The sequence below is a fragment of the Rothia terrae genome, assembly GCF_012396615.1.
In the GTDB taxonomy this organism is placed as follows: domain Bacteria; phylum Actinomycetota; class Actinomycetes; order Actinomycetales; family Micrococcaceae; genus Rothia; species Rothia terrae.
On the sequence record NZ_JAAXPV010000004.1, the window covers coordinates 1 to 57,671 of the forward strand.

At 53.1% G+C, this 57,671-nt stretch carries 44 protein-coding genes and 1 riboswitch (1 of these 45 running past the window's edge); of the genes, 18 read left to right on the plus strand and 26 right to left on the minus strand.

Annotation, left to right across the window (positions count from 1 at the left end; genetic code table 11):
- Positions 1-385: 385 nt before the first annotated feature.
- The 5 genes from HF984_RS03150 (at position 386) to HF984_RS03170 (ending at position 4,540) form a co-directional block, all read left to right on the plus strand.
- On the plus strand, positions 386-1,108 hold the full coding sequence (locus HF984_RS03150) for a 50S ribosomal protein L25/general stress protein Ctc (protein WP_168614239.1): 723 nt from the start codon (positions 386-388) through the stop codon (positions 1,106-1,108).
- Positions 1,109-1,251: 143 nt separating this feature from the next.
- Positions 1,252-1,833, plus strand: coding sequence for an aminoacyl-tRNA hydrolase (gene pth, locus HF984_RS03155; protein ID WP_168614342.1), 582 nt, complete (start codon positions 1,252-1,254; stop codon positions 1,831-1,833).
- A gap of 170 nt (positions 1,834-2,003) precedes the next feature.
- Entirely contained in the window at positions 2,004-3,305 is a 1,302-nt protein-coding gene (locus HF984_RS03160) for a SufS family cysteine desulfurase (RefSeq protein WP_168614343.1), read from the plus strand.
- Between the two features lie 23 nt (positions 3,306-3,328).
- Entirely contained in the window at positions 3,329-3,784 is a 456-nt protein-coding gene (gene sufU / locus HF984_RS03165; RefSeq protein ID WP_168614240.1) for a Fe-S cluster assembly sulfur transfer protein SufU, read from the plus strand.
- Positions 3,785-4,114: 330 nt separating this feature from the next.
- On the plus strand, positions 4,115-4,540 hold the full coding sequence (locus HF984_RS03170; RefSeq protein ID WP_168614241.1) for an FAD synthase family protein: 426 nt from the start codon (positions 4,115-4,117) through the stop codon (positions 4,538-4,540).
- Between the two features lie 67 nt (positions 4,541-4,607).
- Here the strand turns inward: HF984_RS03170 and HF984_RS03175 are convergent, their stop codons facing one another.
- The 11 genes from HF984_RS03175 to HF984_RS03225 form a co-directional block, all read right to left on the minus strand.
- Complete coding sequence (locus HF984_RS03175; RefSeq protein WP_168614242.1) at positions 4,608-5,108, minus strand: DUF2505 domain-containing protein; 501 nt, start codon at positions 5,106-5,108, stop codon at positions 4,608-4,610.
- A gap of 237 nt (positions 5,109-5,345) precedes the next feature.
- Positions 5,346-5,960: a glycosyltransferase gene (locus tag HF984_RS03180; RefSeq protein WP_168614243.1), complete on the minus strand. Its 615-nt coding sequence runs from the start codon at positions 5,958-5,960 to the stop codon at positions 5,346-5,348.
- A gap of 43 nt (positions 5,961-6,003) precedes the next feature.
- Entirely contained in the window at positions 6,004-6,453 is a 450-nt protein-coding gene (pssD, locus tag HF984_RS03185) for a PssD/Cps14F family polysaccharide biosynthesis glycosyltransferase (RefSeq protein WP_168614244.1), read from the minus strand.
- A gap of 34 nt (positions 6,454-6,487) precedes the next feature.
- Positions 6,488-7,747, minus strand: coding sequence for a GumC domain-containing protein (locus tag HF984_RS03190; RefSeq protein WP_168614245.1), 1,260 nt, complete (start codon positions 7,745-7,747; stop codon positions 6,488-6,490).
- 55 nt (positions 7,748-7,802) lie between these two features.
- A complete protein-coding gene (locus tag HF984_RS11830) occupies positions 7,803-9,281 on the minus strand; it encodes an oligosaccharide flippase family protein (RefSeq protein WP_343947438.1) in 1,479 nt (492 codons plus the stop codon).
- Positions 9,282-10,580, minus strand: a complete 1,299-nt coding sequence (locus HF984_RS03200) for an O-antigen ligase family protein (protein WP_247596437.1) — start codon at positions 10,578-10,580, stop codon at positions 9,282-9,284. It abuts the gene before it with no gap.
- An 8-nt stretch (positions 10,581-10,588) separates the two neighbouring features.
- Positions 10,589-11,515: a glycosyltransferase family 2 protein gene (locus tag HF984_RS03205; protein ID WP_168614246.1), complete on the minus strand. Its 927-nt coding sequence runs from the start codon at positions 11,513-11,515 to the stop codon at positions 10,589-10,591.
- A 3-nt stretch (positions 11,516-11,518) separates the two neighbouring features.
- Complete coding sequence (locus HF984_RS03210) at positions 11,519-12,259, minus strand: CDP-alcohol phosphatidyltransferase family protein (RefSeq protein ID WP_210729551.1); 741 nt, start codon at positions 12,257-12,259, stop codon at positions 11,519-11,521.
- Between the two features lie 883 nt (positions 12,260-13,142).
- On the minus strand, positions 13,143-16,049 hold the full coding sequence (locus HF984_RS03215; RefSeq protein WP_210729552.1) for a fibrinogen-like YCDxxxxGGGW domain-containing protein: 2,907 nt from the start codon (positions 16,047-16,049) through the stop codon (positions 13,143-13,145).
- Between the two features lie 134 nt (positions 16,050-16,183).
- A complete protein-coding gene (locus tag HF984_RS03220; protein ID WP_168614248.1) occupies positions 16,184-17,062 on the minus strand; it encodes a hypothetical protein in 879 nt (292 codons plus the stop codon).
- Positions 17,063-17,508: 446 nt separating this feature from the next.
- Entirely contained in the window at positions 17,509-19,050 is a 1,542-nt protein-coding gene (locus HF984_RS03225) for a glycoside hydrolase family 68 protein (protein ID WP_168614249.1), read from the minus strand.
- A gap of 342 nt (positions 19,051-19,392) precedes the next feature.
- Between HF984_RS03225 and mfd the strand changes: the two genes are divergently transcribed.
- Positions 19,393-23,028: a transcription-repair coupling factor gene (gene mfd, locus HF984_RS03230; RefSeq protein WP_168614250.1), complete on the plus strand. Its 3,636-nt coding sequence runs from the start codon at positions 19,393-19,395 to the stop codon at positions 23,026-23,028.
- Between the two features lie 197 nt (positions 23,029-23,225).
- Here mfd and HF984_RS03235 read toward each other — a convergent pair whose 3' ends face one another.
- From HF984_RS03235 to HF984_RS03250, 3 genes are all read right to left on the minus strand, one after another.
- The gene (locus HF984_RS03235; RefSeq protein ID WP_168614251.1) at positions 23,226-23,702 is read right to left on the minus strand and encodes a hypothetical protein; all 477 of its coding nucleotides are present in this window, start codon (positions 23,700-23,702) and stop codon (positions 23,226-23,228) included.
- A gap of 292 nt (positions 23,703-23,994) precedes the next feature.
- Positions 23,995-26,403: a deoxyribose-phosphate aldolase gene (deoC, locus tag HF984_RS03245; protein WP_345719100.1), complete on the minus strand. Its 2,409-nt coding sequence runs from the start codon at positions 26,401-26,403 to the stop codon at positions 23,995-23,997.
- A gap of 96 nt (positions 26,404-26,499) precedes the next feature.
- Entirely contained in the window at positions 26,500-27,342 is an 843-nt protein-coding gene (locus HF984_RS03250; RefSeq protein ID WP_168614252.1) for a purine-nucleoside phosphorylase, read from the minus strand.
- A 130-nt stretch (positions 27,343-27,472) separates the two neighbouring features.
- Here HF984_RS03250 and HF984_RS03255 point away from each other — a divergent pair, with 130 nt between their 5' ends.
- Positions 27,473-28,891 carry an NAD(P)H-quinone dehydrogenase gene (locus tag HF984_RS03255; RefSeq protein WP_375546067.1) on the plus strand — a complete coding sequence of 473 codons (1,419 nt, stop codon included), beginning with the start codon at positions 27,473-27,475 and terminating at the stop codon, positions 28,889-28,891.
- Positions 28,892-29,009: 118 nt separating this feature from the next.
- Here HF984_RS03255 and HF984_RS03260 read toward each other — a convergent pair whose 3' ends face one another.
- The 9 genes from HF984_RS03260 to HF984_RS03300 all read right to left on the minus strand — a co-directional run bounded on the left by HF984_RS03260 (position 29,010) and on the right by HF984_RS03300 (position 39,431).
- A complete protein-coding gene (locus tag HF984_RS03260; protein ID WP_168614254.1) occupies positions 29,010-30,386 on the minus strand; it encodes an MFS transporter in 1,377 nt (458 codons plus the stop codon).
- 201 nt (positions 30,387-30,587) lie between these two features.
- Positions 30,588-32,399 (minus strand): acetyl/propionyl/methylcrotonyl-CoA carboxylase subunit alpha, encoded by a 1,812-nt coding sequence (locus HF984_RS03265; protein ID WP_168614255.1) that lies wholly within the window; start codon positions 32,397-32,399, stop codon positions 30,588-30,590.
- A gap of 113 nt (positions 32,400-32,512) precedes the next feature.
- Positions 32,513-33,181 carry a Maf family protein gene (locus tag HF984_RS03270; protein ID WP_168614256.1) on the minus strand — a complete coding sequence of 223 codons (669 nt, stop codon included), beginning with the start codon at positions 33,179-33,181 and terminating at the stop codon, positions 32,513-32,515.
- 63 nt (positions 33,182-33,244) lie between these two features.
- Positions 33,245-33,781, minus strand: a complete 537-nt coding sequence (locus HF984_RS03275) for a TetR/AcrR family transcriptional regulator (RefSeq protein WP_168614257.1) — start codon at positions 33,779-33,781, stop codon at positions 33,245-33,247.
- Between the two features lie 239 nt (positions 33,782-34,020).
- Entirely contained in the window at positions 34,021-35,055 is a 1,035-nt protein-coding gene (locus HF984_RS03280) for a Gfo/Idh/MocA family oxidoreductase (RefSeq protein WP_168614258.1), read from the minus strand.
- 135 nt (positions 35,056-35,190) lie between these two features.
- A complete protein-coding gene (locus HF984_RS03285; protein ID WP_168614259.1) occupies positions 35,191-36,894 on the minus strand; it encodes a DUF885 domain-containing protein in 1,704 nt (567 codons plus the stop codon).
- Positions 36,895-36,982: 88 nt separating this feature from the next.
- Positions 36,983-37,294: an acyl-CoA carboxylase epsilon subunit gene (locus tag HF984_RS03290; RefSeq protein WP_168614260.1), complete on the minus strand. Its 312-nt coding sequence runs from the start codon at positions 37,292-37,294 to the stop codon at positions 36,983-36,985.
- Between the two features lie 10 nt (positions 37,295-37,304).
- Positions 37,305-38,912, minus strand: coding sequence for an acyl-CoA carboxylase subunit beta (locus HF984_RS03295; RefSeq protein WP_168614261.1), 1,608 nt, complete (start codon positions 38,910-38,912; stop codon positions 37,305-37,307).
- Between the two features lie 195 nt (positions 38,913-39,107).
- On the minus strand, positions 39,108-39,431 hold the full coding sequence (locus HF984_RS03300; RefSeq protein WP_311242378.1) for a YciI family protein: 324 nt from the start codon (positions 39,429-39,431) through the stop codon (positions 39,108-39,110).
- 127 nt (positions 39,432-39,558) lie between these two features.
- Here HF984_RS03300 and HF984_RS03305 point away from each other — a divergent pair, with 127 nt between their 5' ends.
- From HF984_RS03305 to gatB, 9 genes are all read left to right on the plus strand, one after another.
- Positions 39,559-40,407, plus strand: coding sequence for a biotin--[acetyl-CoA-carboxylase] ligase (locus HF984_RS03305; RefSeq protein ID WP_168614262.1), 849 nt, complete (start codon positions 39,559-39,561; stop codon positions 40,405-40,407).
- A 62-nt stretch (positions 40,408-40,469) separates the two neighbouring features.
- Positions 40,470-40,931 carry a YdbT family protein gene (locus HF984_RS03310; protein ID WP_168614263.1) on the plus strand — a complete coding sequence of 154 codons (462 nt, stop codon included), beginning with the start codon at positions 40,470-40,472 and terminating at the stop codon, positions 40,929-40,931.
- A gap of 166 nt (positions 40,932-41,097) precedes the next feature.
- Complete coding sequence (locus HF984_RS03315) at positions 41,098-42,234, plus strand: adenylate/guanylate cyclase domain-containing protein (protein ID WP_168614264.1); 1,137 nt, start codon at positions 41,098-41,100, stop codon at positions 42,232-42,234.
- Complete coding sequence (locus tag HF984_RS03320) at positions 42,231-43,307, plus strand: PP2C family protein-serine/threonine phosphatase (RefSeq protein WP_168614265.1); 1,077 nt, start codon at positions 42,231-42,233, stop codon at positions 43,305-43,307. Before HF984_RS03315 ends, HF984_RS03320 begins: the two co-directional genes overlap by 4 nt.
- Before the next feature lie 33 nt (positions 43,308-43,340).
- The gene (gene ligA / locus HF984_RS03325; protein WP_168614348.1) at positions 43,341-45,614 is read left to right on the plus strand and encodes an NAD-dependent DNA ligase LigA; all 2,274 of its coding nucleotides are present in this window, start codon (positions 43,341-43,343) and stop codon (positions 45,612-45,614) included.
- 612 nt (positions 45,615-46,226) lie between these two features.
- Positions 46,227-46,964 (plus strand): transglycosylase family protein, encoded by a 738-nt coding sequence (locus HF984_RS03330; RefSeq protein WP_343947435.1) that lies wholly within the window; start codon positions 46,227-46,229, stop codon positions 46,962-46,964.
- 205 nt (positions 46,965-47,169) lie between these two features.
- A complete protein-coding gene (gatC, locus tag HF984_RS03335) occupies positions 47,170-47,466 on the plus strand; it encodes an Asp-tRNA(Asn)/Glu-tRNA(Gln) amidotransferase subunit GatC (protein WP_168614267.1) in 297 nt (98 codons plus the stop codon).
- Between the two features lie 7 nt (positions 47,467-47,473).
- Positions 47,474-49,057, plus strand: a complete 1,584-nt coding sequence (gene gatA / locus HF984_RS03340) for an Asp-tRNA(Asn)/Glu-tRNA(Gln) amidotransferase subunit GatA (RefSeq protein ID WP_168614268.1) — start codon at positions 47,474-47,476, stop codon at positions 49,055-49,057.
- Between the two features lie 5 nt (positions 49,058-49,062).
- Complete coding sequence (gene gatB, locus HF984_RS03345) at positions 49,063-50,568, plus strand: Asp-tRNA(Asn)/Glu-tRNA(Gln) amidotransferase subunit GatB (RefSeq protein WP_168614269.1); 1,506 nt, start codon at positions 49,063-49,065, stop codon at positions 50,566-50,568.
- 715 nt (positions 50,569-51,283) lie between these two features.
- On the opposite strand, the gene HF984_RS03350 is transcribed toward gatB, so the two are convergent.
- Genes HF984_RS03350 through HF984_RS03360 form a run of 3 tightly spaced genes read right to left on the minus strand, consistent with a single transcriptional unit; the run spans position 51,284 to position 55,401 of the window.
- The gene (locus HF984_RS03350) at positions 51,284-52,222 is read right to left on the minus strand and encodes a hypothetical protein (RefSeq protein WP_168614270.1); all 939 of its coding nucleotides are present in this window, start codon (positions 52,220-52,222) and stop codon (positions 51,284-51,286) included.
- The gene (locus HF984_RS03355) at positions 52,209-53,210 is read right to left on the minus strand and encodes a hypothetical protein (protein WP_168614271.1); all 1,002 of its coding nucleotides are present in this window, start codon (positions 53,208-53,210) and stop codon (positions 52,209-52,211) included. Before HF984_RS03355 ends, HF984_RS03350 begins: the two co-directional genes overlap by 14 nt.
- 1 nt (position 53,211) lies before the next feature.
- Positions 53,212-55,401 carry a S9 family peptidase gene (locus tag HF984_RS03360; RefSeq protein ID WP_168614272.1) on the minus strand — a complete coding sequence of 730 codons (2,190 nt, stop codon included), beginning with the start codon at positions 55,399-55,401 and terminating at the stop codon, positions 53,212-53,214.
- A gap of 341 nt (positions 55,402-55,742) precedes the next feature.
- Positions 55,743-55,853: riboswitch (SAM riboswitch) on the plus strand.
- A gap of 115 nt (positions 55,854-55,968) precedes the next feature.
- On the opposite strand from HF984_RS03360, the gene HF984_RS03365 reads away from it, so the two are divergent.
- A complete protein-coding gene (locus HF984_RS03365; protein WP_168614273.1) occupies positions 55,969-57,315 on the plus strand; it encodes an O-acetylhomoserine aminocarboxypropyltransferase/cysteine synthase family protein in 1,347 nt (448 codons plus the stop codon).
- A gap of 45 nt (positions 57,316-57,360) precedes the next feature.
- A protein-coding gene (gene metX / locus HF984_RS03370) for a homoserine O-acetyltransferase MetX (RefSeq protein ID WP_168614274.1) crosses the window boundary here: on the plus strand, positions 57,361-57,671 show its 5' portion. The gene runs 925 nt beyond the window's last position; 311 of the gene's 1,236 nt are visible here — the first part of the coding sequence; it begins with the start codon at positions 57,361-57,363; the stop codon falls past the right edge of the window.

The window sequence follows — 57,671 nt, forward strand, 5'->3', positions numbered from 1 at the left end:
AGGCTCCACCAAAGCCTGGGGTACCGAACCCCGGTCGAGGTGGAAACCGATTTTTGGAAGCAGAACCCGCCGCAAGTGATAATAGAAATCAAGGCAAATGCCTAGGAACAAAACTCGGGGCACTTCATACTGCGGATTCTAGGTGCTTGTATGTTGCCTGAACCCCACCTATCTGAGATACTGAACAGGTTGTCTTCGCACTGTGAAGGCAAAAGCCAAGGCGGTGGAATGCCAAGCTGGAAACAGTGAGCATGTCCGAACCCGACGGTGGCTGGCACAGGAAATCCTCGTGATGAGGGTTCCTGTAAGAAGTTGGAATGTATGATTCTGGCGCCAGTTCACGCTTGGCGCGCTAACTATCCAACTTATTGAAAGGATGCTCCTCATGACTGCAGGTGCAACTAAGATTTCAGCAACCCGCCGTGAAGACTTCGGCAAGGGTTACGCACGTCGTATTCGCCAGGTTGGCGACATCCCCGCAGTAATCTACGGTCACGGTGAAGACCCCAAGCACGTAGTACTGCCCGGTCACGAGACCACTCTTGCAGCACGTACCCCCAACGCTATTTTCGACCTCGACATCGAAGGCGAAATGGTATTGGTCATGGTTAAGGACATTCAGCGTCACGCAATCCGTCCTGAAATCCAGCACATGGACCTTCTGATCGTTAAGCGCGGCGAGCGCGTTGAGGTTGAAATTCCTCTGCACGTTGAAGGTGAAGTTGCTGAGGGTGCAGTTGCTAACGTTGAGCTCACCACCTTGCTGGTTGAAGCAGACGCTATCAAGCAGCCCGAGGTTATTGAAGTTAACATCGAAGGCCGCGAAATTGGCGAGCACGTCACCGCAGCTGACGTTGTTCTTCCTGAGGGTGTTACCTTGGTTGCTGACGAAGAGACCATGGTTGTTAACATCTCAGAGCCCGTTATCCTTGACGTTCCTGAGCCCGGTGAAGAAGGCGACACCGACGCTGAGGGTAACGAAATCGTTGAAGGCGGCACCGATGAAGGCGACGCTAACGCAGACGAGGCTGAGGGCGATGTTGTTCCTGCTTCTGAGGAATCAGATCAGGCTGGCGAGTCACACGACTCAGATAACAACAAGCAGTAATTTGTTTGTAGCTCAGTAGCTTTTACTGTGTAAAGCCCGCGCCCACGTAAGGTGGGTGCGGGCTTCTTTGTATGGTGCCAGCCTTTAGACTGGTTATCGTGAAGTTTTTAGAAGTTTTGACCGGCAAGAAGAAGGCAGTGGATATGGCTGACGCGTGGTTAATTGTTGGCTTGGGTAACCCCGGGCCGGAGTATGAGAAGACCCGTCATAATATTGGGCAGATGGTGATTGATGAGCTGGCTCGCGAGGTGGGTGGGAGCTTCAAGCGCCATAAGGCTCGTGCGCAGGTTCTTGAAGGACGCTTGGGTATCGGCGGTCCTAAGGTTATTTTGGCGAAGCCGCTAACCTACATGAATACTTCGGGTGGCCCTGTTGCAGGTCTTGCTCAGTTTTACGGTATTGACCCTGATCATGTGATTATGATTCACGATGAGCTCGATATTCCTTTTGACACCGTCAAGATTAAGATTGGCGGGGGAGAAGGGGGCCATAATGGTTTGCGCGATACCACCAAGGCGTTGGGTACCAAAGATTACTATCGTGTGCGCACCGGTATTGGGCGTCCTCCTGGACGCATGAACACCGCTGATTTTGTGCTCAAACCTTTTAGCTCAACAGAAGCTAAGGCGCTTCCTTTTTTGATTTCTAATGCAGCTGATGCCACCCGTATGCTCATTGAAAAGGGCTTGTTGGCGGCGCAGCAGCAGTTCCACTCGCCGTCCTAGGCAGCAGGGTGGGGTTGCGCGTAGCGGGCACAAAAAGTAGCTCAGCGTAACCTCACTATCTTTCGGTGAGCGAGAGTTCTAAGCTAGAGAGAGCAGTAAATACGTGATGAAAATGTGCCTATATTGGGGCGGGTTTTCATGTGAACAGTACGAACGGACAGCAACGCATCGTGAGCAATAAGTACTCCATCCCGGCTAATACTGAACTAACGAACGAGGCAGTTAAGGCGTTACGCGCGGACTTCCCGATTCTGAACCAGCAGGTCAATGATCATGACTTGGTATATCTGGATTCGGGTGCGACCAGCCATAATCCTTTGCAGGTGTTGGACGCTGAACGCGAGTACTACCTTTACAATAATTCGGCGGTTCACCGCGGTGCCCACACTCTGGCGGTTGAAGCTACGGATGCGTTTGAGGACGCTCGTGCGACCGTCGCGTCCTTCATCGGGGCTCGTGAAAATGAGCTGGTGTGGACGTCCAACGCAACCGAGGCATTGAACCTGATTGCTTACAGCTTTGGTAATGCTTCGCAGGGTCTGGGGGGAGAAGCTGCCCGCCAGTTTGCTCTGACTGAGGGCGATGAAATTGTGACGACTGAGCTTGAGCACCACGCGAATATTATTCCGTGGCAGATTCTTGCGCAGCGTACAGGCGCCACGCTCAAGCATATTCCGTTGCGTGAAGATGGCACCATCGACTACGAAGCTGCTGAAAAGGTAGTTACGGAGCGCACTAAGATTCTTGCGTTCACCCACGTTTCTAACGTGTTGGGTGCTATCACTGACGTGGATTTTATGGTGAAGCTGGCGCGTAAGGTGGGCGCATTTGCTGTGTTGGATGCCTGCCAGTCTGTTCCTCACATGCCGGTTGATGTGAAAGCCCTCGACGTTGATTTCGCGGCGTTTTCTGCCCATAAGATGCTGGCACCCACCGGTATGGGCGCGCTTTACGGTAAGAATGAACTTCTTGAAGCGATGCCCGCCTTCCTCACCGGCGGATCCATGATTACCAAGGTCACCATGACCGAAGCCCAGTGGATGCCCGCCCCCATCAAGTTTGAGGCAGGTACCCAGCGTATTTCTCAGGCAGTGGCATGGGCAGAAGCAGTGCGCTACCTGCAGCACATCGGCATGGAAAATGTTCACGCCTGGGAATCCAAGCTTGGCGCGCGCCTGGCTGAAGGCGTTAGCTCCGTTGAAGGCGTCCGTTTGTTGGGCCCTGCTGCCGGAACTGAACGAGCCGGTATGGCCGCCATTCACGTGGACGGCGTTCACCCTCACGACGTTGGTCAGCTCCTTGACACTCAGGGTATCGCTGTACGCGTGGGCCACCACTGCGCTCAGCCGCTGCACCGCGCACTTGGCATCACCGCCTCAACCCGCGCATCCGCCTACATCTACAACACCACAGACGATGTTGACCGCTTTATCGAAGCGCTCGGCGGCGTCCGCGCTTACTTCGGTCTCTAAACACGAAAGAAGATACACACCATATGTCAGCGTTAGATCAGCTGTATCAGCAAATTATTCTTGACCACTCCAAACAGCGCAACGGCGAAGGTTTGCAGGACGCGCACGGTTTGCCGAGCGCCGATAACCACCAGTACAACCCCACCTGCGGTGATGAAATCAACCTGCGCGTGACCCTGACCGACGAGAGCGAACCCAAGGTTAAAGAAATCTCCTGGGAAGGCGACGGCTGCTCTATCTCCATGGCAGCGGCATCAGTGCTCAGCGAGATGGCACCGGGCATGACCACCGCTGAACTGCAGTCTTTAGTTGATGACTTTCGCGAGATGCTCCGTAGCCGCGGCAAGATTGAACCCGATGAAGAAGTACTGGGGGACGCCGCGGCGTTTGCAGGCGTCGCTAAGTTCGTTGCACGCGTCAAATGTGCGATGCTGGGCTGGGTAGCAGCAGAAGAAGCAGCTAAAGAGGCAGCTCTCTAACGCGTCTTCATATCGATAGTGGGTGGACAGACTAACGGTCTGACCACCCGCTGTTTTTATGCAAGAAGGAGGGGTATGAGAAGGCTTATTGGTAAGCAGATCACGAAGGCAAATGCAGCGGACGGCAAACTCACCGGGACTGGTATAACGAGTAAACCTGAACAATGTGGCGCAGAACAGCCCCATCCGTCCCCCAAACTAGGCTAATAAATAAAACAAAATAACAAAGGAATATCCCGTAAAGTATTAAAGAATTATAAAAACAGCTGGGGACTGTTTTTGACGTAAAGCTTTCAAACACTCACTGTATGTGTTTATTTAAGGGGAAATATGAACATCGGTTATGCTGCCGGCGCTTTCGATCTTTTTCACGTAGGCCACCTGAACATTCTTCGCGAAGCAAAGAAGAACTGCGATTACTTGATCGCTGGCGTTGTATCTGACGAAATGCTTGAACTGACCAAGGGTCGTCTGCCCATCGTTCCGCTGGCAGAGCGCATGGAAATCGTCAGCCACATCGATTTTGTTGATGAGGTACGCGCAGAAACCGTTGTTGACAAGCTCGAAACCTGGGAACAGGTTCGCTTCAACACCTTCTTCAAGGGCGACGACTGGAAAGGCACCCCTCGCGGCATAGACCTTGAAAACCGCTTTGCTGAAGTTGGCGTGAACGTCGTGTACTTCCCGTACACCGCGCACACCTCATCCACTAAGCTCCGCGCAGCTCTCGCAGCGTTGACCCCCAACGCTCAATAAAAACACTGATATACATAAGGGACGGTATTTCGTGAAATACCGTCCCTTATTTTTAAGCTGAAAAGAATTAGCTGTTAGTCTTGAGCCACTCTTCAAGTGAACGAGCAACTAAGCTCAGAGCCTTACCTGCATAGGGCTCAGCGGTCGCAGCAATCTTTTTACCCACAAAAGGAATTGAAGAGTTTACTTCACCGTTAACATCGACCTTAGTAGCTTCCCCAACAGCGGTCAGAGTCTGAACAGCCTTAGCACTAATCGGCACGCCACCAGCCTTGATTTCGGTGGTAACAACGCGTGAACCATCAGCATTAGCGTCAGAAACCTGATCGGTCTGAGTCAGTGAAAGACCCTTAGAGACAAACTTCTTCGCCATATCGGGCACACGTTCAGCAGGCACACCGCGAACAGAAGTAGCGGTAAAGCTACCGGCGGTATCACCAGCAACTGAGAAGCTGTCCAAAGTGACGCGCAAACGCTGCGAAACGTAGCGAGCGAAATCCTCATTACCAAAAGCAGCTACTACCTGATCAAGCGGAGCATTAACAGTTACGGTCTCTGAAATAGCCATAACACTTCCTTTCACTAAAAGTACTTGCACCCATACTAAGTCACAGCCACCGTCGCTGGGGGAGTGGCACGCGTCCTTACACCTGTCAGCGTACAAAATAGACAAAAAGCCGGTGGCCTCCGACATCGCGTCGAAAGCCACCGGCTCAATCAATACTCTCTACAGAACCTTATTCACAAAGGATACCCGCCGCTGTGCTTGTGCACGGACTTTAGACCCCTTATGAATAAACCTCAATTATTTGCGTAACTTAGGCCCTACAATACCCATCGCAATTTGGGATGCGCGACGAACGAACTTCTTCACATCGTGCACATGAGTCTTCGGCGGCATCGCAGCCAGCTCACGAGCAAGGTTCTCAGACGCAGTATCAGCCTGCGGCAGACGAACTTCACCGTGCACCATATCGGGATTCGCAAACGCGCGATCCAGCATCTCAAACAAAGCCTCTTGATCCTGCACCATAAAGGTCTCGCCGTATGACTGCATCACCTTAGAGAACTCAACCTGGTGATTATCAACCACCTCATCAAGCTCAGCTAAACGCGGCACAGAAATCGGGATAACACCGACCTCACGCGCATCCAAGATAGAACCAGGACCGCCCTGAACCAGCACCACGCGGGCACGACGGTAGAACTCCAACAGCTCAACACGGGGCATACGCGCAACGGTCTCAGCATTCTTAGGCGCATCGGTGAAGCCGTGCTGAAACAAGCAGGTCAGCTCCGGATGCAACTCAAGGTAAGCATCCACCCAACCCACAATGCGGTCAAAACGATGGTGGTCAGTGCCAATGGACACTACAAGGTCGTATGCCTTAACTTCTTCAGTGTTTAGATTCTCGCTCATGTCTCTCCTGTACTAAAAACAAATAGTCCGTAATGAACGAGGACTAAAGAATAGCGCCAATATTTACAGATTCAGGGAATGCCTTCTTCTGCTCATCCCACTGAACCACAAAAAGATCGGTCATGGGGTAGCACAAGCGAGCACTCATAGTGGGCATGGTGATGCGGTCGTACGCTTCGATGAACACGGTGCGCATCTTGAGCATCTTACCTACCAAGAAGAACGGAACAGATACCGCGGCACCAGCAGTAATGATGGTGTCGGGGCGTTCCTTGCGCAGTACCTTCCATGCCAGACCGAAGTTGCGAACAGCGTTCGGAATGTTGCGAGTAGTCGGGAAGTACGCCCAGTGTACTGCCTCGTCCTTGAGTGCAGCTTCGACTTCAGGTAGCTGGAAGGTAACCCATGTGCGTTCATGGTTCTTCCAGAACTTGTCGAGTGCAATAAGCTGTGCCAAGTGCCCCCCTGCACTTGCTACCAGCATGACCTTCATATCTTTCCCCTTAGATTTAGTATTTTAGTGTGTCTTATTTTTCGTTTAAGAAAACAGGCACCACAGTGGTTGACTCTGAGAAGTCGGCTGAGTCAAAGAACTCTTTGAGCTCGCGGTGGTTGCTTGATGAGTTAGCAACAACGAGCAAAGCACCGGTAGCTTCAGCGGCAAGCAACAGCTTGGACAGGTCGGTATCAGCTGCGGTTTCGATGACGATCGGAGTCTTAGCATCAACAACGCGCTTAACCGATGAACCAGATTCAATAGATTCAAAGGCTGATGCGGTGGCAAAGTTAGTGCTCTTAGCGGGCAGAACCTGCTTGAGCTCCTCGTAGACTTCGCTTGAGAGAGCTGAATCTGTGGAGTAAACGGTGATACCACCCAGACCAGCAGCTGCCAGATCACCTTCGGGAGCACCGATGCGACGCAAGACGCGGCGCATACCTTCTGCCTTGCTGTTCGCGGGAACAACAGAAACCTTGCGTGCGCTGATTTCTTCAAGACGATCCGAGTAAGCAACCTTCTTGCTACCGCGGTCAGCTAGGTAAGCTGCAAGCGCGCCCAGCAGAAGTCCGGCTACAGCACCGATTGCCAGGTAAATCGGCATACCGCGCGACTGAGAATCTGAGGGTGCTGATGCCTGTGAAACGATGCGACCGGGGTTGGTTGAGGTTACCTGAATCTGAGCTTTCTTCTCGTTCAGTACCTTCTTGGCCTCGTCCGAACCGCTAGCGTCAATCTGCGCCTGTGCGTTATCCGATGCGCTCTTGATAGCGTCCTGCATGTGCTGTGAGCGTACATCCAAGTAGCTCTGTGCTACTGCGTTTGCCATGTCAGCAGCCTTCTGAGGATCGCTGTTGGTCACGAAGATATCCATAACAGCGGTCTGTGAGTGACCAGAAACCTGCATATTGCTACGGATTTGCTTGCCCAAGTTCTCGTTATCCGGGTTGAGCTTTGCAGCGGCTGCGTCAGTTACTTCTTTGGAGCTGGCAACTGATGATTCGGTGTCAATATCAATGCGCTGACCGATGGTGTTAGGGTTACCCGGGTCGGTGGGCAACTGGTATGCAACCACGGTTGACTTAGCCTCGTATGAGGGCTTGACGAACATACCTGCGATTGCTGAAAGCAGTAGGCAAAGTAGAAGAATGGACGCGAAAATCCCCTTATGGCGACCGATCTTACGGAACTGTTCTGATACTGATAAGGGCTTCACAGCGTACTCTGATTCGTGACGCTGAACCCTTTGTGAACCAGCACGTGTTGAGTAGGTGGGCTCTGTAGTAGCCATTACTAACCACGCTCCTGAATATTGTAGAAATTATTGGAATATTGATAAATGAAAACTATTTTTTGCGTGCTCGCAGGAACTTATCGATGCCCAGCGACTTGCGGAAGACCACAATCAGCACCGCGTAGAGAACAAGCACCACGCATACGTGAATGATCAGGCCCAGAAGTTCTTGACCAAAGAACATGCTGACAAGCCAGCCGCCTAGGCCGACGACACCCAATGAGAGCAAAGCGGACGGCGCAAGTTCAGAGACCTTGGCGCGAATACCCACGTATTTGAAGACCTGGTAAGCAGCAAGCACAGTATCGGTCAGCACCGCAGCGGCCCACGCGGTTGCCGCACCGGCAAGCCCCCACAGCGGAATGAGCGTGAGGTTGAGAACCACCGCAACCGCCAACGAGGAAAGCTTGTTGTACAGCTGCCAGCGGCTCTTACCGCTCATGAGCAAAACTGACTGAACACCACCAGCTGCGGCAGCAAGCATCATTGCTGAACAAATAATCCAGAAAATCGGTGCTGCCTGCGTGAACTCTTTACCGAAGAAGCTCAATAGTGCCGGCCCGAAGAACATCATGGTGAGGTAGAACGGCCACGCCACAGCAACCAGGGCGCGAGTAGTGTTCAAGAAGATGCTACGAGCACGATCAAGATTGTTCGTGGCCAGTGCCGCGCTAATGGACGGGCCGGTCACCATACGAGCAGTATGTTCAACCATGGCACCCACACGAACATAACGGTTAACAGCACCGTAGATACCACCGGCTGCAACACCCATGAAAGCGGTAATGAGCATGACGTCAATCCATTCAAGAACTGACTCAACGATGGTAGCCACACCGCGTGCCGAGCTGAAGGTCCAGAAAGACTTTGAGGTTTCGGCGGCAGGCGCATCAGTAGCTACTGTATCGGGGCCGGTTGGCATATGCTTTTTGACCAACCAGATGGCAATCAAAAGAACCAAGATAATCGGAGTTGACCACGCCAACGCCAAGTAAACGACACCGGCACTTGCCGCGACAACAGCGATAACAGCTAATACACGAATGGTGGGCAATACAACGTTCTGCAAGGCAGTGAACGTTACCACTTGATGCTGACCGCGCAAAACACCAAAGCACAGGGTCATCAGTGCGGACGCGACCAAGAAAGGTACAGACGCAAAGAGCACCGCGCGATAGGTGTCAGACATCCCCGGAGTAACCATGGGCAGCGCGTAAATCAGCGCGGCGGTGGTAACCACAAAAGCGATGATGACCGAGGGAATCGTCGCAAAACGAATCAAACGCGGAACAGCCGAATTACGCCCCAGAGCAACCTGCGCTGAAACGGTGCGTACCAAACCGGTATCTGCACCAAAAACAGACAGGGAGGTACCCACGGTGAACAATGCCATCACCTGAAAGAAGGTACCCGAACCTTCTGCACCAAACCCGTTTGCAACGATCAACTGAGCTGCAAACGCGGCGATAGCGCCGTACATGACGCACAGCGTCGCCAACGCACCGCTTTTAGCTAAAGACTTTGCAGCCACTTACAAACCTTCTCCGTAAACCTTCGAACGCAACAGCGCTGTAATACTCAAAATCAGAGCAGACAGCTGCATAATGTCGAAGCTATAAAAAACAAAAACACTAATTGCCACAACCGGTAGGGACTGAAGCCACAAACCAGCCGTTGACATGACATTCCATGTGCTAATCACCGATGAAACGATAAAAGCTAAGAACAGTGCCAAGCCCACCAGCCCAAAGCAGAACATCAAAGCCCACAGGTAACCCTGTGTACCCATGGACACGCCAATAGCGTTGTTCATCTTTGACGTACCGTAACCAATGAACGGTGACTTCAAGGTGGCATTCCATGTTGCCTCGTACAAAGCGGCGCGTCCGCCGGTTGAGTCCGAGTATTCCTGACGGCCCATAATCTGAGCCGCTGCACCAGAAATCCACAGGAAGAAGCTCGCACTGCCTAAAATCACGATGCCAGTGATAGCGCCTGCCCAGCTACCGCGCAAAGCCTGACGCACAATCACGTACAAGATTGACACGCCCAGACCGATGAACATACCTCGGTTAGAAGTAGCAATAGCAGGAACCAACGAAACCGGAATCAAAAGACCGAGAATGATGCGGGTGCTCCACTTCTTAGCTCGCGCAAGAATCGCAAACACAATCGGAGTCAAAAACGTGTACGCCAGCCCCCAGCTATTCGCATAGGGGAAGGGCGCAGACGGACGGATATAAGGCTCCGGCGCGCCCCACGGAAGCTGAACCTCAGCCATCGGCGGCAAAACATAGTCCTTGACCAGTTCGTTTCGCGTCAAAGAACCCGGCAAGAGAAATGACATCGGCGTGGTCAAACGAGCCTCGGGAATAATCATGCTCACGTAGCCCAGCACGATGACAGTAGCCCACACCGTGAATAAACCGCCAAGCAATGAATTCACCGAAATACGTTCACGCGCATTCATGTAGTACAGACTGTAAATGCCCACGTTGAAAATGTTGATAAATCGCAACGCCCAGCCCAAAAACTGGCTCGATGAATCCAACGCGAGAACGCACAGCAAGCACCACACAATCAAAGCGCCCCACATCCACTGAGGACCAAGCGAAATGATAGAACGGCGCATAAGCATCAGTACGATCATCACGAAAGCAAGGATCGTGGGCATAAACTGCCCCAGGCCCATCGCCCAGACAATCGGGAACCCGTATAGAAGCACCCAGATGGGCCAGGCCGGCAAAGGCGCTACCCCGTGGGCAGCGCATTGCTGGGCAAGGCGCATCTGGCGCATCTTGGCGCGAGAAATATAAACAGTCTCAGGCATAGTACTTGTTACAGACCTCGGCCGGTCTTCTGAACAGCCTTCAGCAAGGTAGCAGGAGGAATAATGCCGGCAGCAACGGGCAAGGCAGCCCATGCGCGCAGCTGCTTAGGATCGCGAGAAATAGCAGAACGAGCGTAGGCAAAAGCGTCCTTACGGTTGCCCTGAGCAGCATGTGCAAACGCAATCTGGCCAGCAATACGAGCCAGACCCTTCGGTGAGCGCTCGAACTCAGGGAACTTCTGCAACATGTAGGTTAGACCACCGGTCATAGAATCCCACTTACCTGCAAAGTATGAAGGACGATCCCAGAGCACCAGAATCAAAGATTCCTGCACTGAGAGAACATCGCCAAAGCGAGTGGCACGCAACAAGAGATCGTGGTCTTCGCCGTAACCAGCCGGAAGATCCTCATCAACGGGGCCAATCAAGCCGCCTTCGAGTAGGTCTTCGCGACGGTAGAGCATAGCTGAAGGGTGAATTTCGGTGATGCGTGAAAGCAAGAAATCATCGAAGGTTGCGCGCTCAGGAGCCAGGCGAACAATATCCTGACCGCCAGAACGAACGGTCATACCCGATGAAATTGCTACAGCTTCAGGGTGAGCCTGCCACAGTGCTACCTGAGCAGAAATCTTATTGTTGAACCAGTAATCATCGTCATCGCAGAAGCCCATCAGCTCGCCGGATGCGGCATCGATGCAGGTGTTGCGTCCGCCGGTAAGACCGCGAGGATGCGTGTTGGTAACAGTTACCAGTGAGCGGTGTTCGGGAATGATCAGATCGTCAAGAGGATCAATCTCAACGTGATCGTAAGAAACGATGACTTCAATTGAGCCGGGGTAGTCCTGGTCAAGAATTGACTGCACGCTGGTGCGAAGCAACTCGGGGCGTGAACCGATAGTTGCGATACCTACTGAGATTGAGGGCAAAGTAGTCATGGGTTATTCTCCTGAAACTGAAAGGCTCTTGTACTTGCGTCGCATTGAAACGACCATGGTGAGGAAGTTTCCGAGGAACAGCAGGCCGTACACTACGAGGAAGCCGGTGCCGAAACCCCAGAAAATGAAAATCCAGCAGAGGGTGCCAGCGTCCATATGCAGGTTGACGAATGAGCGCAGCGGGCCGCCTGTCGGAGGAGCTGAAGTCTTGCGGTTATTGCGAAGCTGCTCAGCGAGAATCTGACTCATAAAGTGGCCGACAGTGACAACAGTGAAAGCCATAGGCAGCCACCAGAGTTTCCAGCCGGAGAACGCCCAGTGGTCTGCGTAGCGGATGAAACCTACCAGTACAGCAAGGTGGATTGACGGGACGCGGATGGAGTCAACAACGTGGTCGAGCCATTCACCTGAAGGTGAGGAAGCGCCGGTGACGCGAGCTACCTGGCCGTCTGCGGAGTCAAGAGCGTAACCGAGAGCGAAAAGCAGAGCGACAATGAAACCGGTCAGGATAGTTGGTGCTGCAAACAGTAGAACAATCAAGCCTGCTACTGAAAACGCCGAGCTAATTGCGGTAACGCCGTTAGGTGTGATGCCGAACTTGACGGCAGCGGCTGCGAAAACGCGTGCGATGCGGCGGTTTATCCAGCGGGTGTAGGCGGGGACACCAATGCCGGGCTTCTGCGCGCTATTTAGCGCAGCCAGTGTGTCTTTGAAACCGGTTGGACGCGGTGCTGCTGTACTCAATGAAAATTTCCCTCTCAACCCGAAAGTCGTAAATATAAGTGCAAAGCGTAAGTATTTTGCGCGGTACCTTGCCTTGGGGAAGGGGGAGTGAAAGGGGAATAAAGCTAATGCACGCGCAAAACATGCACTTATTATTGTAATTGTTTATTTTTGATGAATGTTTTGTGTACACGCATTTAATTGACCACATAAGGGTACGTGTCGGGTTTTACATTGTCGCCACCCTGGTGAGGTGATTCCCCTTTACCTGACGAAAACCGCTGTTGGCAAGCGGAAACAGCGACTAGACGAGTTGGGGGCGTCCTGATTATGATGCTGGTGGTAGGGTCATAAAATTTTGTGAAAATGCTGATAGCTCAAGGTGAGTTATCTATTGCGTAATGATTGGCTCAGTGAGGGGTCGACGCGCGGATAGGGAGCGACCTGGTCGCTGCAACTAAAGAAACAAAGAAAAATAATAAATAATAAATAGATGAACCACTCAAATATGCATGAGGATCGAGAAATAGGGCTAACTTAACGCCTGCGTATAGTGCGATATTTTTCTACTCGGTTAGTTGTTTCTTCCCTTGCGGCAGCCGGTAGGCGGTGACGCGGGGCTTTTTGCGCGGATGCAAAACACGAAGTCAGCGGTAGGAAGGGTGGCTCTTTAGACACACTTGTTTATCTCAGATTATTAAAGATTTACAAGAATTTTTAGTGATCCGATGAGAGCGATACAGAAATTTTTTATCAAAGATCAGAGAGCTGTGAACCACAGGTTTGCGGAGGTTCTCGGTACCGGAAAAACATAAAAATGGTGGGGTCTCTACTTGAGTAGAGACCCCACCATTTGCTTGTCTGTCTGTTCACCGGCTAGGCGATGAACCAACCATCTTTGTGGCTAGTTATTCTGCCAGGTGGCCTGCAAATCGAAGGTGTTATTAGCGGTGCTACGCATGTATGAATGTGAATCAACAGCAATCACGTTCTTGCCTTCTTTCAAAAGATCTGCAGGAACATCAATTACAAGAGGATTCTCAACAGCGAACTGAGTATCAACTGCGCTATCAGCAATTCGACGCGGGTTAGGGTTCTGCACCAGGTTCTGGCGTCCGACCTCTTGACCATTGACATAAACAACTACACCATCATCAGCACGAGTGGTAAGAACCAGCTTCTTGTTGGCTGGAACAGCAGAATCCAAGGTGAATTCCTTACGCATCTGAACTGAGATGGGCATGCCATCAGCGGTTGTATCAACAGTGGTCTTCACTGAAGGATCACCCCAGCCAATCGGAGCATTGCCGTGCTTCCAGCCGGTAGTGGTTGAATCCAGATTCTTCCACGTAGTATCAAATTCATTGATTTCTGACTGGTAGTCCCAGTCAGAACCGGCGGCGATCAGATCACCGGTGAAAGCATCTGCGGGTGCAGGATCAACGGGATCCGGTGCCGGAACAGGGTCCTGATCCGGTGCAATGGTGGGAGCTACCGCAACAGCAGTGGTTGCTGAGTAGTTGCCCGCCTGATCTACCGCACGAACAAAGTAGCGTCCACCGTTTACGTGAGGCACCTCGAATGAGGTAGTGGTGCTGGTACCGATGACGCGATCGCCGCGCAGAATCTGGTAGGTGGACCCCTTAGCAGATGCCCCCCATGAAAGCTTATCGGTGTCATTTTCGGTGGTTACCTGCAAGTTAGCAGGGGTGCCGGGAGCAGTGACGTCACGCGGTGAGAAGCGAGCGAAACCAACGGTCGGCTGAACGCCGTTAGCGCCGAGTGACTTATTGATGTCGCCGCCAACCCACAGGGTGCCGGTTGAATCAACAAAGTTCGCCCAAATACCAAAACCGCTCTTACCTGAAACGTTCGGGTTGAACTCGGGAATAACGTTACCGGTCTGAGCATCGAAGGCACCGGTCAGGCGGATCGAATATACGTTATCGTTTTCGGTCCACGGTGACATGTAGGTTTGGCCGCGTTCATACACGAAGTCACCACAGTGGCAAGAACCGTAGATGACACCGTTGTTGATAGTCAGATCCTGGAAGTCGCCACCGCTCTTGGTGATTGATGAGTTCAATCGAGCGTAACTGCCCTTAGCGTACTGAGAAATCAGGTGTTCTGCACCGCCTGCGAAGACGGTATCGCCAGCGTCCTCAACATCAAATTGGAAGCCCGTACGAGGGGATGCTTCTTTGGTGCTGTATGACAGCTGCCAGTTCCACGGCGCAAGCATCTGACCATCGGTTGAGTTCAAAGCTGCAAGCTTCCACGCTTCTTTACCATTGAGGGTTGAGAAGTAGCCTGCGGTGTGGACGCTGGAACCATCGGCTGCAGCGGTGATGCCGTTAACGGTGCCGTTGAAGTTCGGACGCCACTTCCAGTCAACGCTGCCGGTCTTCAGATTGAAGCGTGCTGCGTTGCGTGAGAAGGTGTACACGTCTGAGGTGTTGCCCTTAACGTGAGTGAAGTTACCGGCAATGTACAGGTAATCACCCTGTACAGTCATTGCCTTGACCTGGGTAACGCCGCCGGTGGTGCGGTTTGCGATATCCCAGTTCCAGGTTTTATCAATTGCACCGGTGGTGGGATCAAGAACAACAAAGTTGTTAACGTGTTCGCCGTTGACCTCGGTGAAGTCGCCACCTACTGCCAGCTTGCCGTTGGGCAGAGCCTGAAGAGCTTTAACCTGGCCGTTGAGTTTAGGCATGAAAGAGCGGACAAGCTCTGAGGTGTTAACGTCGTAACCTGCCAGGTATGACTGCTCAACAGTTTCACCGGACTTGGAGTTCAGGTTTTTGAAGTCGCCACCGGTAAATACGGTGTTACCTACCTGAGTGAATGCCTGAATGTAGGTGTTCATCTCGCCGGTTGCGCCGCTACCGGTCTGCTCTGAAGTGCGCCACTTCCATGCGGCGGAGTAGCTATTGGGCAGTGCGCGCTTAGAAGAACCTGCGGCACCGGTATCAGCGATCTGCTGAGTTCCGAGATCCGCCTGAGTTAGCTGAGGACGCATGTACACCTGGGTGAACGCCATAGGTGAGCCAGCACCATTAGTGTTTGACCACAGGTAGGAAGATGCGCTGTTGCTACCGGTGACGTATGAACCGTAAATGAAACCCAACTTCCAGCTGTAGCTGGACGCGGTGGTAAAGTCCATGCGGTAGTAGCGGTTGTCGAACCACGCGAGGTTACCGAGGTTGGTGTCCTGAGTGTAGTCACTGGGGTAGCCCGAAGGATTATCGAAGGTGATGTTATCCCACTGCTGCTTAGCGCGAAGCGCCCAGCTCCACTGGCTCTGACGAGCGCGCTTAGCGTACACATTCTGAGTTGCAGTACCGGTAGCGTTCAACGAACGCGCAAAACGTACACCGTCGGACAACTGGTTGACGGGCTTACCGCCCAGCAACGCATCCACGGTGGTTGAAGGCAACTGAACAGGGCTAAAAGCATCGGTGCCGTCGGGGTTTGACGCAAGGTCTTCAGCCTTACCCTTACCCACGTAGTCCTCAGTCCAGCCGTCACGGCCGCGACCAATCATGACCCAACCGCCACCATTGGTTTCCTGATCGCAGTAGAACTGCGCAGGCGCATCCATCTGAGGGGTGTACAACCAGTATGAACCGCTCTTAGAGGTGGGATCATTCTGCTTAATCTCATAGCAAGACGCTGCAGCAGTAGCGCTAGTCTTACCATCTACCTTGGTGGGGGTATCCGCTGCAGATGCCGCGGGCAAAACGGTTGCAGTTGTCGCAACGGCAAGAAGCCCGGCGCCAAACTTTAACAGTGATGAACGAAATTCCATGTGAATTCTTTCGAACTTGTGTTGTGAAAAGCAGATCCAGATCGCGGTTAGTCCCAGTGGTAGCTGTTTTAAGGCGCGCAGTACCTGCAAACGACCCTCGAAATAAGCGTCGTTAAAGATGGTGGAGGAGTGTGTTAGCAGTCGGGGTTGTTGGGGAAATCGTGATTAGCGATCTTCCACTGTCCGTCTACGTTCACGAGAGTGAAGATGTTGAGTGAACGACGAGAATCCCCGGTGTCATTGAGGATATTACCCGCCTGATCTTTGACCTTAACGTTAGAGGAATCAAGGCACACTTCGAGAAGCTTCGCTGGCTGGCCGTTGAATTCGGTGTCGGTAAGCTTGGGCTCACCCACTACGGTTGAGGTACCTTCCTGGCTCCAACCGTTGATTCCGTACTCCAGTGCTGAGGACTTAAACTCGTCAGCAGCGTTGTCGGTAGCAACTTCATTGATTTTGTTTTCGGTCTTTTCGCTGAGCTGACCAAAACCGGTGGATGTGCCCTGGTTTTCCTCAGACTCGTTTTGAGCTGCTTCCTCTTGTGAAGGATCGTTTGCTGCTTTGTTGAGAGTTACCGATGAAAGATTGTTCTCGTATGAGTTGTACAAATCTTTGGTCTTGTTGACGTCAGCGTTATCGAGGGCGACGGTGGGTGCGCTCGCGATTTTGTCAGCGCCTTCATAGTTCTCGGCGGGAGCATCTTCGTTGTTCTGCGCCGGAGCTGATGATTCTTCTGAGGTCGCTGAAGTATCGTCAGAAGCTTGCTCTGATGCGTTATCGGATTCTTGGGCGGTAGCGGGTTCGCTAGGCTTTGCTGATTCTGAAGGTGTGGCAGAGCCGGATGCCTGAGCCGACTGTGAGGTCTGTGCCGAGGCTGATGCCGAAGCGTCGTTAGTTGCAACATCGTTGTTTGATGAACAACCTGCAACTGCCAGTGTAAGTGCCGCACATAGCGGAACGAGAGCTCTCAAACGCATTGCGTTTTTCCCCTGAGCGTTCTCGTGCTCTTTCATATATTCCCCTAATTATTTTTTGCTAAATGAGCTGTCATCACCGGTTGATTTTCCCTAAAACTAAGTGAAGTGCCTTGTTATTTAGCTTTTCCCTAGTTGGTATATTAGCTCGTTTTTGAGGGGAATAAAAGTATTGATGACAAGTAAAAATGTGATTATATTCGTCATTGAAACAGGGGTGGTTGTCCACCAAGTAGTTGGATTTTGAGGGTTGTTTAGTTGGAGTTATCCGTCGCTTTGGGGGGAGAGTGTCCCTGGGAGGTGCCTTTGTAAACTTTACGATTCGGTAATTTTTGAATTAATAAATTTATGAATGAGAACGTAATGGGAATAATAAAACCTCCTTGTTTTAGCCTGAGACAGCAATTGGCGCGCAAAGCGCCCCGCCTCCTGGCAGGTGCCAGAAGGCGGGGCGCATCATACTCTACATACCTAATGCGGCTCGACTATTTCACGTAAGTAACGCCAGTCTTCTGCTTGTTAGTAGGCAGGTAAGCGTAGGGGCCAAGACCGTTGTTACCGAAGGAGTAGTCAACCTCTGAGGTGGCACCCGAGTAGTTGATCTTCACAGTCGGTGACAGGGTTCCGCCGCGGCGTCCATCAACATTGTCGATGAAGGACTGCACCAAGCCGTCAGGCTGGATGTAGTGTGAGTACGCCTGGAACTGGCGGGGGTTCTGGCCGGGCTGAGGAGCCTCGGGGCGGTTAGCGGGCAGGTTTAGGTCGGTGGGTGAACCGAGAACCAAGCCTGAGCCGTTCATGGGCTGGAAGTCCGAGCGGATGCCATCGCCCACAAAGCCGTAAACACCGTCAGGTCCGCGGAGGCCAGCTGCGTAGGTGAATTGGTGCGAAATGGTGAACAAGTAGTACTTACCATCCTTGATGATCATCTGAGGACGCTCGGTCTGGTCGTTCACGCCGTATGCGGTGAGGATCGGCGGAAGCATCTTCCACTCGGTGAGATCCTTGTTGGTGGCCACTGCCAGTCCGATGTTGCCGCGCTGCCAGAAGACGCCCATGTTGTTGACCTCTTCAACGGTCTCTGCATAGGGGTCACCTTCGCGGTAGCCAAGGTCTGCCTCAACAATGCGGGTTTCCGGGTCGCCGGGAACTCCGCCAACGGAGCCTTCAAACAGCATGTAGGTGGTGCCGGGGTTGTAGGGGTCTTCAAAGGTGAACGGATCGCGGAATGCGAAGTATTCGTTCTGTTCCTTAGTCTGGTACCACTTACCATCGGGGCGAAGTAGGGTCTTGTGCTCGCCGAAGTGTGAGAAGGAGACACCCTTCTTGGTTGCCTTAATCTGGCCCATGGTGGTTGCGATAACTGCGGGCTCTGCGGCCGTGCCGGGGCGCGGGGTGCCGAAGGTGGTTGCGGTGTAGAAGACGCGAACCTTGTTACCCTGCATTAGGCGGGTTGAGCCTGACCATTCGGTGGTTGAAACCGAGGTGTTGTCGGGGAACACATGTCCACCGTAAATCCACTCGGTGCCTTCAGGTGCGTTGGAGTGGCGGTAGAAGAAGCCGATGCGTGCGCTCCAGTGACGCTCGTCGAAAGGAATGGAGCGCGGTGCTACCAGGCTGAAGATGACGTCCCAACCCTTGTATGAAACCTGGTTGGAGTATTCATCGGTGAGTGACCAGGTGTCCCAAACCCACACTTCATCGGTCATGATGGGGAAGTCCTTGGGGATTTCCGGCATGGTGACGGACCGCGGCATGGAGTTCTCGCCGGCTGCAACGGTGGGGTCGTTCTGGGTGGTCATAATCTGACGTGCATCGGCACGGGTCCAGCGTGCGTGGAAGTCAGAGTTTACGGGATCGTATGCCTGCTGTGTGTGGGCAGTAGGCTGCGGACCTTCAGCTGCGGATGCGATGGTGCGTCCTGACAAGGTAACTGCGGTGCTTGCTGCGCCTGCTGCAAGAAGCAACTTGCCAAGTCCGCGACGTGAAAGGCTATGGTTGGCAATGCGTTCTGGGAAGACGTTCATTGCCCCTCCTTGTATGTAGTATTGATGAAAATGCGAGATTGATGAAATATCGCGCTCTCATCATAAGCAAGCTTTTTAAAGGAGCAAAGGCTCTGAAAAGTGTACAGATTTTGTAATTTGAAATATATGATTCATCTCTGGTAACGGAGTACAATATGCACTTTGCTAGGATTTTTATTGCTTTGGTTGAGGCCAAAAAGATTTAAAACGAGGAGAAAAACCTCGACCGAGAGAAATTCGCTAGGGGATAATCCTCACAGTGGATTCCATGCTCTGGAGTAGAATAACTAAGCAACTTTGCTATTTTTTTCCATCTCGTGTTTTCAAGACTAAGGAACGTTCATGAGCCTGCGCGGTCTAACTGCTTTTCTTAACACCGATGAACGATTTACCATGCTCGTTTCTCGCGCTGCAGTTCCCGTCTCAGAACGCTTTGAAGAGCTTGTCATTGGGGCGGTAGATGGCATCCGCCCCGTTCTGCTCGCCGAATTCGCGCGGGGTGTGCGCGCAGAAACCGGCGGAACCATCCTGGCGGTCACCGCAACAGACCGCGAGGCAGAAGACCTTAGCGTCGCCCTTGAGTCATATATCGAACCGGAACTAGTACAGATTTTCCCTGCCTGGGAGACCCTGCCGCACGAACGCTTGTCACCGCGAAGCGACACCGTCGGGCAGCGTCTGAACGTTATTCGCGCCCTCACCGTGGACGCCGCATCCCGCCCCGCTATTGTTATCGCACCGGTGCGATCGGTTCTGCAACCACTGGTTCCGGGGCTGGAAAATATGCAGTCGGTAGAACTTGCCGTTGGCGAAGAAAGAGACTTTGACTCTGTAGTGAAATCACTGTCTGCAGCTGCCTATTCCCGCGTTGATCTCGTCTCAAAGCGCGGAGAATTTGCAGTGCGCGGCGGTATTCTCGATGTCTTCTCACCGGTCGAAGATCACCCCGTACGCATCGAATTCTTCGGTGATGAAGTCGAGAACATGCGCTGGTTCTCCGTAGCCGACCAGCGCACCATCGCCTCCAAAACTGCTCCCACAGAACTTATTGCACCGCCGTGCCGAGAGCTACTGATCACTCCCGAGGTCATGAGTAAAGCAGCCCGCCTAAAAAATGATTTTCCAGGCGCTGCCGCCATGCTCGAAAAAATCGCCGGCGGAATCTATGTAGAAGGCATGGAATCGCTCACACCCTTGCTCGTTGAAAAGATGACCACTCTCATCGAGCTGCTACCGGCTGGCTCACTGCCTGTCATCTTCGAGCCCGAAAAGGTGCGCACCCGTGCCCACGATTTGGTGCAAACCAATGAGGAATTCCTCTTTGCCGCCTGGGAATCAGCGTCCGACGGCACCGACGCACCACTAGACTTAGGGCAGAACGGGGGAGCATTCGCATCCGGCGGCTTTAGGACGATTGCGCAAACTCGCGCTGACGCCTTGGCAAAGCAACTGGGCTGGTGGAGTTTCACCGCGCTGGGCATCGACGAAGAAGCTGACGCTGAATCGCACGTCTACACCTACCACGCCCGCGTCCCGCACTCCTTCGCCGGCAACGTGACCGAACTGCTTGACGAGGTAACCCGCAAGGTCAAGGACGGCTGGCGCATCGTGGCAGTAACCGATGGGCCGGGTCCGCTACAACGTCTGAGCGAAGTATTTTTAGAAGCACAGGTTCCAGCAGCGCGCACCGAAGACCTCACCGCCGAACCCGCATCGGGCATCGTTGAGCTCACCACGGCAGCTGCTGGCAAAGGCTTTATGATTGACGAGCTCAAAGTCGGGTTACTAACTGAAGCCGACATCTTGGGCAAAGCAAGCCCCTACACCACCCGGGATTTACGTAGCGCTAAGTTGCCGGTGCGACGCCGCAAAAAAGCCGTGGACCCCATGAGCCTCAAAGCGGGGGATTACGTGGTGCACGAGCAGCACGGTATCGGACAGTTCGTCGAAATGACCCAGCGCCCTATCGCCGGTGCAATGATCAAGCCTGGCCAGCCCAAGCCCATGAAGGAATACCTGGTGCTGGAGTACGCGTCCTCCAAGCGAGGAGCGCCGCGCGACCGATTGTTTGTACCCACAGACCAGCTGGATCAGGTATCAAACTACGTAGGCGGCGACGCACCCACGCTGTCTAAAATGGGCGGTAGCGACTGGGCGAAAACTAAGTCCCGCGCCCGCAAGGCCGTCAAAGAAATCGCAGCAGATCTCATCAAGCTGTATTCGGCGCGTCAAGCATCTAAGGGTCATGCATTCGGCACTGACACCCCCTGGCAACGCGAACTTGAAGAGGCCTTCCCCTACAATGAAACTCCCGATCAGCTCTCAGCCATCAACGACGTCAAGTCTGATATGGAACGCGGGATTCCTATGGACCGCCTCATCTCAGGCGATGTTGGCTACGGCAAAACAGAGATTGCGGTACGCGCCGCCTTCAAAGCGGTGCAGGATGGCAAACAGGTAGCGGTTCTCGTGCCCACCACCTTGCTGGCGCAACAGCATTTTGAGACGTTCAATGAGCGTTTCTCGGGATTCCCCGTGCGCGTCAAAGTGCTTTCGCGCTTTCAAAAGGCTAAGGAAACAAAGGAAATCCAAGAGGGTATCAAGAACGGTTCTGTCGATATTGTGGTTGGCACGCACCGCCTGCTCTCAGAATCTACACAGTTCAAAGACCTCGGCCTGGTGATTATCGACGAGGAACAGCGTTTTGGCGTTGAGCACAAAGAAAAGCTCAAAACCATGCGCACCAATGTGGACGTGCTTGCGATGTCGGCAACTCCGATTCCACGTACCTTGGAAATGTCGCTGACAGGAATCCGCGAAACCTCAACGTTGGCAACCCCACCCGAGGAACGCCACCCGGTACTCACCTTCGTCGGTGCTAAGACGGAAAAGCAGATTACTGCCGCTATTCGCCGTGAACTTATGCGCGAAGGTCAGGTCTTCTTCGTTCACAACCGTGTCTCATCGATTGAACGCACGGCCGCTGAGATCCAGAAGCTGGTGCCCGAGGCTCGTATTGCTGTTGCCCACGGCAAGATGAGCGAGTCTCGTCTTGAGCAAATCATTGTGGACTTCTGGGAGCGCCGCTTTGACGTGCTGGTCTGCACCACCATCGTCGAAACCGGTCTGGATATATCCAACGCTAATACCCTGATTGTTGACGGCGCCCAGAACTACGGTCTGTCTCAGCTGCATCAGTTGCGCGGACGCGTGGGGCGCGGACGCGAGCGCGCGTACGCCTACTTCTTGTACCCGGTGGATAAGCCACTGGGCGAGGTGGCGCTTGAACGTTTGAAGGCTGTGGCTGCTCACAATGAGTTGGGTGCTGGTATGCAGCTGGCGATGAAGGACCTTGAGATTCGCGGCGCCGGTAACTTGTTGGGCGGCGAGCAGTCCGGTCATATTGCGGGCGTTGGTTTCGACCTGTATCTGCGTCTTGTAGGTGAGGCTGTTGCGAACTTCCGTGGTGACACTGAAGAGGCAGCGCCTGCCGAGGTCAAGATTGAGTTGCCTATTAACGCGCATATGCCGCACGAGTACGTGAGTTCTGAGCGTTTGCGTCTGGCAGCTTACCGTGAGATTGCGCAGGCAACTTCTGCTGAAGCTCTTGATGAGATTCGTGAAGAACTGGTTGATCGTTACGGTGCGATTCCTGAGCCTACCGAGAACCTTTTTCAGGTTGCACTCTTGCGCTTGAAAGCTAGAGAGGTTGCGGTGCGCGAGATTCAGCTTATGGGTCCCAAGGTTCGTGTGTTCCCCGTGAACGATTTGCCGGAGTCACGCAAAATGCGTCTTGAACGTATGTACCCCGGTGCTCTGTATAAGCAGATTCCCGGTACCGAGGACTGGCAAATTCTGTTGCCGCGTCCTAAAACGGCGCGCGTGGGCGGTAAAGATCTTGTGGATCGCGAGATTATTGATTGGGCAGAGAGCTTTATCGATTTGATCTTGGCTGAAAAAGCTCCGGTTCAGCAGTAACCCCGTATACCCGCTGATTGTGACCACGTAACCGTCACTGTGACCACAAAACCGTCATCATCAGCGCATTTTGAGTGGTACTTTGACGTTTACCTGGTCATCCCGAGGTTTAGTGGTCGCCTACAGCAAGCACAGACAAAAACGGCGTCCTTCCCCTGAAAGGAAGGACGCCGTTTTTATAGGTTTTTCAAAAAGATTTAGCGAAGCTGAGTTTCTACACCGTTGTACTTCTCTGAGGAGGTCTTTGAAGGCAGAATCAGAGTCGGAATCATGAAGGTGATTGCGTAGAAGATGATTGCTGCAGCAAACCACCAGGGGCCACCGTCGGGGTAGGTGCCCAGTGCCCAGAAGGTAGCCAGCAGACCGAGCATGCAGAAGACCAGCATCAGGATGTTTGAACCGAGGTGACGGGTACCTGAGTAGTAGGGGTGACCACCGTTGAAGTAGTCGCCTTCCTGCTCGCCCAGTGACTCAACGTTTGAGCGCTTATCGGCATCTGATGAACCTGAGATCAGTTTGTCTTCTTTGCGGAAGCCGCCGTTATTTGCAACAGCTGAGGTTGCTGCGGTGCCGCTACGCAGAGTTTCGGTTTCGCGCACGGTGGTGTGCTTGGTTTCGGTTTCAACAGTGTGAGCGCTCACGCGGTCAGCGCGTACGGATTCTGCCTTAGCCATGAGTTTTACCTCTTCACGTGTGGGCGTGAGCGTGGTTGCTCACTGAAAGTGTATGTGGACGCTATCTACCAGTATAGGACTCTGAGGGTGGTTGTGCACGGTGCGTCAGTAAAAATTTAAGTAATGACGCGGTGCTCGCCGAGCTTTAACCTTTGGCCCAGGCTGTGGTTCTGAAAGATAAGCCGCCGAACCCTGCCCTTAGTACGGGTCTCGACAGCACGCCAAAAAGGCTTATTCAGAAGAGTAGCTGGATCCTTCTGAATAAGCCTTGGAACGTGAGCGAAGGTTCTTTTTAGTAGTTATCGCCTGCGGTTGCCTGCGCTGCACCGATGATTTCAATGCCCTTGGACGCGCCGATGCGGCTTGCGCCTGCCTCAATCATGGCAAGTGCGGTAGCGCGGTCGCGAATACCACCGGATGCTTTCACACCTACGTTGGGGCCTACGGTCTTGCGCATGAGGGCGATGTCTTCAACGGTTGCACCTGCTGAGGAGTAGCCAGTGGAGGTCTTGACGAAGTCAGCGCCGGCTTCAACGGCTGCTTCGCAGGCGAGAACCTTTTGTGCATCGCTGAGGTAAGAGGTTTCGATGATAACCTTCAAACCTGCACCGCCTGCATGGGTTGCTTCTGCTACTGCGCGAATGTCAGCCACAAGTGCGTCGCGGTTTTCAGCAATCGCATCGGCAATGTTGATGACCATATCAACTTCGCGTGCGCCTGCCTCAACAGCGGTCTTGGCTTCGAATGCTTTAACGTCGCTGGCCGATGCACCGAAGGGGAAGCCAACTACGACGCAAGGAAGCGACTTCGAACCTTCCAGTGCCTTGGCGACAACTGGTGCCCATACCGGGTTGACGCATACGGATGCGAAACCGTGTTCGCGAGCTTCTGCACACAGACGCAATACATCGGCTTCTGACGCGTTCGGCGTCAAGATAGTGTGATCAATCATTCCTGCCAGCTGCTGTGATGACAGTTCGGTCACTGGTTCCTCCTTGGAATTGAGTCCGAGTGCTTCGGACAGATCATTTTTGATGGTTGCAAGAAGCTGCGTTGCTTCTTGTCGTGCCTCATCGAGTCCGTTCTCGGTGGAGCGGATGACCTCGATGTAGCACTTAAGCTTGGGTTCGGTACCTGAGGGGCGCACGATAACGCGGGTGTTATCTTGCGTGAGGTAGAGCAGACCGTCGGTGGGCGGCAGGTCGGCTGATCCCTGTGCTAAATCGCGCGCGTCCACCACGGGGGAGCCCCCAAGTGATTCCGGTGCTTTCGCCCGCAACGTAGACATCATAGTTTTGATGCGTGAGAGATCGTCAACGCGAACCGACAGCTGGTCGGTAGCGTACAAACCGTATTCGCTAGCGAGGTCCTCAAGGACGTCGGTGAGCGCGCCACCGCGAGCTTTCACCTCTTGAGCAAACTCTGCCATGATGAGTGCCGCTGAAATGCCGTCCTTATCTTGTACATTGGCAGGATCAACGCAATAACCCAAAGCTTCTTCGTAACCGTAGGTGAGGTTCTCAACGCGGGAAATCCACTTGAAACCGGTCAGTGTTTCAACATGTTTGATGCCGTTTGAACGGGCGATGGCGCCGAGCAGACGCGAAGACACAATAGAGTTCGCAAAGACAGTGCTCGCTGTATCATCAATCTTGTTCAGCATAATAGCGCCAAAGATTGCACCGGCTTCATCACCGCGTAGCATCCGCCAGTGTGCACCGTCTTTGATTGCGAAAGCTGCGCGGTCAGCGTCGGGGTCGTTAGCAATCACGAGGTCGGCATCGATAGATTGAGCCAGATCTATTGCAAGATCGAGGACGCCGGGCTCCTCAGGATTCGGAAAAGCTGCGGTGGGAAAATCTGGGGCGGGCTGAGCTTGCTCTTTCACGACGTGAACATCGGTGAAACCAGCACGAGCCAGCACATCTACCGCAGTTTCTGCACCCACGCCGTGCACCGGGGTGTAGACAATCTTTAAATCGCGTTCTGTTGCTGGCACAAGTGCGCTCACACGTTCTGCATAATCGCTGGCAATCGTTGCCGGGAAAGTTTTCCAACCCCTTTCAGCTCGGTCAATTGTGCCTGACTCAGTTGCCTGAACGATAGCCGCTGCAATCTGCGCATCGTAGGGCGGAACAATTTGAGAACCGCGCTCGCCCTTAGGCACAGCATTACCGCCGAGATACACCTTGTAACCGTTATCGTTCGCGGGATTGTGCGACGCCGTGACCATAACACCAATTTCAGCGTTAAATTCTTTGGTCGCCCATGCCAGAACCGGGGTGGGCAGAGGAGAAGGCATCAGGGTTGTCTCAATGCCTGCCGCTGTGAAGATTTCTGCGGTAAGACGCGCAAAAACATCGGAATTGTAGCGGGCATCAAAACCGACAACAGCGGTCTTCTTATCCCAATTCTCCTGCTCCGCGCGGTGGGACGCGTACAGCGCCAAACCCGCTGCGGCGCGAGAGACCACTACCTGGTTCATGCGCATAGGACCGGCACCGAGGGCAGCACGCAACCCTGCTGTACCGAACTGCAAGGTACCGGAGAACCTATCTGCAAGATCATCTGCGGCCGTTGACGCGGGATCTGCTTGTACCACCTGCACTAGCTCTTCAAGTTCCCGGCGAGTGGCAACATCCGGATCAATCTCAATCCACTGCCGTGCCTGCTCAAGAAGCTGTTCAATATCTTTACTCATCATGAATCTTTTCTCGAAAATTCAATGGATATTTTGGGTGAATGACGTTCACCGATAAGGTGCCTCGCCTTAGCGAACACCCCACCAGTAGAAGGCTTAGAGTTGCCCGATAATATCTGCCAGCAAACGAGAGATACGCGGGCCAGCATTCTTACCTGCTTCAATAACCTCTTGGTGGCTAAGCGGAGTTTCTTGAATACCCGCCGCCATGTTGGTTACCAGCGAGATACCAAAGACCTCAAGGCCGGCAGCACGAGCCGCAATCGCCTCAAGCGCAGTGGACATACCCACCAGATCAGCACCCCAAGTGCGCGCCATCTTAATCTCTGCCGGGGTCTCATAATGAGGGCCGGGCAACTGCAAATACACGCCCTCTTGCAAAGAGCTGTCAATCGATTGAGCAATCTTGCGGATGCGCGGTGAATACAAATCGGTCATATCAACAAAGTGCGCACCGACTAAAGGAGAGGTGAAAGTACCGTTGAGATGATCTGAAATCAGAACCGGCATACCCTCGCTGAAATTCGGGTTCAAGCCGCCACAGCCGTTAGTCAAAATCATGGTCGATGCGCCAGCTGCCGCCGCGGTGCGTACCCCGTGCACCACAGCCTCAACACCGCGTCCTTCATAGTAGTGAGTGCGCGCGCCAATCACGAGAGCGCGCTTACCATCTGGGGTTTCAATAGAGCTCAGCGTACCCGGGTGCCCAGCCACCGCTGCCTTATGAAAACCCGGAACCTCGGACGCATCCAACACATGGGTTCTCTCGCCAATGAGCTGCGCAGCCTCGCCCCAGCCTGACCCCAATGTCAGTGCGATATCGTGCTTTTCAACACCGGTTTTCTCAGCAATATACTGAGCTGCCTCCGCCGCGAGAGCGAGAGCAGGATGCGCCGGATCATTCGTTGCCAGCGCTAAAGAATCTGCAGAAGTAGTCATGCATCAAATTTACCAAAATCAGGGCGCACCCACCGTTTGCTCGAACCATCGCTGTCCCCGCTTATGAAAAACCGCGCCGGGCATGTGTTTGGGTTTGAGTGAAACTATCATTTGTCTCACAATAAGTAGTGTGGTACTCAATAACGATAAATCTCAGTACAAAATAGCCATTCTCGGCGGCGGTCCCGGTGGCTACGAAGCAGCTCTTGTAGCGGCACACCTCGGCGCAGATGTCACCATCATCGAACGCAAAGGCATGGGCGGTTCAGCAGTCCTTACCGACGTTGTTCCCTCCAAGACCCTCATCGCATCGGCCGACCTGATGACCAGGTTCTCAGCAATCGACGAACTCGGTATCGAAATCGTCGACGGCGACGACAAATACGCTCTGCGCACCAACCTGCACAAGGTCAACACCCGTTTGCTCAACCTCGCACAGCAGCAATCCAACGACATTAAGCGCGCAATGGAAAAACAGGGCGTCAAAATTATCGACGGTACCGGCCGCGTCAAAGACCGCAACACCGTCACTGTCGACGACATTAACGGTCTGAGCTACGACATCCAAGCTGACTACATCATGCTGGCAGTTGGTACTCACCCGCGCGAACTTGAGACCGCAAAACCCGACGGCAAACGCATCCTTAACTGGACTCAGCTCTACCACCTCGAAGATCTTCCCGAGCACCTGATCGTGGTGGGCTCAGGCGTCACCGGCGCAGAATTCGCCTCGGCATACAACGGACTGGGCACCAAGGTTACCCTGATTTCATCGCGCGACCGCGTGCTCCCCGGCGAAGACGAAGACGCTGCAACCCTGCTTGAAAACGTCTTCGAACGACGCGGCGTCACCGTGATGCCGCGCTCGCGTGCAGAGGCAGCGGAATACAATGAAGCCGGCGACGGCGTCATTGTTACTCTTGCCGACGGCCGTAAGGTTGCCGGGTCCCATGTACTCATCGCTGTGGGCTCGATTCCCAACACCGAAGGCATCGGCCTTGAAAATACCGGCATCGAAACCACCGAGTCCGGTCATATTTTGGTGGATCGCGTCTCTCGCACATCCGTTTCTAATATTTACGCGGCAGGTGACTGCACCGGCGTCCTGCCACTGGCATCAGTTGCTGCTATGCAGGGACGCATCGCTGTGGCGCACATGGTGGGCGATGCGGTCAAGCCGCTCCGCACTCACCAGGTAGCAGCAAACATCTTCACTGCTCCCGAAATCGCTACCGTAGGCGTCAGCGAAAAAGAAGTTGAAGAGGGCAAATACCAGGCCGATATCTTCAAGCTGTCACTGACCACTAACCCGCGCGCCAAGATGATGGCTGTCAACGAGGGGTTCGTGAAGATTATTTCGCGTAAGCACTCGGGCACTGTTATTGGTGGTGTGGTGGTGGGACCGCGCGCATCAGAGCTGATCTTCCCGATTTCCCTGGCAGTGGATAAGAAGCTTCACGTTGATGATATTGCCGAGGCTTTTACCGTCTACCCCTCGTTGAGCGGTTCAATTTCAGAGGCGGCACGTCAACTGCACCAGATGCTGTAAAGCGGGCTCTTCGACACCGAGAATAAAAAGTTACTCCCAAAGTGCGAAAGTACTGAAGCTAGTGTCAGTACAAACGCACTTTGGGAGTAATTTTTGCCCGGCAAGGCGACGAGGATAGCTACTTGCGTGCCATCGTATTCAAATCAACGTCACGGGTTTCGTGAGTGATAGCCATAAAAATGATGGTGAGAACTGCTGCGCCTGCAAGGTAAAAACCAACCGCACCCACGCCGCCGTGGCTATTGAGCCAGACAGCTGCGTACGGGGTGAGTGCCGCACCCAAAATGGATGCGACGTTGTACGAAATACCCGATGCTGTGTAGCGCACGTTGGTGGGGAACAGCTCCGGTAAGTACGCTGACATTGAGCCGAAGGTCAGGCCCATCAGCGCCATACCGATCGCCATAAAGACGATGATGCGCAGGATATTCGCATCCGCGCCAGTGCCCACATTTGCGGGATTCATCAAGATACCGAATGAGAGGCCAAAGACCAGGATGCCTGCGGTAATGACCAGCTGGGAGGAGCGGCGTCCAAACTTGTCAGCTAACCAGCCAGAGACGGGCACCATCGCTGCGAAAAGGAGGATGGTAATCAGCTGGATGACGAGGAAGGTGCGGTAGGGAATCGCCAGGCCACCTGATTCGACCTTGCCGATGCCAAACGAAAGGATCCAGGCGGTCATGAGGTAGAACAGCACGTAGGTTGCCAGCATGATGAAGGTGCCTTGAATCATGGGCCACCACGCAACCTTGAATGCTTCTGCCAGGGGAGTCTTTACTTTTTCGTTGCGTTCAGCTGCCTGCTTGAAGACGGGAGTTTCCTCGAGCTTAAAGCGGACGTACAGACCGACCAGAACCATGAGGATGGAGAACAGGAAGGGTACACGCCAACCCCAGACCAAGAAGGAATGGTTGAGCTCTCCCGCGTTCTTTGCGGAGTTGAAGCCCATGAAAATGGTGAGTAGAAGCATGAATCCGTTAGCGAGGATGAACCCGAACGGTGCACCGAGTTGAGGCCACATGGCGGCGCGAGCACGCTTGCCTTCTTGGGCGTATTCGGTAGCCAGTAGCGCTGCGCCAGACCATTCGCCGCCCAGGCCCAAACCTTGGGTAAAGCGCAAAATGGTGAGCATTGCCGGTGCCCAGATGCCGACTTGGTGGTAGGTGGGCAGAAGGCCGATGAGGAAGGTCGCCAAGCCCATTGTCAGTAGTGCGCCAACGAGGGTTGCCTTGCGTCCAATGCGGTCACCGAAGTGGCCAAAGACGATAGATCCAATGGGGCGGGCAATAAATGCTGCACCAAAGGTTGCCATCGAAGCCAGGAGTTTGGCGGTGTCGTTACCGCCGGTGAAGAAGAGGGCAGGAAAGACTGCTACTGCCGCGGTGGCGTAGATGTAGAAGTCGTAGAACTCGATGGTGGTACCCATGAGGGATGCGAGGATGACGCGTGAGCGCGGTACGGGTGGCGCCTCTGGCGCGGCTACTGAGCTCATAGTTGAACCTTCGTGTGTGTCTTTCGTAGGGGCTGTGGTTTTACCCTAAAAGACGGTGACCAATATATGAAGTTCCGTCTTATATTTTGAAAAGGTGTGAAGTTGCGTGACAGCTTCAGGCAATCTGCATCAAAAAATAAAGCCGCACAAGCCAAATCGATGGCTTGTGCGGCTACGTTGCTACGCGTTTTGCAGTGCTACTTATTTGATGGTGGCGATGACAGCACCGGCGGTCACTGTTTCGCCGGGTTTTGCCTTGAGGCCTGTCACCTTACCTGCCTTGTGTGCGGTAATGGGCTGTTCCATCTTCATCGCTTCAAGGACGACGATGAGGTCGCCTTCAGCTACCTTCGCTCCGTCCTTGACAGCGACCTTCACAATGGTGCCCTGCATGGGGGAGGTGAGGTCGTTGCCCGATGCCTTGGTTGACTTCGAGGAACGCTGCTTGCGCTGCTTGGATGCTGCCGGCTTGGCCGATGCAACGCCAGCGCCACCGAGTGCGGGCATGACAACTTCTAGACGCTTGCCGCCTACTTCAACGACGACGCGCTGACGGGTGTCTTCTTGGTCTTCTGCGCTACCGGGGGCTCCGTCGTAAGCGGGAATAGTGTTGTTGAATTCGGTTTCAATCCATCGGGTGTGAACCGCAAAATTTTCGGCGGTTTCAGCGTTGAAAGCGGGATCATCGAGTACAGCGCGGTGGAAAGGAACCACGGTGGGCATGCCGTCGATGACCAGCTCTTTCAGAGCACGACGCGAGCGCTCGATTGCCTGTTCGCGGCTGGAACCGGTGACGATGAGTTTTGCGAGCATGGAGTCAAAGTTACCGCCGATGACGTCTCCCGATTCAACGCCGGAATCCCAGCGCACGCCACCGCCGGTGGGTATGACGAGCTTTTCGATGGTGCCTGGAGTGGGCATAAAGGTGCGGCCGGGGTCCTCACCGTTGATGCGGAATTCAAAGGAGTGACCGCGAAGCGCAGGATCGTCGTAGCCTAGCTCTTCACCGCGGGCTACGCGGAACTGTTCACGCACCAGGTCAATACCTGAAATTTCTTCTGAGACGGGGTGCTCTACCTGAAGGCGAGTGTTGACTTCCAAGAATGAGATCGTGCCGTCGGTGCCTACCAAAAACTCACAGGTGCCTGCACCCTGGTAGCCAGCTTCGCGCAAGATTGCCTTAGAAGATTCGTACAGGCGTTCGTTCTGCTCATCGGTTAGGAACGGCGCAGGGGCTTCCTCCACTAGTTTCTGATTGCGACGCTGTAGCGAGCAGTCACGGGTGGAGACCACCACGACGTTGCCGTGAGCATCCGCAAGACACTGGGTTTCTACGTGGCGCGGTGAATCCAGGAAGCGTTCGATGAAGCATTCACCGCGGCCAAAGGCGGCAACTGCCTCGCGAACAGCTGACTCGTACATCTCGGTGATATCTTCACGTTTGCGCGCAACCTTGATGCCGCGTCCGCCACCGCCAAAAGCAGCCTTGATAGCAACGGGCAGGCCGTGCGCATCGGCGAAATCGATGACTTCCTGCGCTGATTCCACGGGGTCCTTAGTACCGGGGACCAGGGGAGCGCCCACCTTTTGCGCAATGTGGCGAGCTACTACCTTATCGCCTAAACGGGTAATGGAGTCAGGTGAAGGGCCAATCCAGGTCAGACCCGCATCAATCACACGCTGCGCGAAATCAGCGTTCTCAGAGAGAAAACCGTAGCCAGGATGCACAGAATCGGCACCGGAACGTTCGGCAACTTCAAGGAGCTTTTCAACCACTAGGTAGGATTGCGCGGCAGTGGTGCCACCTAGCGCAAATGCTTCATCAGCGAGCTTGACGTGCAGGGCGTCGCGGTCAGAATCAGCATAGACAGCAACAGTTTTGATGCCTTCATCCTGCGCTGCGCGGATCACACGAACAGCAATCTCACCGCGGTTGGCGATGAGTACCTTTGAAACAGGGCCGGTATGTTTGCCTTCAACCGCGGTGAACTGATTTAGAACAGTGTGTGTCAACTAAATGCTCCTAGCTAATGCGCGCGAAGAAGACGTGGCGCAGGATAAAAATAAAGAGTGTGGGCTCGCAAGCAAGCAGTTTATCAAACCGCCTGTGTCTATTTTGAAATTATTTATGATTTTTTCCAAATCTCAGGCATCGAAACGCCGTGGACTTTCAAAAGAGACTTCAGCGCGTTAACGGAAAGCCCCACTACGGTGTGAAATTCGCCCTCGATTTTGTCAATGAAGGCTGCACCAAAACCGTCAATAGTAAATGAACCCGCTACCCACAGCGGCTCACCGGTGGCTACATACGCTGAAATTTCGTCTTCGCTCATCTCGCTAAAATGCACGGTTGCGCTACGAAGTTCAGAGGATTCTCCTGCAGGTGCGTGGCGGGTATCTACCAGCCAATGCCCGGTGTGCAGGACGCCCGCATGTCCGCTCATCGCGCTGATGCGAGTCAGAGCGTTTTCAGCGGTGTGTGGTTTTCCAAAGGCCTGGCCCTCAAACTCAAAAACAGAATCACACCCCAGCACTAAAGCACCCTGTGCTTGATCCATCTGAGCCACGTTCTGCGCTTTAGCTTTTGCCAGCAACTGAGCGGTCTGTGCGGGGCTGATCTCACCCAGCCCCTTGTCGTATGCTTCTTGTTGCGCTTGCGCCAATACCGCGTCCTCATCAACGTCAGAAACAAGCACCGTGAACTCGATACCTGCATCGGTGAGCAGTTTGCGGCGGGCCGGTGAACTAGATGCCAAAATCAGGCGCGGTGAATTAGAAGTGTTTTCGATACTCATAGTTTTCAGTCTAAAACGAAAACCGCAGCCCTCCTATCGTCAAGGAGGACTGCGGGTTAGAAGTTAGCTCGCCGCCATGCGAGTCAGGCGTTCGATGATCTGTTCTTTAGCGCGCTCGCTCAGGGTATAGCGGGTGGTGGCTTCGTACTGCCACAAACCATCAGCTGCTAGCTGAGCAATAATCTGGTTGAGTTCGGTTTCGTTGAGCTCAGCCGGGGGCTGCGGCGGAGTCCAGTCGTCGAGTACCTCCACCCAGATATTGGCGGCCTGCTCATCGGTAATCGTCTCTAATAAGAGAACAAGGTCGGTGTAGGTGGCACTATCTGAGTTGACGCGAATGTAAGATTCCAGGCGCTTGGCAAGTGAAAGTTCTTCAGCTTTGCCACCTGCTGTCTTTTCGAGGCGTTCTTTCCACTGCAGGGTGTCGTAGCGGTGCAGAGCCATGAGCATGGCTTCTCGGGAAGGGAAGTGGTATAGCACTCCCGCTTTGGTCATGCCAGCTTCTGCTGCTACAGAGTTGAAAGACACCGCGGTGATGCCTTCTTTCTCGATGACGCGCAGTGCAGCCTCTAATATATCTGTCTTCTTGCTCGGACGCATGTGCGCTCCTTGTGGTGAACGGATAGCTGTGAAAAATAGTGGGGTGTTTCTAGTACAACTACCAGTAACGTGGGGGATGGACTCTAACTTCCCCCTTTGGTTAAGAAAAATCTCAATTTGTCAAGAGAAGCAGAGGATTATTATGACATATTTAGGTGGGTGTGCAATGCTTCCACCTGCATAAACGCCAGTCATTACATAAGTTTGCTTGTAGTTGGGCTCAAGTTAAGTAAAGAAAGTTATAAAATCTCCGCTGTCTCACTCTCTCCTGTAAAGAAAATACCCGCGTCATGACGTGCTTTCGTGCAGACTTTATTGACCACGCGTGATAGTTCAGTCAGACGAAGGTAGGATGCACGCTGGCCGTTGCTCAGACCGCCGGCAAGGTGCGATGAGATAAGCGAAGAAATGGCTTCTACCTCATAGCGCATCAGCTGATATAGGGGCTGCGGATCAGTTGTACCTACTTCAAATACCCGCGAGGTTTCTTCCCCCTGAACGGAATGTACTGCACGAATATCCTGCACGCCGTCGAAGATCAGGCGCCCGCGTCCACAATAAATTTCGCTCGGCAGGGAGGACGCGAAGTCTTTGGCGATTCTAATGCTGACGTCGAATCCGGGGTAAGAAAGCACGAGCGTACCGTGTGCATCGACGCCCGTCGGAGCAAGGGAAGGCATATAGGTGACGCCTGTGGGTTCACCAAACCAGGCAACCGCAGCATAGACGGTGTATACGCCTAGATCGACCAGTGCGCCGCCGCCAAAGTCGAGGGAGAAAATGTTGGGTACATCGCCGGTGAGTACTGCGTCCCACCGCGAGGAATACTGAGCAAAAGTGAAGGACGCGGAGGTCACCTCGCGCTCCTGGACTGCTTGGGCAACTGCGGCAAAACCTGGTTCATACACGTTACGGGCAGCTTCAAAAACCAGCACACCGTGCTCATCTGCGGCAGAGAAAACGTCCTCCCACTGGGCGGGGTTCCAGAACGCTGGTTTTTCAACAATGACGTTGATTCCTGCTTTGATAGCGGTCAAGGCGTGTTGAGCGTGCAAAGAGTTCGGTGAAGCAATGTAGATAAGATCCAATGGCTCGGTGACGAGCTCTTCCATGGACGCAACCCAGCGAGCGTCTGTCATACCGGTGTTATTGAGTAGCTGACGGGCAGATTCTTCGCGCCGGCTTGCGACCGCAATGACCTTAAATACTCCGTGCGAGGCACGGATAAACTGCTCGCTAATCATTCCGGAGCCAATAACACCTAATCGCAACACTCTGGTTCTCCTTCTTTAGTAGATGTTCTTTGCTCTAATGTACTTCTAAAACGGCAAAGGGGCCGGGAGAAGATTTTCTCGTCATTGACCGAAGAAAATTATGTCTACCCGACCCCTGATAGCTGAATCGTCGCTTTATGCGCTCAGTGCGCGCTTGAGCGTGTCGAGACCGACAGAGCCCAACATGAGCGCGCGGGTGTGGAAGTCCTTATCGGAGACTCCGGCGGCTCGCGCATCTTCACGGAGCTGTTCCCAGATGCGCTGGCCGACCTTGTAGCTGGGCGCCTGACCGGGCCAGCCCAGGTAGCGCACATACTCAAAGTCGCGCTGACCGTCGGTGAGATCAAGGTTGATGTCCAAGAACTTTTTACCGGTTTCAGCGGTCCAGGTGCCACCCTCAACCCCGAGTTCTTTCGCCCATCGTTCAGGAATCTCAAGACCGCAGTGAACACCGATATCAAAGACTACGCGAGCGGCGCGCAGACGCTGGGCATCGAGCATACCCATGCGGTCACCGGGATCGCTAAGATAACCCAGCTCTTCCATCAGTCGCTCAGCGTACAGTGCCCAGCCTTCGCCGTGGCCGGACACCCACACGCCATTAGCGCGCCACTGGTTCATGGTGTCAGCCATAGCGGTAGCTACTGCTTCTTGCAGGTGATGACCGGGAGTTCCTTCGTGATAAACGGTGGATGTTTCACGCCAGGTACCGAAAGTTTCCTCTCCCGGGGGGACCGACCACCACATACGGCCAGGACGCGACCAGTCAGTTGCCGGGGGAGTGTAGTAGATTCCGCCTTCTTGGGTTGGCGCAATCATGCATTCGAGCTCGCGCATGGGACCACCGATTTCAAAGTAGTCATCCGCGAGGAAGTTCAGCGCCGCATCGGAGAGCGACTGCATCCACTCGCGCAGGGCATCGGTGCCGTGCAGAGTGCGTTCGGGGTCGTTATCAAGAATCTCTTTAGCTTCTTCGATGGTTGCCCCGGGCTTAATCTCTTGGGCTACCTTCTTCTGCTCGGCAATAATGCGGTCGAGCTCTTCAACACCCCACGCGTATGTCTCATCAAGGTCAACAGCTGATCCCAGGAACTGGCGAGAATACAGTGAGTAGCGTTCTCTACCCACGGCGTCCTCGGCAGGAGCTTGCGGAAGCAAAGCTTCTGAGAGATAAGTATTGAGTTCGGAGTACCCAATGATGGCGCGTTTGCCGTTGATGCGTGCTTCTTCTTCGAGCTCAGGAGCGTTTTTGATGATCTCCTCGGTGAGCTGGGCAAAGAAACCATCGTCAGCAATGTAAGCGCTGGTCTGTTCGATGGCTGTTTCTACCTGGCGCTTAGCGGCAACGCTGCCCTTGGCGCGGTAAGCCTCCAGGGTTTCAATGTAGCCGTTGATTGCATCGGGCACATTACCCATGCGTCCGGAAAGATTCTTCCAGTCTTCAGCGGTTTCTCGGCCCATCAAATCAAAGATAGAGCGAATTCCCTGCACGGGGCTTGCGAGGTTATTAATCTCCCAGGCATCCAGCCCGGCCTCGTGCAACTCGAGCGAAAGTCCCAGGCGCTCGCGCATCGCATCGAGGGTAACCTCATCAACCTCGTCCTGAACAGTCGCGTTCTCTAAAGCATCCAGGGTGTCTTTAATAGCCTGAATAGTGAGAGAGATACCCGCCGGTGAATAGTCATCGTACTCGGTTTCGCGGCCCTTACGACCTGCAATCGTTGCAGTTTCAGGGGAGAGTTCAAGCATTCGCTCGTAGTGGTTATTGGCGATGGTGTCGATTTGGGTCTGCGCGCGCTCGGCACGGTAGACCTCAGGAATGTGTGAATTTGTTGTCATAGGCATAGCTTATGACCTAAAAAGCACACACCCTGCATTATTTTCGCTTCTAGCGGGCAATAATTTACGAAAAAGACAGGCCAGGCTATTACTGCGGACGCGCGCGCCTCCACGAACCGGCACCGGGGCGCAGGCCTGCCCCGAGGCGCTGACGGCGCAACAAAGTGCGTTGCATAGCAGAGAAAGCACCGGCGTCGGTCTTCTCGGCATTAGCTTCGGTGAGCGCTACGGCTACCACAAGCGCAGCCAGCTCCTCATCGGTGGGATTACCTTTGGGAACCTTAAGATAAGGCGCTTGCTCCGCAGGTTGCGACGCTTCGCTAACAGCAGGTTCGGGTGTAGGCTCAGGCGCCGAGCTACGAGAGCCGAAACTGAACCCTCTACGTTTAGAAGTATCCATCATCTAATCCTTACAGCGGAATGTTGCCGTGCTTTTTCGCGGGTGTTGCAGCGCGCTTATCGCGCAGAGCGTGCAGGGCGCTAATAATGCGGACGCGGGTTTCGTTAGGAGCGATGACCTCGTCAATGTAACCCAGCTCTGCTGCCTGGTAAGGGTTCAGCAATTCTTCTTCGTACTTTTGAATGAGCTCAGCGCGCTTTGCCTCTACGTCTTCGCCTGCCTCAGCCGCTGCCGCAAGCTCGCGTCGGTAAAGAATATTGACAGCACCCTGGGCGCCCATCACACCAATCTGAGCGGTGGGCCATGCAAGGTTAATATCGGCACCCAGCTTCTTCGATCCCATCACAATGTAAGCGCCGCCGTAGGCCTTGCGGGTAATGATGGTAATCAGCGGAACAGTCGCTTCAGCATAAGCGTACAGTAACTTAGCGCCGCGTCGAATAATGCCGTTGAACTCCTGGTCAGTGCCGGGTAAGAAGCCGGGAACATCAACGAGAGTCAGAATCGGAATATTGAAAGCATCGCAGTTACGCACAAAACGAGCCGCTTTTTCTGAGGCATTGATGTCGAGGGTGCCCGCCAGCTGCATGGGCTGGTTGGCAACAATACCGACGGCGCGGCCTTCCACGCGCGCATAACCAATCATCACGTTCGGCGCGTAGAGTTCCTGCAATTCTAAGAAATGCCCATCATCGACGATTGTTTCGATCACGGCGCGCATATCGTAAGGCTGATTCGCTGAGTCAGGAATCAGAGTATCTAAATCAAGATCATCATCGTTGATGGTGGGCTCTTGATTGTGCTCCAGCGGCAGGTTCTCTGTCAGGTTATTAGAAGGCAAGAACTCTACAAGTTCGCGCACGAAATCGAACGCGTCCTCTTCATCTTCAGCAAGGTAAGCAGAAGTACCGGTGACGGAGTTGTGCGAACGCGCACCACCCAGGGTTTCCATATCTACTTCTTCGCCGGTCACGGTCTTGATGACGTCCGGGCCGGTAATAAACATGTGAGAGGTCTTATCAACCATGATCACGTAGTCAGTCAAGGCGGGAGAATACGCGGCGCCACCGGCACAGGGGCCCATAATCACTGAAATCTGAGGTACAACACCCGATGCGCGCACATTCATACGGAAGATATCCGCGAACATTGCCAAGGACGCCACACCCTCCTGAATACGAGCGCCGCCACCGTCGTTAATGCCGATGACAGGGCAACCGTTGCGCAAGGCGAACTTTTGAACCTTGACAATTTTTTCACCATTCACCTGAGACAGCGAGCCACCGTAGACCGTGAAATCCTGCGAGTAAATAGCAACTAGGCGTCCATCAATGGTGCCGTAGCCAGAAACCAAGCCGTCACCCAGCGGACGCTTTTTGTCCATACCGAATGCCGTGGTACGGTGACGCGTCAGAGCATCAAACTCTACGAAAGAACCCTCGTCTAAGAGCATCTCGATGCGCTCGCGGGCGGTGTTCTTGCCGCGAGAATGCTGGCGTTCCACGGGCGCTTCGCCGACAGGTAAGAGTGACTGCTCACGACGCGCGTAAAATTCAGCGATTTTACCGGCGGTGGTGGTGAGGTCGAATTCTGGTGAAGGCGTGGTTTCTTCAGACATGTTGTACTTCCTAGCAAGTTTTGTGGTGCCCGGTGTGCATCAAATGTCCCAAGCAGTTTTTGCGTAGCGTCACATAAGTTTATTGCTCAGCACCCTAAATACGGTGCACATTTGAGCAATTTACCGATGTGAATAGGCGTTATACATTATAAAACCGGCCGTTATTTATAACCGCCGGTGTGTTTTATGTGGAGACTAGGCTCCGATTGAGCCGAGAACAGGGTTCCATTCGCGAATGGTGTAGCTCAGCACTGCGCCGCCGATATTCATGGGGTCTTTGGCAATGATTTCTTCAATTTCGTTTTCTGATTCTGCGGAGAAAATCAACAGTGCACCGGGGGTCTCTCCTGAGGTGAAGGGGCCCGACGCGATGAGGCTATTTTCTTCGAGCTTGCTTGCAAGGTATTTGCGGTGTTCAGGGCGGTAGAGTGCCTGGGTGTCTGCATCTGCATAAACATAGGTGACGGCGAAAACGCTCATGAGTTGTTGCTCCTGGTGAGTCTGAAGTGTTTGTGGCACGTACGTGCTTTTGGTATTCAATGTACCGCATGCAGGGGTGTTCATCTGAGTAATCCGTGCAGTTGGCGCGAGGTGCACGGTGCTAGTCTTGCTGTAAATATACAGACGGTTTGGCGAGGTGGAGTTTATGCAGCGAAATGACTTGTCGTCTTCTCTTGACATGGGGGCAGGGTTCTCTCGGGTGATCATTGTGGATCATACGGGTTCTACAAATGCTGATGCTGTGGCTGAGCTGAGCTCATCTTCCGCGGATGCATGGGGCGAGCTTTCTGTACTTGCAACAGCTGATCAGCGTCAGGGGAGAGGACGCTTGGATCGTCAGTGGCAAGCTCCGCGTAATAGTGCTTTGTGTACCTCTTTTGTGGTGCGTCCGCACGCGGGCTCTGGGCAGGTGCTTCCGTTAGAGTCTTTGCGGTGGATTACGATGCTGGTTGCGGTGGCAGCGGTGGATACTTTGCGCGGATTCTCTCTCGATGCCTCTATTAAATGGCCCAATGATGTTCTGGTGGGGCATAAGAAAATTTGCGGTGTTTTAGCCCAGCTGGTCGTTGAACCCGGCGGGGGAGCATCGGTGGTTGTGGGAATTGGCATGAACGTGAATATGAGCGAGTCTGAATTGCCGGTTGAGACAGCCACTTCTACCTATGTTCTTCTAGGTAAAGAGCTCGATTTGGACGCGGTTCTGAGGAGTCTGGCGGAGCATTTTGAACGTCACTACCGCGCTTTTGCGAGTGTGTACGGGGATGCTGAAAGACCGGACTCATCGGGAGTATGCCTTTTGGACAAAGTGCGTTCTCGCTTATCGACCGTAGGTCAAGACGTTAAGGTGCATTTACCCGATAACACAGTGCTTGAGGGGCGGGCAATCGATATCGATGGTGAAGGGGAACTGCAGGTGCGTGATGCTCGGGGTAAGATGTGGAGCTTTGCTGCCGGGGATATCGTCCATATGCGCCCTGAATCATACGGCGCATAGCGTTGCCCTAGCGTCCTGGTTTTGAGCAATTACCCAGCAATATTGACTACAGTGATAAGGCTATGAAATTAAAAACAGAGCTGGTAGAACACGAAAGGGTGCTAACCGCTACTCGAATGCATCCGAAAGCCCTTGCCGGGGCAGGGCTCTATGTTTTGCTTGCTATTGTTTTGGCTAGTTTTGCTAGCACTGTTAAACCGGCCTCGCTGGTGTTAGCCACAGTGGTTTTTATTGCGGCGGCGGTTGCTTTATACAAGGCAGCTGAACGCTGGGTGCACTGGTTGCGCCGCCAGTATTTCTTGACCAATTACCGTCTGATTCTGATGGATGCGGGTCAGATGCAGGCATCGTTGCCGCTTGATCGCATCCGCGGTATGAATGTTCAGATGCACCGACTCAAAGGCGCCGGTGATATTGTGGTTGACGCGTTAGGTACCACTCATCGTGTGGAATGTGTTCCTGTGCCCCAGAAATTTTCTCGTTTGACGCAGTCTGCTCAGCAGAAGTTTTTAAGTAGGGCGTAAAGTTTATAAGACGGCTGTCGGTCATTGTTAAGGTCAAAAGACAAATAACAAACACGGTCCGTCTCTTATCAGCACTAAGACTCTATGTGAAGTATTGTGGCTCACATCGGCTAAAATTGGCGTAGCGTTATTGAGCGATACATCGAGACAAGACATATGAAAGGTTATGACAGTGGACGAAAAGGCAGAAGAAGGTACCGTAAACCTTCCCGTCACTGGTCCGGCCACCACTGCGCTGAACTTTCTTTCTAACCGAGCGCAAAATAATGTGTACCGCAGCGATGCCGCTAAAGCAGGCATCCGCGAGTTAGAACGCGTTCTCCTCGGACAAAATCGCACTCTGCGCCGCCGTGAGACCGCTGAATCTGCGGGAGTTTCGTTGCTATCGGCTCGCAAAATTTGGCGAGCACTGGGTTTTCCCAACGTCAGTGATGACGATAAGTACTTCACCGAACTAGATGCCGATGCCCTGCGTCGCATTACGGGCTTGGTGCGAGAAGGCGTGGTGACAGAAGACGGCGCCATCTCCATCACCCGTTCGGTGGGGCAGATGATGGACCGCATGGTCGCGTGGCAGGTCGAAGCGCTTGTTGAAGACATGGTGGTCAACGGTGGCAAGACCGATGCCGAAGCGCGAGAAGAACTACTTACTATTTTGCCCGAGTTCATTGATGAGCTTGAGGAAATTGCGGTCTACGGTTACAGGCGTCAGCTCAACGCTGCGGTGCTTCGTTTAGCGTTGCGAGCCGAGAAAGAAAACAGTGTCACAGATCAGAATGCTCTGCCCCTAGCTCGCGGTATCGGTTTTGCTGATCTGGTCTCATACACCTCGCTCTCTCGCCAGATGAACGAGAAAACGTTGGCTTCGCTGATTAAGTCCTTTGAGCAAAAGTGCGCCGAGGTTGTTGCAGTGGGCGGCGGACGCATCATCAAGACCGTGGGCGATGAAATCATGTTCTTGACGGAATCACCCGAGGCAGGCGCACGTATTTCTCTAGCGCTATCAAAGATGATTCGTGAGAACCCCGACCTTCCTGAAGCTCGTGTGGCTTTTGTCTGGGGACGCGTGCTACCTCGTCTGGGTGATGTGTACGGTCCGACCGTCAACCTTGCCTCGCGTTTGGTAGCCTTAGCTGAACCGGGCGTGGTTCTCACTGACGACACCACCGCTGAAACCATTGAAAACGACGAAAAATTTGTGCTGATTCCTCAAGGCGTACGCAACGTACGCGGGTTTGGCAACGTATCACCCGTGGCAATTACCCCGGGTATTGGTAATGAACTGGAGATAGATTTCGAATGAGCACCCATTCACACCTGACGATTTTTACGGGTACTGCAACGGATAAGGGTGCCTTTCGCGATAATAATGAAGACGCTTTGACCGTGGCGGGCACCCTTGCTGTGGTTGCTGACGGTATGGGCGGGCACGAGGCTGGCGAAGTTGCTTCGCGTCTTGCTGTGCGTACCCTGTCGTATTCGCACCTGTTTACGCAACCCGGTGGTATGACCGAAGAAGAGAACGAGCAGGCACTTGCCGATATGGTGGCCGAGCGTGAGGCTCAAAAGAGTGAGACCACGTCCTCGTATCGTTCACGCAAACGCAAGAACACCACTGCGCTCAACGAGCAGATCATGAAGACACTTGAGCGTTTGCGCGTGATTATTGGCGAGGCAGACGAATCCATTAAGACCACCTTGAACCAGCGTGCAGGCACCACCTTGACCGGCGCATGGCTCACCTACATCGGTGACCAGAATATGTGGTTTATCTTCAACGTGGGCGACTCTCGCACCTATCGCCTGGTGCGCGGTGAAGACCTCGAAAAGACAGCGGATTCTCTCTCGCTCTCCGGCGAACTCGAGGGCGTAGGTCTAGAGCAGATTACTGTTGATCATTCCGAGGTTCAGTACCTGGTTGACACCGGCCAGATTACCGCGCTCGAAGCCCTGACCCACCCGCGTCGTAACGTGATTACTCGAGCTTTGGGAACCGGCAATTACTGGGAACCCGACTTCTGGGTTATTCCGGCTAAGCCTGGCGACCGACTCATGATGTGCTCCGACGGTCTTTCGGGGGAACTCTCACACAACTACATGGCGCGCGTGCTGGCCACCGTTGAGCACCCGCAAGACGCCGCAGATGTTCTGCAGACCGCTGCTTTGCGAGCCGGTGGACGCGACAACATCTCTGTGGTGGTTGCCGATGCGATTACCGAAGAAGAAGCTAACCGACGTGCTGCTGAACTGAAGGCTCTAACAGCCACCGAGTCTCACCAGATTGTAGAAGACGCCAACGAGTACACCGTGACTCACACCGCTACCCCTGATGATCCCCAGATTGTTTCGGAGCGCGAGCTGTCTCACGAGCAGTAAGAACACGTTTTGTGAATGGCCGGGCACGCCGCAATGCCCGGCCATTTTTCTATTCTCACCGCGTCCATAGGGCACAATAGTGAGAGAAGAACAGGAAAAGAGGTTACCGTGGCTATTGATCCCGCAGATACCGTCGAGAACATTACCGATCGAGAAAAAATTGAGGGACCGAGCGTCAGCGAGGAGCTCAAGGAACGCTACGACGATTTGGCTGATCGTGTGCGTAATGCTCGTACCGAGTACTACGTGAACGATGCTCCGACCATTTCGGATGCGGCGTATGACGCCCTGTTTAAAGAACTTGAAGAGTTTGAGGCACTGCACCCTGAGCTGGTGGCTAATGATTCGCCTACTCAGGAGGTAGGTGGCGAGGCCTCTGCGGCTTTTGCGCCGGTGCAACATATTTCTCGGATGTACTCGCTCGAGGATATCTTCTCTCTTGAGGAGCTCGAAGCTTGGCTGGCGAAAACCGGTGAGAACGCGCGTCGTATTGCGGGTGAGAAGACGCGGTGGCTGACCGAGCTCAAGATTGATGGTTTGGCGATTAACCTCTATTACCGCAATGGAAAGCTGGTGCGTGCGGCTACTCGCGGTGACGGCTATACCGGTGAGGACGTTACCCACAATGTGCTGACTATTAAAACTATCCCCACTCAGTTGGCGGGGGAGAACCACCCTGAAGAGCTTGAGGTGCGCGGTGAAATCTTTATTTCATCCGCTGATTTTAAGGCGCTGAATGAACGCATCGTAGAAGAGGGCAAGGCTCCTTTTGCTAACCCTCGTAACGCTGCCGCTGGTTCGTTGCGTCAGAAGGATGCGGCGGTGACAGCGTCTAGGCCTCTGAGTATGTTTGTGCACGGTATTGGTATTCACCCGGGGTTAGACCTCGCGGCACAGTCTGAGGTGTACGATCAGCTCGAAGCCTGGGGTCTGCCGGTGAGCCCGTATACGAAGTTGCTCGATACGTCAGAAGAGATTTTTGAGTTCATTGCTCACTTTGGTGAGCACAGGCACGATCTGGTGCACGAGATTGACGGCATTGTGATCAAAGTCGATGATTTTAGGACGCAGAGTCAGCTGGGTTATACCTCTCGCGTGCCGCGTTGGGCGGCGGCGTACAAGTACCCGCCTGAAGAGGTGAACACTAAGCTGCTCGATATTTTGGTGAGCGTTGGACGCACCGGCCGAGTAACGCCGTTTGGTATGATGCAACCGACGAAGGTCGCTGGTTCTACGGTGTCGATGGCGACCTTGCATAATCAGGACGTTGTGAAGGCTAAGGGTGTTCTGATTGGTGATACCGTCGTGCTTCGTAAAGCTGGCGATGTGATTCCTGAAATCGTTGGACCTGTGGTGGCTTTGCGCGATGGCACTGAGCGAGAATTCGTGATGCCCACGGAATGTCCCTCGTGCGGTGAGCCGCTGGCTCCAGCTAAAGAAGGCGATATCGATATTCGATGCTTGAACGCTAAATCGTGTCCAGCTCAGCTCATGGGGCGCATCTATCATATTGGTTCGCGTGGAGCACTGGATATCGAGGCGCTGGGCGAAGAAGCAGCGCGTGCTTTAACGGCTCCTGCTGAGCCTGGTACCGCGCCTCTGACGAGCGAGGCTTTCCTCTTTGATCTCAAGCCTGAGGACCTGGCGGACGTTCGCATTGAGCGAGAGAAGAAAGAGAAGGGAGTTGCTACGGGTAAGACCGAGCGTGTTCCTTACTTCTATACGCGAGGTACGGCTAAAAAGCCGTCCGCCCCTTCTCGTAATACTGAAAAGCTCTTCGAACAGCTTGAAAAAGCTAAGCAGCAACCGCTGTGGCGCGTCCTGGTCGCACTTTCTATCAGGCACGTGGGGCCTACCGCCGCGCGCGCTTTGGCAACCGAATTTGGTTCTATGGACGCAATTCGCGAGGCGAGCGTAGAGCAACTGGCAGCCGTTGACGGGGTAGGGCAGATTATTGCTGACTCTATTACCGAGTGGTTTACGGTGCCGTGGCACCGTGAGATTGTAGAGCGCTGGGCAGCTGCCGGGGTTCGCATGGAAGATGAGCGAGACGTCTCCATCGAACGTACGTTGGAGGGGCTGACGGTGGTGGTGACCGGTACACTCGAGACCTTCACACGTGATTCTGCCAAAGAAGCGATTATCGTTCGAGGCGGTAAAGCATCCGGTTCAGTCTCAAAGAAAACGGACTACGTGGTAGCCGGTGCCTCGGCTGGATCTAAGCTTGGAAAAGCCGAACAGCTGGGTGTCAAAATCTTGGATGAAGCCGGGTTTGAGCAGTTACTTTCGACCGGCTCTGCGTCATAAAAAGCGAAGTTACGTGGGTTAATGTCACGTAATTTGTCCCCATAGGCGGGGAATAAGATGCTGAATAATTAAGGGCGATGCGGTGTGTGTAGTGATGCGCAACACCGCATCCTGCCTTAAAAATCGAGGAAAATTGACCGCCTGAGGCGTGCTTGCGAAAAATATTTAAAATTTTTTTCGCGATCGACAGCCGGGTGGAACCGGGTGTTTCTCGTACATCTTTTGGTCACGATTTGATAACAAAAACACCCCGGAGTGACGCGTGTTCCCGCGCTTTAAGGAAAACACCTGTGATGGTAATCGCGCGGAAAATACCAGAAATTTAGACAACCTTAAAGTCTGTGAGGTGGAACAAGGTTCACGGTTTTGTCTCAAAAAGAGGTTGGCAAAACGAAAATCGTTACAGTATCGTTATCAACGAGAAATCCGCTCCCTTTTGATAGGGAGAGTTCGAAGCAGGAAAACTTCGAACGCATGCTGGGTTTTGCCGCACACCTGATGTCGTCTACAGGGCAGAACCTAAACACATGAAACCTAAACTTTATAAGGTAGACGACAGCGTGAAGACGTCCAGGGATGGAACGAGCGCAAGGTGGCCTTCTACGGAGCATTGTGAAGACTACTTCCAACATTCGTCGTTCAGCACTCGTACTGGCATTCGGTGGCGCAGCAGTTGCAGCATCACTGACCCCCGCTAACGCAGCATCAGAGCAGACCTGGGACGCACTGGCACAGTGCGAGTCCGGTGGCAACTGGGGCATCAGCACCGGTAACGGCTTCTCAGGCGGTCTGCAGTTCACCCCTTCAACTTGGGCAGCATTCGGTGGCACCGGTTCACCTACCACTGCTTCAAAGGCTGAGCAGATTCGCGTTGCTGAAAACGTATTGGCTGGTCAGGGCTGGGGCGCATGGCCCGCTTGCTCAACATCACTGGGCTTGACCGCTGCTGATGCAGCTGGTGCACCTAACGTTCAGGCACAGGCAGAGTCAGTTGCTCCTGTACAGGAAGCTCCTGCTGCTCCCGTAGTTGAAGAAGCACCCGTTGTTGAAGCTCCTGCAGCTCCCGTAGTTGAAGAAGCACCTGTTGTTGAAGCTCCTGCAGCTCCCGTAGTTGAAGAAGCACCTGTTGTTGAAGCTCCTGCAGCACCTGTTGCAGCTGCTCCTGTTGCTCCCGTAGCAGTAGCACCCGTTGCTAACACCTACACCGTAGTTGCAGGTGACACCCTGTCAGAAATCGCTTACGCACACGGCTACAATGGCTGGGAAGCACTGGCAGCAGCAAACGCTGACATCATCCCTAACCCCGATGTAATCGAGGTTGGCCAGGTTCTGATCCTGCCCGCTCTCTAATCTTTGAGAGTAGCTTTATATAGCTTTTGAGGTTCCCGTGCTCTATGAGCACGGGAACCTTTTTATATGCCCGCTAGGAAGCGTCCTGCGCGGGGATTAGTTGAAAAACTCACCTTTGCGCCGGTGGCTGACGTCCAGAGTGGGAGAATCAAGCGGCGGCGGCTAAACTTGGGTAGAGAAAATCAAACGAGTGTACGGAGAATTTATGTCTGCCATTACACGTGAGACAGTTGCGCACCTTGCGGAACTGGCTCGCATTGAAATGAAAGACGATGAACTTACAGCTTTGGCATCAGAGCTTGAGATCATTGTTGAGTCTGTGAAATCGGTATCGGACGCCGTCTCAGACGATATTCCTGCAACCAGCCACCCGCTTCCTTTGCAGAATGTTTTCCGCGAAGACGTCGTTGGCAACACCTTGACTGCTGAAGAAGCGTTGGACGGCGCTCCGGATGCAGAAGACGGCAAGTTCAAGGTTCCTGCAATTCTGGATGAAGGCTAGGGATAAAATGACTGACATTATTAAACTCTCCGCAGCTGAGCTAGTTGCAAAGATGGAGTCCGGTGAGCTTACCTCGGTTGAGATTACTCAGGCTCATATTGATCACATTATTGCTACCGACGGTCAGCCTCTTGACGCTGACAACCGTGCAGCGGGCAAAAGCGGTCTGAACGCTTTCTTGCACCTGAACGCTGAAGAGGCGTTGGAAGTAGCTCGTGGTGTTGATGAGGATCGCGCAGCGGGTAAGGAACTTCCTGCTCTTGCCGGTGTTCCGATTGCTATTAAAGACTTGATTGTGACCAAGGGTCAGCCCACCACCGCAGCATCACGTATGCTCGAAGGTTGGATGAGCCCTTACGATGGTACCGTCACTCAGAAGGTTCGCGAAGCTCGCATGCCGATTCTGGGTAAGACTAACCTCGATGAATTCGCGATGGGTTCAACCACCGAGCACTCAGCTTTCGGCGTTACCCGCAACCCCTGGTCGCTTGATCGTATTCCCGGTGGCTCCGGCGGCGGCTCTGCTGTAGCTGTTGCTGGTTACCAGGCGCCTTTGGCGTTGGGTACTGACACCGGTGGCTCAATCCGTCAGCCCGCTGCGGTGACCGGTAGCGTCGGCGTGAAGCCTACCTACGGCTCAATTTCTCGCTACGGTGTCATCGCTATGGCATCTTCGCTTGATCAGGTGGGGCCCTGTGCGCGTACCGTCATGGACACCGCACTGTTGCACGAGGCTGTTGCAGGTCACGATCCTTTGGATTCCACCTCACAGAACCGCCCGGTAGGCAACTTCGTTGATGCTGCTCGCGAGGGCGCCGCAGAAGGCGGTCTCAAGGGCCTGCGCGTTGGCGTTATCAAGGAGCTTTCAGGCGAAGGTTTCCAAGAAGGCGTGCTCAACCGTTTCAACGAGTCTCTGGAGCTTCTCAAGAATGCTGGTGCTGAAATCGTTGAGGTTTCACTGCCGTCTGTGAAAGAAGCTATCGGCGCCTACTACCTGATTATGTCTTCTGAGGTTTCTTCAAACCTTGCCAAGTACGACGGTGTTCGCTTTGGTCTGCGTGTGCTTCCTGAAGAAGGCCCGATCACCATCGAGCGCGTCATGAGTGCTACCCGCGCTGCTGGTTTTGGTGACGAAGCTAAGCGCCGCATCATTCTGGGTACCTACGCTTTGAGTGCAGGCTACTACGATGCGTACTACGGCTCAGCTCAGAAGGTCCGTACCCTCATCCAGCGTGACTACGCAAAGGCATTTGAAGTAGCTGACGTTCTGGTATCACCCACCGCTCCCACCACGGCTTTCAAGCTGGGTGCAGAGTCAAAGGGCGACCCCATGGCACTGTACAAGGGTGATATCGCAACTGTGCCCACCAACCTGGCTGGCGTTCCGTCGATCTCACTGCCTGCTGGTCTTGCAGATGAAGACAGCCTGCCCGTTGGTATTCAGTTCACTGCGCCGGCACATGAGGACGCTCGCCTGTACCGCGTCGGTGCAGGACTCGAGGCTCTGCTTGAATCACAGTGGGGTGCACCCCTGCACGAGCAGATGCCTGACACTCTTGAACTTATCCGTGACTTCGATTTTGGAGCGTAAGGTACATGTCTGACGAAATTTTGTCATTTGAAGAAGCCATGGAAAAGTACGATCCGGTACTTGGCTTCGAGGTGCACGTAGAGCTCAACACCGCAACCAAGATGTTCGACGCTGCTCCCAACGGCTTTGGTAACACCCCGAACACCAACATCACCCCGGTGTCCTTGGGCCTGCCCGGTGTGCTTCCCGTGGTCAACGGCAAAGCTGTTGAATCATCCATCAAGCTCGGTTTGGCTTTGGGCTGTGAAATCGCTCCGGTTTCGCACTTTGCGCGTAAGAACTACTTCTACCCGGATACTCCCAAGAACTTCCAGACCTCACAGTTCGATGAGCCTATCGCTGCTAACGGTTCGATTGATATCGAGCTTGAGGACGGCACCGTCTTCACCATCGATATTGAGCGTGCGCACATGGAAGAGGACGCTGGCAAGCTGACTCACATGGGCGGCTCATCGGGTCGTATTCAGGGCGCTGAGTTCTCACTGGTTGACTACAACCGCGCGGGCGTTCCGCTGGTCGAAATCGTTACCCGTCCCATCGTGGGGGCAGGGGAGCGCGCACCTGAGCTGGCTCGTGCCTACGTTGCCGCTATTCGCGAAATCGTGAAGAACCTTGGCATCTCGGACGCTCGTATGGAGCGCGGTAACGTGCGTTGCGACGCTAACGTTTCGCTCATGCCCAAGGGCACCACCGAGTTCGGTACCCGTACTGAAACCAAGAACGTGAACTCACTGCGTTCGGTGGAACGCGCTGTTCGCTACGAAATTCAGCGTCACGCAGCTGTACTGGAATCGGGTCAGAAGATCGTTCAGGAAACCCGTATGTGGCACGAGGATACCCGCGAAACTACCGCTGGTCGTCCTAAGTCAGATGCTGACGACTACCGTTACTTCCCTGAGCCTGATCTCGTTCCCGTAGTCACTGACGAGGCATGGATTGAACGTCTGCGCTCAGAATTGCCTGAACCTCCTTCAGAGCGTCGCAAGCGTTTGAAGACCGACTGGGGCTTCTCAGATGAAGAGTTCCGCGACGTTGTCAATGCCGGTGCTATGGACGCTATCGAAGAAACCGTGGCCGCCGGTGCACCTGCATCAGTGGCTCGTAAATGGTGGATGGGCGAAATCGCTCGCATCGCGAAAGACCGCGAAGTCGAGCTCACCGAAACCGGCGCTACACCGCAGACAGTTGTTGAGCTCAACAAGCTCATTGAAGCTAAGAAAATCAACGACAAGATTGCTCGCCAGGTTCTCGGTTTCGTGGTTGAAGGCGAAGGTGAACCCGCTGAAATCGTTGAGAAGCGTAATCTTGCCGTAGTCTCTGACGACGGGGCCCTGAACACTGCCATTGACGAGGCTCTTGCTGCGATGCCCGATGTCGCAGACAAGATTCGCGCAGGTAAGGTTCAGGCGGCAGGCGCTATCGTTGGGCAGGTCATGAAAGCAACTCGCGGTCAAGCTGATGCTGCTCGTGTACGTGAGCTGATTCTTGAAAAGCTGGGAATCGAAAACTAAAGTTTCTCGATTCTAAGAGACGAATGCCGGTAGCTGTTACTCAGCTACCGGCATTTAGCAATTAACAATAAAGAAATAAAAGAATATGGGCTCCTTAACCGCGAGTACAGAGCGGTTAAGGAGCCCAGCTGAGACGATTGAACAAGGGGAAGTCAATCGCAATATTCTGAGTTAGTTTGGCTACGAACGATTGAACTAACTCTTTGAAACGATGGTCACTAATGTTCGCACAAACCTAGTAACCATGAGTTACGGGGGAAGACGCCAGGGGAGGGCGCCTTTGAATCACCAGACTAGCGAGTAGGAGAAAATAAAAATAGCGCATTTTGGGGTTTGATGCACCGTGGAAATCAGAATTCTTTCGAAGAAGAGCAAGATGAGGTGAACTTGCCTTTGTCGCGATATTTACTGATTTTATATTTTTATTTATCGATTCGCTAGAACCTGTGTCTGCTGATCCGCTGTAAGCAACCGGTCGTGAGTACTGCGATCGCTACTTACCTAATGAGTGTAAAGAAGATTCTGTCGCGCTTATGTCGCAGAGCGTTGAATTGTTATAAGACGTAATAATTTACTGATTAGCAACCGGCAGTTTTGTGACGCCAGTGCGGTTTGATGGCGATGATATCTTCAGTATTTTATTTAAAATAAAAATAAATAATTTTTAATTTTAAGTTGTTGTTCAATGAACAAATAATTAATGACCTTTGAAACTCTACCAAGTAATACTGACGACCTCGTTTTCGAGGGCTGAAAAGTACATAGACCACCTGTTCTGAAGGCGATTGAAGTCGGTGATATCTGTAGAGTCTAAAGACCCCATCTTCTGGCGATGAATCCTGAATTCGCACTGATCGTGCTCCGCCTGAACTCGAAGTGCTGTCGCATGATATTTACCGACAAAAGGTAGATTAATGGCATGTGTTGCATCCTTGGTGGAAGTCTCAATATCTAATTCCAAGGTCAAAACAGCGTGGGATAACGGAGCTAAGGGTTCATCTAGTTCCAAAAGCCAGTGGCCTTCATCGCTGATCTGTGTTGCAACGCATCCTGTTGCTTTACATGTTCCGGCTCGCGATGAAGGCAAAATTACAATGACCGAGCTACAACCTAGCTCCAACGATGCAATGACACAGTTAATAGATAAGGTTGAAAGCTCTTCTTCTCTCACTGAAACATCGATGAAAGCATGATGTACGGATGCTTGAGGAAACTCTTGAAGATACGCTAGGGCGCTGGAAGACAATGCATTTTCTTGACTTAGCTGAGCCAACAATTTTTCTACAGTTTTTGGCTCAAATTCAAAAGCATCAGCAAAAAGATGAATAGTTGAAGGGGTGATACTTTGTCCCGCAAGTGCCCTGCGTACCCGATCTTTATATTGTGCAGGAGGTGTATCGACACCGTAGATGCGCCGCTGGCTTTCTGCGATAACCCTGGAGATGGCGCGGACGCTTAGTTCACCTTCTTCGACTTTGGCTGACTCAGGATAGTGCTGTTGCATAATCTTCATAGCTTCAGGCTGAGCAATAATCCGACGCAGCAAAGTGCTAGTGAGCACCATGGACGATACGCGAACATCTACATTAAGCGATAGAGTCGGGGCGGAAGCAGGCATGATATAAAAACTTTCTAAATGTTCAGCTAATTTCATGTGGAGTAGGAGTTGCGTCCCAGATGAATCCAAAAGCAGTTTTAAAAAGTAAAGGATAAAAGGCTGTGAAAGTCAGCGAACTGTTATCCTCCATTGCACGCGTCACCATTTTTTCGTGATCTTTGAGCGAGCGCCATACATTCCGGGTCAAATTCTTTGGTGCTTCTTCAAATTTCAGGATCAACGTGAGGTTGTAATGCGGAGTGACAAACGGACCAAGAGTCGCCTGATTAATGTATTTCTTATCAGTTCCATCCGGTGTAGAAGTCACCAATAAGTCGTCGAGCCCTTCATTGAGATCACACTGGTAACTTACCTGATGAATCTCTCCTTTGTAGAAGACTCGTGGCAACTTGATTTTCAACGCCCAGATACTGTTGTTCTCGTTATAAGTCTCACCATCAGATTCATTGACTTCAACAAGTTCACCTCCGAACAGCATCGTGGTCTGGTTCATGCCAGCACTCTCGAAAAGAGGCGAGATAAAACGAGTCTCTTCAACATCAATTTGAACTGTTTCTGTTACCTCAAAATGAGTGATAAAGCCGCATTTATCGATATGCATGACAAAGGTGATGCCCAATGAAACATGGTTTTCTTCTCGTTCGGGCAGAAAACCGCCTTTGCGAACCTCCTGTTGTAAATGCTGACTCTGGTATCGGAAGGCCACCGCACGCCGAAGTTCTTCTGATTCCTGGTGGGTAAATTCAAAAGCTATATCGAACAGATCTACAGTTTCATCGGTGAAAACATCACCTTTTAAGGCACGGGCGACCCTATCTTTAATTTGTTCTGGGCTGTGCTCTTTTCCGGTCTTATCGGATAACTCATAAGCCATAAAAGTAGCCACGGCACGCTGGTTGATACCGTTTCCCCTGCGCCTTTGAACAAAAGGTCCCCATTTTTCTCTATAGGGAGAACGCGAAAGAAGGGAGGTAATAATCGTGCCAGGTAAGACAGATGCTTGTTCTGAGGTTAGATTTTGCATCTCATGCCTTTGTATCTACTGCTAAAGGGCTGAGGTAAGTGAGTAAGAAAGCATAATCCCAAGCAATCTCGTGCCAGCGAGTATACCGTCCAGAACCGCCTCCATGTCCGCCATCCATCTCAATTTTGAGAAGGGGAGTAGGGGAGGTTGCGTCTATGGTATGACGCAATTGAGCTACCCATTTGGCGGGCTCTACGTAGAAGACCCGAGTGTCATTTAAGCTGGTGACGGCGGCGATTGGCGGGTACACCACAGGACGGATATTTTCGTAAGGAGTATACGATTTCATGTATTCGTATACTTCGGAGGACTCTATAGGATTACCCCATTCTTCCCATTCAAGGGCGGAGAGAGGTAATTCGGGATCCAAAATGGTGGTGAGGGCGTCTACGAAAGGAACCTGTGCCACTGCCGCGCAGTATTTTTCGGGTGCAAGGTTCAGCGTCGCGCCGATGAGCAGGCCACCCGCTGAACCGCCCATTATCGCGATTCGTTTTTCGTCAACCCATTCTTGGCTAGCTAAGAAATCTGTGGTTGCCACGAAGTCGGTGAAGGTATTTTTCTTGTGGAGCTTTTTGCCCTTGAGATACCAGTTTCTGCCGAGTTCTCCGCCGCCGCGAATGTGAGCCACCACGAAGATAACGCCGCGGTCTAGGAGGGATAGGCGGGTTATGCCAAAGACAGGATCCATCGAAGCCTCATAAGAGCCGTAGCCGTATTGCAAAATGGGGTGCGGCACCGTCATGTCTAAGTCAACGCGGTGCATGACAGATAACGGAATTGAGGTACCGTCATTGGATGTCGCCCACAGGCGATAAGCAGTGTAGTTCGCTGGGGAGAAATTTCCGAGAACCGGTGTTTCCTTGCGCAGAATAAGTTGGTTGGTTGCGGGAAAGAAATCGTAGACGCGGGTGGGGGTTACCCAAGCTTCGTAATTGAATCGCACGACCGGAGAATCTGCTCCGGCACTGGAGAGTGAGCAGGTATATAGCTCATCATCGAATCCAGCCGGTTCAAAAAATACAGGTGCGTGACCGAAAGATACGAGTTCTTGGAGCTGAGGGAGAGGGCTAAAGAACAATCGACTTGTAGTGTTAACTCGAGCTGAAACCACCAGGTGAGTGGCGCTGAGAGTGGCTCCCTCAACACGGATATCATCGCGATGCGACATAACGGACTTCCACTGTGCGCGGTAGACGTTGAAATCTTCTGACGCAGGGTAAGGCGCTAATACAAGTTCAGAATTGACCGCCTCAAAATTGTGGCAAATCAACAGATAATTCTGATCATTAATTGTTACCGGTTCAACGCTGTACTGAACCCCCTGGCTACGGGCAATGACTGGCGTCGCGGAATTATTGAATGTATCAAGCTCAGCGAAGGGAACAACATAAATTTCGGAAAATTCACTATTTCCGGAATCAATAAGAAGAGCCGACTTATCAGCTGAAATTTCAGCACCGAGCCACATGGTGACATCGGGTTCGTCGAAAAGAACAGTATCGTTCTTTGCAGAGCTGCCCAATGTGTGACGACGCACCTGATAAGGACGCCAGGAATCATCAGCAACAGTGTAGATCAGCGATGTCGCATCCGGTGTGAGAAAAGAACCGGCAAAAACATTGTCGATAGTTTCATTGAGTATGGTCTGGGATGCGCAGTCGTAAAAGTGCTGGGTAAAACGCTCATCACCGCTGGCATCCACCGAAAAAGCGATAATTGAACCGTCCTCAGCCGGACTAAAAGAACCAAGAGAGAAAAATGGTAAGTTTTTAGCGAATTTGTTGCAGTCTAAAAGCACCGTCTCGTGAGCGATAGTCGAACCGGGTTCGATCGTGGGCGGAGTGAAATTTTCCGTATCGGTGCCGTCGGTACGGGCAGGAACGCGACACAGCACAGGGTATTGCTCACCTTCAACTGACCGCGAGTAATACCACCAGTTACCTTTGCGCTGAGGAACAGACAAATCGGTTTCTAGCGTCCGCTCTTTAATTTCTTTAAAAATAGCCTCGCGCAAAGACTGCTGGTGAGCCGTGACCTGCTCGGTAAAAGTATTTTCAGCGGTGAGATAATCAATAACTTCGGGGTTCTCTTTATCTCGAAGCCACTCATACGAATCCGTGAACGAGTCACCATGAAAAGAGCGGACGCTTGAGACTCTCTTAGGCTGCGGGGGATGGGGAGACGACATGATGGTGTAGCACCTCTATCTCATTGAATCGATGAAAAGTATTGATCTTTGACTATATAACTACAGGATAACGAGGAATATCCCTGAGTGAGCAAAACTGGCTCAAGCAAACGCTTGCGTCGTGACTATCGTGTTGGTGTACCCAGCGAATAACTATTTTTGTTCGGATGCGTCGCAAAGAGAAAAACCTTGACCCTCAAAGTTTGTATATACAACTATATTCACATGCCGATGTGTCGAACGTTTTTCACACTGCGTAACACAACACGTAACGTTTACACATTAAGAAACTTAGACGCGTTTCTTGACCCTCCATACCGCTGTGCGAAAACATAGAGGCAGGTCATGAGAGCCAGCACTAAGCCCCAGCTAGCTGGTCGGCAACCCTCACCGCGGTGGGGTGCCCTGGGTGAAGACCTGGCGTGAAATATACCATCACGCAAGCGCGGGCTGGATGCACAGAACAATTCAGTGCACCAACTTTTCGGTTCTCACCGGATTCTCTGGCATGTAGCCCCCACACAAAGATCATTGACGTATTACGCAACTTTATGGGAGCTCACCATCATGGCAGATAACGCTACAGTACCCACCCCCTCAAATCCAGCTGGCTGGAAGTTTGAAACCCGTCAAATTCACGCAGGGCAAGAGCCTGATGCTGCAACCGGTGCACGCGCGCTACCTATTTACCAAACCACGTCTTTTGTTTTCAAAGACTCAAAGCAAGCGGCTGACCGATTTGCACTCACTGAACTTGGTCCCATCTACACCCGTTTGAACAACCCCACTCAAGAGGCAGTTGAAAAGCGCATTGCTTCGCTTGAAGGCGGCGTGGATGCGTTACTGCTCGCATCAGGACAGGCCGCAACAACCTATTCGATTATCAACGTAGCTGGTGCAGGTGATCACATTGTTGCGTCGCCTTCTCTCTACGGTGGTTCATACAACCTGCTCAAGTACACGCTGAAAAACTTCGGTATTGAAACCACCTTTGTTGAAGATCCCCGCGACCTTGACCAGTGGAAGGCAGCAGTTCGCCCCAACACCAAGGCATTCTTCGGTGAAACCCTGCCCAACCCGCGCGGTGATGTATTTGATATCGAAGGAGTAGCTGGAATAGCTCACGAAGCCGGCGTGCCGCTGATTGTCGACAACACCATTCCTACCCCTTACCTGCTGCGTCCTATCGAATGGGGGGCAGACGTCGTCGTGCACTCCGCCACCAAGTACCTGGGCGGTCACGGTACCTCGGTGGGTGGCGTTATCGTTGACTCCGGCAACTTCGACTACAGCAAAGATCCCGAGAAGTACCCACTGTTCAACACTCCTGACGAAGGGTACGGCGGACTGGTTTATGCCCGGGATCTCGGTCCGGACTCAGCATTCGGTGCCAATGTTTCGTACATCATCAAAGCACGCGTTGGGCTCCTTCGCGACCTCGGATCGTCCATTTCACCGACCAATGCTTTCAATATCGCAATTGGCATCGAAACCCTGTCATTGCGCGTTGAACGCCACATCCAAAACACTCACAAAGTTGCAGAATTCCTTGAGGCACACCCTCGCGTCGAATCGGTGACTTGGGCAGGTCTGGAATCGTCACCTTATTATGAGCTGGCGCAGAAGTACATTCCCAACGGCCCCGGCGCTGTTCTCGGATTCACCCTCAAAGACGCAGATGCCCCCACCGCGCAAAGCTTCGTTAACGCGCTTTCCCTGCACTCGCTACTGGTCAACATCGGCGATGTGCGCTCGCTTGCTGTGCACCCGGCATCCACTACCCATTCACAGTCATCTGTTGAAGAGCTCGAAGCAATCGGAATCAACCCCGCCTTCATCCGACTCTCAGTGGGTATCGAAAATATCGATGACATCATCGCCGACCTCGAATTGGGCTTCTCAGCAATCAGCTAGCGAGCTCTCGTAGCGCAACACCGTCACCACGCAAAGGAGCGAAAATTGACGATCCACTCCCACGCCGAAACCACAACCGTTGAACCACTCAACGGGGTGTTGCGCTACACCGATATTGGCGATGTTCACCTAGAATCCGGTGAAGTGTTGCCCGATGCCACGCTTGCCTATGAAACCTGGGGCACTCTCAACGAAGACGCTTCCAACGCGATTTTGATTCTTCACGCCTTGACCGGAGATACTCACATTTCTCGCGGGAACGTCAGTGACAGTGCGGACGCGGCGACGCGCGCCTATGCTGAGGCACCAGGCTGGTGGGAGGGAATTGTAGGCCCCGGTTCCGTGATTGATACCGA

Coding starts and splice junctions, on each gene's coding strand:
- HF984_RS03320 (WP_168614265.1), top strand. CDS start 42,231: ATGAGCACCCATTCACACCTGACGATTTTTACGGGTACTGCAACGGAT.
- HF984_RS03175 (WP_168614242.1), bottom strand. CDS start 5,108: ATGGCTATTTCAGAGACCGTAACTGTTAATGCTCCGCTTGATCAGGTA.
- HF984_RS03180 (WP_168614243.1), bottom strand. CDS start 5,960: ATGAGCGAGAATCTAAACACTGAAGAAGTTAAGGCATACGACCTTGTA.
- HF984_RS03310 (WP_168614263.1), top strand. CDS start 40,470: ATGAAATTAAAAACAGAGCTGGTAGAACACGAAAGGGTGCTAACCGCT.
- sufU (WP_168614240.1), top strand. CDS start 3,329: ATGTCAGCGTTAGATCAGCTGTATCAGCAAATTATTCTTGACCACTCC.
- HF984_RS03170 (WP_168614241.1), top strand. CDS start 4,115: ATGAACATCGGTTATGCTGCCGGCGCTTTCGATCTTTTTCACGTAGGC.
- HF984_RS03360 (WP_168614272.1), bottom strand. CDS start 55,401: ATGTCGTCTCCCCATCCCCCGCAGCCTAAGAGAGTCTCAAGCGTCCGC.
- HF984_RS03365 (WP_168614273.1), top strand. CDS start 55,969: ATGGCAGATAACGCTACAGTACCCACCCCCTCAAATCCAGCTGGCTGG.
- gatC (WP_168614267.1), top strand. CDS start 47,170: ATGTCTGCCATTACACGTGAGACAGTTGCGCACCTTGCGGAACTGGCT.
- HF984_RS03350 (WP_168614270.1), bottom strand. CDS start 52,222: ATGAAATTAGCTGAACATTTAGAAAGTTTTTATATCATGCCTGCTTCC.
- HF984_RS03235 (WP_168614251.1), bottom strand. CDS start 23,702: ATGGCTAAGGCAGAATCCGTACGCGCTGACCGCGTGAGCGCTCACACT.
- HF984_RS03190 (WP_168614245.1), bottom strand. CDS start 7,747: ATGGCTACTACAGAGCCCACCTACTCAACACGTGCTGGTTCACAAAGG.
- HF984_RS03295 (WP_168614261.1), bottom strand. CDS start 38,912: ATGTCTGAAGAAACCACGCCTTCACCAGAATTCGACCTCACCACCACC.
- HF984_RS03200 (WP_247596437.1), bottom strand. CDS start 10,580: ATGCCTGAGACTGTTTATATTTCTCGCGCCAAGATGCGCCAGATGCGC.
- HF984_RS03290 (WP_168614260.1), bottom strand. CDS start 37,294: ATGGATACTTCTAAACGTAGAGGGTTCAGTTTCGGCTCTCGTAGCTCG.
- HF984_RS03305 (WP_168614262.1), top strand. CDS start 39,559: ATGCAGCGAAATGACTTGTCGTCTTCTCTTGACATGGGGGCAGGGTTC.
- deoC (WP_345719100.1), bottom strand. CDS start 26,403: ATGAGTAAAGATATTGAACAGCTTCTTGAGCAGGCACGGCAGTGGATT.
- HF984_RS03250 (WP_168614252.1), bottom strand. CDS start 27,342: ATGACTACTTCTGCAGATTCTTTAGCGCTGGCAACGAATGATCCGGCG.
- HF984_RS03220 (WP_168614248.1), bottom strand. CDS start 17,062: ATGAAAGAGCACGAGAACGCTCAGGGGAAAAACGCAATGCGTTTGAGA.
- HF984_RS03355 (WP_168614271.1), bottom strand. CDS start 53,210: ATGCAAAATCTAACCTCAGAACAAGCATCTGTCTTACCTGGCACGATT.
- HF984_RS03275 (WP_168614257.1), bottom strand. CDS start 33,781: ATGCGTCCGAGCAAGAAGACAGATATATTAGAGGCTGCACTGCGCGTC.
- HF984_RS03225 (WP_168614249.1), bottom strand. CDS start 19,050: ATGAACGTCTTCCCAGAACGCATTGCCAACCATAGCCTTTCACGTCGC.
- ligA (WP_168614348.1), top strand. CDS start 43,341: ATGCCCGGCCATTTTTCTATTCTCACCGCGTCCATAGGGCACAATAGT.
- HF984_RS03285 (WP_168614259.1), bottom strand. CDS start 36,894: ATGACAACAAATTCACACATTCCTGAGGTCTACCGTGCCGAGCGCGCG.
- HF984_RS03205 (WP_168614246.1), bottom strand. CDS start 11,515: ATGACTACTTTGCCCTCAATCTCAGTAGGTATCGCAACTATCGGTTCA.
- HF984_RS03215 (WP_210729552.1), bottom strand. CDS start 16,049: ATGGAATTTCGTTCATCACTGTTAAAGTTTGGCGCCGGGCTTCTTGCC.
- gatB (WP_168614269.1), top strand. CDS start 49,063: ATGTCTGACGAAATTTTGTCATTTGAAGAAGCCATGGAAAAGTACGAT.
- pth (WP_168614342.1), top strand. CDS start 1,252: ATGGCTGACGCGTGGTTAATTGTTGGCTTGGGTAACCCCGGGCCGGAG.
- HF984_RS03270 (WP_168614256.1), bottom strand. CDS start 33,181: ATGAGTATCGAAAACACTTCTAATTCACCGCGCCTGATTTTGGCATCT.
- HF984_RS03150 (WP_168614239.1), top strand. CDS start 386: ATGACTGCAGGTGCAACTAAGATTTCAGCAACCCGCCGTGAAGACTTC.
- gatA (WP_168614268.1), top strand. CDS start 47,474: ATGACTGACATTATTAAACTCTCCGCAGCTGAGCTAGTTGCAAAGATG.
- HF984_RS03260 (WP_168614254.1), bottom strand. CDS start 30,386: ATGAGCTCAGTAGCCGCGCCAGAGGCGCCACCCGTACCGCGCTCACGC.
- pssD (WP_168614244.1), bottom strand. CDS start 6,453: ATGAAGGTCATGCTGGTAGCAAGTGCAGGGGGGCACTTGGCACAGCTT.
- mfd (WP_168614250.1), top strand. CDS start 19,393: ATGAGCCTGCGCGGTCTAACTGCTTTTCTTAACACCGATGAACGATTT.
- HF984_RS03315 (WP_168614264.1), top strand. CDS start 41,098: ATGACAGTGGACGAAAAGGCAGAAGAAGGTACCGTAAACCTTCCCGTC.